This is a genomic window from Duganella sp. 3397 (genome assembly GCF_031456625.1).
Classification (GTDB): domain Bacteria; phylum Pseudomonadota; class Gammaproteobacteria; order Burkholderiales; family Burkholderiaceae_D; genus Rugamonas; species Rugamonas phyllosphaerae.
In genome coordinates, this window is the sequence record NZ_JAVDVB010000005.1 from 683,163 (window position 1) to 740,833 (window position 57,671).

General features: G+C 65.1%; 39 protein-coding genes and 1 pseudogene (2 of these 40 cut by a window edge). 19 read left to right on the forward strand and 21 right to left on the reverse strand.

The window, feature by feature from the left end; translation table 11 throughout:
- Positions 1-89: the beginning of a cellulose biosynthesis protein BcsE gene (gene bcsE, locus J2X54_RS19390; RefSeq protein ID WP_310182728.1), read on the reverse strand. The gene continues 1,570 nt to the left of window position 1, outside the view; 89 of the gene's 1,659 nt are visible here — the first part of the coding sequence; it begins with the start codon at positions 87-89; the stop codon falls past the left edge of the window.
- Positions 90-433: 344 nt separating this feature from the next.
- Between bcsE and bcsR the strand changes: the two genes are divergently transcribed.
- From bcsR to J2X54_RS19455, 13 genes are all read left to right on the forward strand, one after another.
- Positions 434-634, forward strand: a complete 201-nt coding sequence (gene bcsR / locus J2X54_RS19395; protein ID WP_310182729.1) for a BcsR/BcsP family cellulose biosynthesis protein — start codon at positions 434-436, stop codon at positions 632-634.
- Positions 631-1,392, forward strand: a complete 762-nt coding sequence (gene bcsQ / locus J2X54_RS19400; protein ID WP_310182731.1) for a cellulose biosynthesis protein BcsQ — start codon at positions 631-633, stop codon at positions 1,390-1,392. The genes bcsR and bcsQ overlap by 4 nt, the downstream gene beginning before the upstream one ends.
- Before the next feature lies 1 nt (position 1,393).
- Positions 1,394-3,931: a UDP-forming cellulose synthase catalytic subunit gene (gene bcsA / locus J2X54_RS19405; RefSeq protein WP_310182733.1), complete on the forward strand. Its 2,538-nt coding sequence runs from the start codon at positions 1,394-1,396 to the stop codon at positions 3,929-3,931.
- A gap of 45 nt (positions 3,932-3,976) precedes the next feature.
- The gene (bcsB, locus tag J2X54_RS19410; protein ID WP_310182734.1) at positions 3,977-6,295 is read left to right on the forward strand and encodes a cellulose biosynthesis cyclic di-GMP-binding regulatory protein BcsB; all 2,319 of its coding nucleotides are present in this window, start codon (positions 3,977-3,979) and stop codon (positions 6,293-6,295) included.
- Positions 6,295-10,122, forward strand: coding sequence for a cellulose synthase subunit BcsC-related outer membrane protein (locus tag J2X54_RS19415; protein WP_310182736.1), 3,828 nt, complete (start codon positions 6,295-6,297; stop codon positions 10,120-10,122). The genes bcsB and J2X54_RS19415 overlap by 1 nt, the downstream gene beginning before the upstream one ends.
- A 110-nt stretch (positions 10,123-10,232) precedes the next feature.
- Entirely contained in the window at positions 10,233-13,187 is a 2,955-nt protein-coding gene (locus tag J2X54_RS19420) for an ATP-binding protein (protein WP_310182738.1), read from the forward strand.
- Between the two features lie 49 nt (positions 13,188-13,236).
- On the forward strand, positions 13,237-16,740 hold the full coding sequence (gene recC, locus J2X54_RS19425; RefSeq protein WP_310182740.1) for an exodeoxyribonuclease V subunit gamma: 3,504 nt from the start codon (positions 13,237-13,239) through the stop codon (positions 16,738-16,740).
- Positions 16,737-20,471 (forward strand): exodeoxyribonuclease V subunit beta, encoded by a 3,735-nt coding sequence (recB, locus tag J2X54_RS19430; RefSeq protein ID WP_310182741.1) that lies wholly within the window; start codon positions 16,737-16,739, stop codon positions 20,469-20,471. Before recC ends, recB begins: the two co-directional genes overlap by 4 nt.
- Positions 20,461-22,473 (forward strand): exodeoxyribonuclease V subunit alpha, encoded by a 2,013-nt coding sequence (gene recD / locus J2X54_RS19435; protein WP_310182743.1) that lies wholly within the window; start codon positions 20,461-20,463, stop codon positions 22,471-22,473. Before recB ends, recD begins: the two co-directional genes overlap by 11 nt.
- 411 nt (positions 22,474-22,884) lie before the next feature.
- Positions 22,885-23,607, forward strand: a complete 723-nt coding sequence (locus J2X54_RS19440; RefSeq protein ID WP_310182745.1) for a tail fiber protein — start codon at positions 22,885-22,887, stop codon at positions 23,605-23,607.
- Between the two features lie 140 nt (positions 23,608-23,747).
- The gene (locus tag J2X54_RS19445) at positions 23,748-24,710 is read left to right on the forward strand and encodes a tetratricopeptide repeat protein (RefSeq protein WP_310182747.1); all 963 of its coding nucleotides are present in this window, start codon (positions 23,748-23,750) and stop codon (positions 24,708-24,710) included.
- A gap of 68 nt (positions 24,711-24,778) precedes the next feature.
- Complete coding sequence (locus tag J2X54_RS19450) at positions 24,779-33,100, forward strand: YDG domain-containing protein (protein ID WP_310182749.1); 8,322 nt, start codon at positions 24,779-24,781, stop codon at positions 33,098-33,100.
- 34 nt (positions 33,101-33,134) lie between these two features.
- Positions 33,135-34,802 carry a ShlB/FhaC/HecB family hemolysin secretion/activation protein gene (locus J2X54_RS19455; RefSeq protein ID WP_310182751.1) on the forward strand — a complete coding sequence of 556 codons (1,668 nt, stop codon included), beginning with the start codon at positions 33,135-33,137 and terminating at the stop codon, positions 34,800-34,802.
- A 114-nt stretch (positions 34,803-34,916) separates the two neighbouring features.
- Here the strand turns inward: J2X54_RS19455 and J2X54_RS19460 are convergent, their stop codons facing one another.
- The 3 genes from J2X54_RS19460 to J2X54_RS19470 all read right to left on the reverse strand — a co-directional run bounded on the left by J2X54_RS19460 (position 34,917) and on the right by J2X54_RS19470 (position 37,431).
- Positions 34,917-35,894, reverse strand: a complete 978-nt coding sequence (locus J2X54_RS19460) for a serine hydrolase (RefSeq protein WP_310182754.1) — start codon at positions 35,892-35,894, stop codon at positions 34,917-34,919.
- Between the two features lie 209 nt (positions 35,895-36,103).
- A complete protein-coding gene (locus J2X54_RS19465) occupies positions 36,104-36,325 on the reverse strand; it encodes a molybdopterin-binding protein (RefSeq protein WP_070246698.1) in 222 nt (73 codons plus the stop codon).
- 83 nt (positions 36,326-36,408) lie between these two features.
- Positions 36,409-37,431 carry a sulfate ABC transporter substrate-binding protein gene (locus J2X54_RS19470; protein WP_310182758.1) on the reverse strand — a complete coding sequence of 341 codons (1,023 nt, stop codon included), beginning with the start codon at positions 37,429-37,431 and terminating at the stop codon, positions 36,409-36,411.
- A 206-nt stretch (positions 37,432-37,637) separates the two neighbouring features.
- Here J2X54_RS19470 and J2X54_RS19475 point away from each other — a divergent pair, with 206 nt between their 5' ends.
- Positions 37,638-38,186, forward strand: coding sequence for a GNAT family N-acetyltransferase (locus tag J2X54_RS19475; RefSeq protein ID WP_070246696.1), 549 nt, complete (start codon positions 37,638-37,640; stop codon positions 38,184-38,186).
- 7 nt (positions 38,187-38,193) lie between these two features.
- On the opposite strand, the gene J2X54_RS19480 is transcribed toward J2X54_RS19475, so the two are convergent.
- On the reverse strand, positions 38,194-39,000 hold the full coding sequence (locus tag J2X54_RS19480) for a class II glutamine amidotransferase (RefSeq protein WP_310182759.1): 807 nt from the start codon (positions 38,998-39,000) through the stop codon (positions 38,194-38,196).
- A gap of 152 nt (positions 39,001-39,152) precedes the next feature.
- On the opposite strand from J2X54_RS19480, the gene J2X54_RS19485 reads away from it, so the two are divergent.
- The 4 genes and pseudogenes from J2X54_RS19485 to J2X54_RS19500 all read left to right on the forward strand — a co-directional run.
- Entirely contained in the window at positions 39,153-40,010 is an 858-nt protein-coding gene (locus J2X54_RS19485) for an EAL domain-containing protein (RefSeq protein ID WP_310182761.1), read from the forward strand.
- A 596-nt stretch (positions 40,011-40,606) separates the two neighbouring features.
- Positions 40,607-41,338, forward strand: coding sequence for a DUF882 domain-containing protein (locus J2X54_RS19490; RefSeq protein WP_310182764.1), 732 nt, complete (start codon positions 40,607-40,609; stop codon positions 41,336-41,338).
- Positions 41,339-41,395: 57 nt separating this feature from the next.
- A complete protein-coding gene (locus J2X54_RS19495) occupies positions 41,396-41,839 on the forward strand; it encodes a hypothetical protein (RefSeq protein WP_310182766.1) in 444 nt (147 codons plus the stop codon).
- Positions 41,840-41,959: 120 nt separating this feature from the next.
- Positions 41,960-44,164, forward strand: a pseudogene (locus tag J2X54_RS19500) (putative bifunctional diguanylate cyclase/phosphodiesterase); the annotation flags it as partial.
- Here the strand turns inward: J2X54_RS19500 and J2X54_RS19505 are convergent.
- From J2X54_RS19505 to flgB, 12 genes are all read right to left on the reverse strand, one after another.
- Positions 44,164-45,201 carry a hypothetical protein gene (locus tag J2X54_RS19505; RefSeq protein ID WP_070246691.1) on the reverse strand — a complete coding sequence of 346 codons (1,038 nt, stop codon included), beginning with the start codon at positions 45,199-45,201 and terminating at the stop codon, positions 44,164-44,166. The pseudogene J2X54_RS19500 and the gene J2X54_RS19505 sit on opposite strands and share 1 nt — an antisense overlap.
- 12 nt (positions 45,202-45,213) lie before the next feature.
- Positions 45,214-46,116, reverse strand: coding sequence for a flagellar hook-associated protein FlgL (flgL, locus tag J2X54_RS19510; protein ID WP_070246690.1), 903 nt, complete (start codon positions 46,114-46,116; stop codon positions 45,214-45,216).
- 11 nt (positions 46,117-46,127) lie between these two features.
- Complete coding sequence (flgK, locus tag J2X54_RS19515; RefSeq protein ID WP_310182770.1) at positions 46,128-47,498, reverse strand: flagellar hook-associated protein FlgK; 1,371 nt, start codon at positions 47,496-47,498, stop codon at positions 46,128-46,130.
- An 89-nt stretch (positions 47,499-47,587) separates the two neighbouring features.
- The gene (locus J2X54_RS19520; RefSeq protein ID WP_310182772.1) at positions 47,588-48,040 is read right to left on the reverse strand and encodes a rod-binding protein; all 453 of its coding nucleotides are present in this window, start codon (positions 48,038-48,040) and stop codon (positions 47,588-47,590) included.
- 7 nt (positions 48,041-48,047) lie between these two features.
- Complete coding sequence (locus J2X54_RS19525) at positions 48,048-49,160, reverse strand: flagellar basal body P-ring protein FlgI (protein ID WP_070246705.1); 1,113 nt, start codon at positions 49,158-49,160, stop codon at positions 48,048-48,050.
- An 86-nt stretch (positions 49,161-49,246) separates the two neighbouring features.
- Positions 49,247-49,909, reverse strand: a complete 663-nt coding sequence (flgH, locus tag J2X54_RS19530; protein WP_310182775.1) for a flagellar basal body L-ring protein FlgH — start codon at positions 49,907-49,909, stop codon at positions 49,247-49,249.
- Entirely contained in the window at positions 49,909-50,700 is a 792-nt protein-coding gene (gene flgG, locus J2X54_RS19535) for a flagellar basal-body rod protein FlgG (RefSeq protein ID WP_167359031.1), read from the reverse strand. Before flgG ends, flgH begins: the two co-directional genes overlap by 1 nt.
- A 27-nt stretch (positions 50,701-50,727) precedes the next feature.
- Complete coding sequence (locus J2X54_RS19540) at positions 50,728-51,453, reverse strand: flagellar basal body rod protein FlgF (protein WP_070246685.1); 726 nt, start codon at positions 51,451-51,453, stop codon at positions 50,728-50,730.
- A gap of 8 nt (positions 51,454-51,461) precedes the next feature.
- Positions 51,462-52,706 carry a flagellar hook-basal body complex protein gene (locus tag J2X54_RS19545; protein WP_310182778.1) on the reverse strand — a complete coding sequence of 415 codons (1,245 nt, stop codon included), beginning with the start codon at positions 52,704-52,706 and terminating at the stop codon, positions 51,462-51,464.
- Positions 52,707-52,733: 27 nt separating this feature from the next.
- Positions 52,734-53,408, reverse strand: coding sequence for a flagellar hook capping FlgD N-terminal domain-containing protein (locus J2X54_RS19550; RefSeq protein WP_070246683.1), 675 nt, complete (start codon positions 53,406-53,408; stop codon positions 52,734-52,736).
- 3 nt (positions 53,409-53,411) lie between these two features.
- Positions 53,412-53,831: a flagellar basal body rod protein FlgC gene (flgC, locus tag J2X54_RS19555; protein WP_070246682.1), complete on the reverse strand. Its 420-nt coding sequence runs from the start codon at positions 53,829-53,831 to the stop codon at positions 53,412-53,414.
- Positions 53,832-53,860: 29 nt separating this feature from the next.
- Positions 53,861-54,223, reverse strand: coding sequence for a flagellar basal body rod protein FlgB (gene flgB, locus J2X54_RS19560; protein WP_070246681.1), 363 nt, complete (start codon positions 54,221-54,223; stop codon positions 53,861-53,863).
- Between the two features lie 174 nt (positions 54,224-54,397).
- Here flgB and flgA point away from each other — a divergent pair, with 174 nt between their 5' ends.
- Positions 54,398-55,144, forward strand: a complete 747-nt coding sequence (flgA, locus tag J2X54_RS19565) for a flagellar basal body P-ring formation chaperone FlgA (RefSeq protein WP_310182787.1) — start codon at positions 54,398-54,400, stop codon at positions 55,142-55,144.
- 57 nt (positions 55,145-55,201) lie between these two features.
- Here flgA and J2X54_RS19570 read toward each other — a convergent pair whose 3' ends face one another.
- The 4 genes in view from J2X54_RS19570 to J2X54_RS19585 are tightly spaced (at most 45 nt apart) and all read right to left on the reverse strand, a layout consistent with a single transcriptional unit that may run on beyond the window.
- The gene (locus tag J2X54_RS19570; RefSeq protein ID WP_070246679.1) at positions 55,202-55,954 is read right to left on the reverse strand and encodes a glycoside hydrolase family 73 protein; all 753 of its coding nucleotides are present in this window, start codon (positions 55,952-55,954) and stop codon (positions 55,202-55,204) included.
- Positions 55,941-56,417 (reverse strand): flagellar export chaperone FlgN, encoded by a 477-nt coding sequence (flgN, locus tag J2X54_RS19575; RefSeq protein WP_084640542.1) that lies wholly within the window; start codon positions 56,415-56,417, stop codon positions 55,941-55,943. Before flgN ends, J2X54_RS19570 begins: the two co-directional genes overlap by 14 nt.
- Positions 56,414-56,689 (reverse strand): flagellar biosynthesis anti-sigma factor FlgM, encoded by a 276-nt coding sequence (gene flgM / locus J2X54_RS19580; protein WP_070246677.1) that lies wholly within the window; start codon positions 56,687-56,689, stop codon positions 56,414-56,416. The genes flgN and flgM overlap by 4 nt, the downstream gene beginning before the upstream one ends.
- Positions 56,690-56,734: 45 nt before the next feature.
- Positions 56,735-57,671: the 3' portion of a flagellar motor protein MotB gene (locus J2X54_RS19585; RefSeq protein WP_229255238.1), read on the reverse strand. Its footprint extends 35 nt past the window's final position; only the last 937 of its 972 coding nucleotides appear in the window; its start codon lies off the right edge, out of view; it ends in the stop codon at positions 56,735-56,737.

The following is a 57,671-nucleotide window of genomic DNA, read 5'->3' on the forward strand; positions in this document are numbered from 1 at the left end:
TCCGCGAGCGCATACACCAGGCCGCGACGCAGGCTGGTGTTGGCGGCGGTAATGCCGGCGACATAGCGGGGATGATCCGAATAAGACATATTTTTAGCGACGCTCCTATCATGAATGACGATATCGGCGAGCGTAACTTGGGGAGCGCCTGGCAGGACACGCGAAGTGTGTCGGCCAGACCAGGGTTGGGGGTCCGAACTGCCATGGCTTTAATTGTAATCGAGGAATTTCTTTTTGGGAATATACAAGTTTTCAAAGAAATGATTCCGTACAACATGAAACAAAAATTTCATAGCCATACTAATGGTTTCTGTGGTTCAATTTAGTCTTGTACTGCAAGATTGCTGCCCAACACATGCGGAATCTGCTTCCCTCTCTTTATATTTTGGAAGGCATTCACGCTATGATGGACTACAGCCAGGCACGACCCCTCGTGGACGATGCCCCCAGCGACATTGCAACGCTCTACACCCGCTTCGGCCAGGCCGGCGCCGCCGGAAACTACCAGGAAATCGTGCGCGACCAGTCCGCGATGAATGCCGCTCTGCGTTGGCCGCTCCTGGCCGAAATGCAAGGCGTCGCCACGCCGTTCCACGTCACCGAAGATACTGCCAGCGCCGATCGTCAGTCGTGAAAACAGTTGCAATTATCGGCGCCAATGGCGGCGCCGGCGTGACCACGGTCGCTGCCCACCTGGCGGCCGGACTGTTTGCTGCGGGACGCTCCGTGCTGGCGGTCGATGTCAACCCGGACAACCTGATGCGCCTGCACCTCGGCATGGCCTGGGATGACCCGCGCGGGTTTGGCCAGGCCCTCGCCGCCGGCACCGACTGGCACGAGGCCGCCTATCGCAGCGCCGCCGGCGTCGACTTCCTGCCCTTCGGCGATCTCGCCAGCGATGCCGAGCTGACCCGTCTTGGTGATTACATGACCAGCCACCCGCAATGGCTTCGCTCCGCCTTGGCGTCACTGACGCTGCCCGGCGAGACCATCGTGGTATGCGATTGCCCGCGCCTGCCGTCGCCGTTTGCGGCGCAAGTGCTGGCGACCGCCGACCTGGTGCTGGTGGTGATGGAACCGGACCCGATTTCCTATGCCGTGGCAACCCGCATGGCCGCGCGCGCCAACGCGCCGGGCAGGCCGCCTGCGTTGTTGCTGCTGAACCAGTTCGAGCCGGCCCGCGCGCTGCATCGCGACATCACGGTGCTGCTGCGCAGCGCTTTCCGCGCCAGCATGTCGCCGGTCGCCATTCACCGCGACGCCTACGTGGGCGAAGCGCTCGGCTGCAAGCAGACCGTGTTCGAGTTCGCGCCGCCCAGCCAGGCAGCGCACGAGTTCGCGGCGCTGTCCACCTGGGTGCTGACCCGCCTGGCACTCGCAGGAGGACAGTGACATGGCCGCATCCTTTGGCGTCCGGCTCGGTGCGCTGCTGGGCGTGAGCGCGGGTGCCCGCTGGCCGCGCATGCTGGCCGAGCTGCTGCTGCGCGACCCGGCCCATGCGCCATGGAGCGCGGCGGCCCGCCAGCGCATCGGCGCCAGCTTTCCCCACATCGACCTGGCGCGCCCGCGCTGGGCCGACCCGTTGCGCGTGCTGTTGCAATGCCTCTGGCTGTTGCTGGTGCGCACCCAGCCGGTCAAGCCGCCGGTCTGGCAGATGCCGCCAGTGCTGTTGCGCCTGCACGTGCCGGCCTTGCGCGGCTGGCGCCGGGTACAGGGCTGGCTGCCGCAGTTCGACCGCGACCGCGCGGAAACGTTGATCGAGGGCGCCGCCGACCACAGCAGGTGGGACCATCCGCTGCTGCGCACCAGCGCCTACGTGGTAGCGGCCGCGCTGGCCATCCTGTGCATCACCACGCCGTTTTCTCTGGCCGCGCAAGCCGTGTTCGTGGTGATGCTGTGGGTGATTGCGCTGATCATGCGCCAGATCCCGGGGCCGGTCGCCACGCTGCTGCTGATCGTGCTGTCGGTGACCGCGTCGTCGCGCTACATGTGGTGGCGCCTGACATCCACGCTGAACTGGGACGAGCCGCTCGATTTCTTTTGGGGCATGCTGCTGCTGGGCGCGGAAACCTATACCTGGCTGATCCTGCTGCTGGGCTACCTGCAGAGCGCCTGGCCGCTGCGGCGCCAGCCGATGGCCATGCCGGCGGCGCTGCACGAGTGGCCGACGGTGGACGTCTACATCCCGACCTACAACGAGCCGCTCAAGGTCGTGATGCCGACCGTGTACGCCGCCGTCGGCATCGACTGGCCGCGCGACAAGATCAATGTGTACCTGCTCGACGACGGCCGGCGCGACGAGTTCCGTCGCTTTGCCGCCGAGGCGGGCGTCGGCTACATCGTGCGTCCCGATAACAACCACGCCAAGGCCGGCAACCTCAATCACGCCATGAAGCTGACCAATGGCGAATACATCGCCATCTTCGATTGCGACCATATTCCCACGCGCACCTTCCTGCAAACGACGATGGGCTGGTTCCTGCGCGACGACAAGCTGGCGCTGATGCAGACGCCGCACCACTTCTTCTCGCCCGATCCGTTCGAGCGCAACCTCGGCATGTTCCGCCGCACGCCCAACGAGGGTGAGCTGTTCTACGGCGTGATCCAGGACGGCAACGACCTGTGGGACGCCACCTTCTTCTGCGGCTCGTGCGCGGTGCTCAAACGCGGTCCGCTCGAGGAAGTGGGTGGCATCGCGGTCGAAACCGTGACCGAGGACGCCCACACTGCGCTCAAGATGCAGCGCCTCGGCTACCATTCGGCCTACATCAACATGCCGCTGGCGGCCGGCCTGGCCACCGAGAGCCTGTCGGCCCACATCGGCCAGCGCATCCGCTGGGCGCGCGGTATGGCGCAGATTTTCAGGCTCGACAACCCGTTCCTCGGCAAGGGGCTGAGCTGGGCCCAGCGCATCTGCTATGGCAACGCCATGCTGCACTTCCTCAACGGCGGGCCGCGCCTGCTGTTCCTGACCGCGCCGCTGGCCTTCCTGTTCTTCCACGCCTACGTGATCTATGCGCCGGCCATCGCGGTGATGCTGTTCGTGCTGCCGCACATGGCGCACGCCAACCTGACCAACTCGCGCATCCAGGGCAGCCACCGGCACTCGTTCTGGGCCGAGGTGTACGAGACGGTGCTGGCGTGGTACACCGTGCGTCCCACCATGGTGGCGCTGATCAATCCGGGCAAGGGCAAGTTCAACGTCACCGCCAAGGGCGGGTTGGTCGAGCGCGACTACTTCGACTGGACCATCTCGCTGCCTTACCTGGTCATCGTCGGCCTCAATATTGCCGGCCTGCTGGCCGGAGTGGGGCGCCTGATCTGGGGGCCATCCACCGAAATCGCCACCACGGTCCTGAACCTGTTCTGGACCGTGTACAACATCCTGCTGCTGGGCGGCGCCATTTCGGTCGCCTCCGAAACGCGCCAGGTGCGCCTGTCGCACCGCGTGGCGATCCGTTTGCCGGCGGTGCTGCACCAGCCCGATGGCCGCCTGCTGCGGTGCGAGACGATCGACTTTTCCGATAGCGGCTGCGCGCTTGCCGTGGCGCTGGCCACCGGCCTGCAGCGCGACGACCGCGTGATGGTGTCGTTGTGGCGCGGCGAAGAAGAGCACGCGTTCAGCGCCAGCGTGATCTCGTCCGACGCCACCCAGGTGCGCCTGCAATGGGTGCTGGCCACCCAGGAGGAACGCATGATGCTGATTCAATGTACCTTTGCCCGCGCCGATGCCTGGGTGTCGTGGACCGATGGTCGCAAGGACGACAGGCCGCTCGATGGCCTGCACGCCGTGCTGCGGGTGGGCGTGCTGGGCATCGTCCGGCTGTGCCAGCACGCCACGCCGGCCGGCGGCGCCGCCTCCCGGCGCCTGCGCAACAGCGGCGCTTGGCTGCGCGGCGTGCTGCCGCGCCAGCCGCGCGCACCGCAGTAGCCTCCCTTTCAATACCAGACAACGACCTTGACGACAGTGACTACCATGCGCCGACTTTTACTGATTATCCTGAGCCTGACCAGCTGCGTGCTGACCGCCGCGCCAGGCCCGACCAAGCCGGCCAGCGGACCGACGGCAATGCCCGCCGCTGGCCCGATGTCTGCGCCGCTGTCTGCGCCGATCACTGCGCCGGTGACGACCGGCGCCGCCGATGGCGCCGGCCCGGCCGTCACGCGCACCTATCCGCTGTCGGGCATGGGCGGCGGCACGGTGCTGCGGCTGCGCACCACCAACGGCATCGAGGTCGTGCGTTTCGGCGCACGTGCCGACGAACTGGTCACGCGCGCCGTGCTGCGGCTGCGTTACAGCTACTCGCCGGCCCTGATCCCGGGCCAGTCCCACATCAAGGTGCTGCTCAACGACGAGGTGCTGACGGTGCTGCCGGTCACACCGGAAAACGCCGGCAAAACCCTCACCAGCGACATCGAGATCGACCCGCGTGTGCTCACCGACTACAACGCGCTGGCGCTGCAGTTCATCGGCCATTACACAGACAAGTGCGAAGACGCACTGCACTCGAGCCTGTGGGCCGAAGTGAGCGGCGCCAGTACGCTGCAACTGACGGTGCGTCCGCTGGCGGTAGCCACCGACCTGGCGCGGCTGCCCGAACCGTTCTTCGACCTGCGCGACAGCCGCCGCCTGACGCTGCCGTTCGTCTTTGCCGCCAAGCCTACGCACGCCACCTTGCGCGCCGCAGCGGTCAGCGCCTCGTGGTTCGGCAAGCTGGCCGCCTGGCGCGGCAGCCGTTTCCCGGTCACGCTGAACCAGCTGCCGCAAGGCCACGCGGTGGTGTTTGCGACCAATACCGAACGGCCGGCGGCGCTGGCGACGCTGGCGCCATTTGCCGGCCCGTCGATTTCGGTGATCCGCAATCCGGCCGATCCGTTCGGTTTGCTGCTGCTCGTTGGCGGGCGTGATGCCGCCGACTTGAAGGCTGCCGCCGACGCCCTGGCGCGCGGCAGCGCCGCGATGAGCGGCAGCCAGATCGCGGTGGCCGCCTCGCGCACCGAGCGTCCGCGCGCCGCCTACGATGCGCCCAACTGGGTGCGCATGGACCGCCCGGTCAAATTCGGCGAGCTGGTGGAAGACAAGCAGCAGTTGCAGGTGTTCGGCCACGCGCCGGCGCCGGTGCGCATTAACTTGCGCATTCCGCCCGACCTGTTTACCTGGCATAGCCGCGGCGTGCCGGTATCGCTCAAGTTCCGCTATACGCCGCCGATCCGCGCCAGCGAATCGCGCATGAGCATGAGCATCAACGATGAACTGCTGGCGTCGCTCAACCTGCGCTCGTCCGGCCAGGGCGGCGACTCGGCTCACCTGGTGCTGCCGCTGCTGGAAAACGGCCTGCTCGGTGACGGCAAGGAAGTGCTGGTGCCCGCGTTCAAACTGGGCAGCCGCAACCAGATGCAGTATTCGTTCTCGTTCAGCTACCAGAAGGAAGGGCCGTGCGAAACCCAGATCGACAACGTGCGCGCCATGATCGATGCCGATTCGACCATCGACTTCTCCGGCTACCCGCACTATGCCGAGATGCCGAACCTCGGCTACTTCGCCAGCGCCGGCTTCCCGTTTTCCAAGTTTGCCGACCTGGCGCAGACCACGGTGGTGCTGCCCGACGCGCCTGCCGCGCAGGATATCGAAGTGATGCTGGGGTTGCTGGGCCGGGTGGGCGAATCGACCGGTTACCCGGCCACGCTGGTGGAAGTGACTACCGCCGGCAACGACACCCTGCTCAAGGACCGCGACCTGCTGGTCATCGGCGCCGCCGGCCAGCAAAAGCTGTTGCAGCGCTGGTCGGCCAAGCTGCCCGCAGCGCTGGACGGCCGCACCCGCAAGATCAGCCAGCCGGTATCGACCGCCAGCAGCCTGTTCGACTGGCTGGGCTTTGGCACCAACCCCGATCCGCAGGTGGCCAGCTCGGAGTCGCTGAGCGGCAGCGGACCGATGGCGCTGATGACCGGCTTCGAATCGCCGATCACGGCCGGCCGCAGCGTGGTGGCGGTCACCGCCGGCACGCCGCAGGACATGCTGCAAGTGCTCGATGCGCTGGCCGACGAGGTGACCGTGCGCAGCTTGCAAGGCAGCGCTGCGTTCGTCAGCGGCAAGCGCGTCGAGAGCATGCTGGTGGGCGACACCTACAAGCTCGGCGAGCTGCCGTGGTGGACCCTGATCTGGTTCCACATGTCCGGCCACCCGGTCCTGCTGGGCTTGATGGGCGTGCTGGCGGTGCTGGTGATCGCCTTTGCGCTGTGGCGCTCCCTGCGCGCGATCGCCGCGCGCCGCCTGAAAGTGGACCAGCGCTGATGGCCCGTCTGCGTCCAGCGGCCTTGTGGCTGGCGGCGGCATGCCTGGCCGCGCCGGCTAGCACCTTGCCTGCGCTGGCCGCATCCGCATCCGCGTCCGTGCCGACGCCGGCCGCGCGCGCGGACACCGGCGCCGTCGATGCCGTGCTCAGGCGCGCCAGCTTCTGGGAAGAGCGCGGCAACGACGAGCTGGCGCTGGTGGCGCTCGACAAGGTACTGCGCCTGGCGCCCGACCACCAGGACGCGCTGGGACGCCTGGCCATGATCGAGCTGCGCCTGCAGCGCGCTCCCGCAGCGGCGGCCGCCATCGCCCGCCTGCAGCGGCTCAACCCCCGTCATCCGGCGCTGGCGCTGTACCAGGCGCAGCAGAAGCAACAGCAGGGCGACGGCGCCCAGCGCTGGCGCAGCGCGCGCGCGCTGGCCCGCTCGGGCCGCGTGGACGAAGCACTGCGCATCATGGACGCGATGAAGGCCAGCCAGCCGCTCGACAGCACCATGCAGATGGATTACTACCAGGTGCTGGCCCGTACCAAAGACGGGCGCGACAAGGCGCACCTGGGCCTGCGCGAACTGCTGCGCCAGCAGCCCGACAATATTGCGCTGCAATTGGCCGTGGCCAGGCTCGATCTGAACCAGCGGCCCAACAACGGCGCCGCGCTCACCGCGGTGATGCGCATCAGCGCCATGCCCCGGTTCGGGGCGGCGGCGCGCGATATCTGGCGCAGCGCCATGCTGGCGCTTGACCCCGAACCCGCCAGCCTGGTCCTGATCGACCGCTACATGCAGGACGAAAGCGGCGAGGATAGCGCGGTGCGTGAGCAGCGTGCCGCCCTGGTGCGCGGCATCGAGCAGCGCCGCCAGCTTCTGGCCGACCCCGGCTACCGCGCCCATCTTGACGGCCTGGCGCTGCTCGAGGCCGGCCAGCTCGAACAGGCCGAACAAAAATTCAACCAGGCCCTGTTGACGCGGCCGAACGATGGTGACGTGCTGGGTGGACTGGGCACGGTTTATCTGCGCCAGGGGTTGCACGACCAGGCGCAGCAGCAGTTCCAGCGCGCCCAGCGTGCCGATCCCGAGCAGCAGCGGCGCTGGAAATCGATGGAGCGCACCGCCCGATTCTGGGGCCTGATGCGGGCCGCGCGCGATGCTACCGAAGGCGCTGCCGGTGCCGTCGATTATGCGCTGGCCGCGCGCCTGCTCGGCCAGGCGCGTGAGCTCGATCCGGGCGAACCTGCGGTGCTGCTGGCACAGGCCCGCTTGGCCGAGCTGCGTGGCAATCACGCCGAGGCCGAAAAGCTGTTGCGGCAGGCACTGGCCGTGGTGCCTGAACCGTCGGGCGCGCGCGCGGACACGGTTGAATTCTTCCAGCGCCAGGGCCGCGACGCCGAAGCGGAACAACTCGCCGCGCAGGCGCCGCCCGCACAACGGCAGGCGTTGCAGCGCGATATCGCGCTCAGCCGCGCCACGCGCCTGCAACAGCAGGGCGACGCGCTGGTAGCGGCAGGCGATGCGCGCGGCGCCCTGGAACTCTACGAACAGGCAGCGGCGCTGGACGACGCCGACCCCTGGCTGCGCTACGCGATGGCACGCGCCTATGCCGCCCAAGGCGAACCGCAGCGCGGCTTTGCCGCGTTCGACCAATTGCTGGCAGCCCATCCCGACGATCCAACCGCACGCTACGCCTATGCGCTATTCCAGGGTAACCAGGCGCGCGAGGCCGAGGCGCTGGCCATGCTGGCCACGATCAAGCCTGAGCAGCGCACGCCGGAGATGCAGCGCCAGGCGGGCCGCTTCGAGGTCGGTCTGGCCACGCAGCGCGCACGCGCGCAGGCGCTGAGCGGCGCACGCACCGCTGCGCTGGCCGGGCTGCAGGCCGCAGCCCAGCGCTACGCGGCCGAACCGGACCGCTTGCTCGACCTCGCCGATGCCATGGCCGATATCGAGGCGCCCTCTGCGGCGCTGGCGGCCTTGAAAGTCCTGCCGAAGGACATCAATCCCGACCAGGCGATCCGCAGCGCCCGCATCCTGTCGGACGCCGGGGCTAGCGCCGAGGCGCTGGCCGTCCTCAACGGTTTGCAGCCGGCCACCTTGTCGGCGCAGGACGCCACCGCGTGGGATACGGCGGCGGACGCCATTGCGCTGGCCACCGCACGGCGCCTGCGTGGCGCCAGACAATACCCGGACGCCTTGCAGGCGCTGGCGCCGCGCCTGGCCGCGCATGACGATAGCGCGCCGCTCCGGGCCGAACGAGCGCGCATCGAAAGGGCGATGGGACAGCCGGCACCGGCGCTGGCCAGCTACCGCAAGCTGCAGGCGCTGGAACCGGATAACGCCAGCCATGGCGCTGCGCTGGTGGAGCTGCTGGTGGAGACAGGACAGCGCACCGAGGCGCGCGCGGAGATCGACCGCTTGCTCGCTGGCGGCGCGCCGCAGGATCCGCAGGTGGCCGCCGACCTGGCCAGTGCGCTGGTCGACCTGGATGACCAGGCCGGCGCGGCCCGCCTGGTGTGGCCGGCGTTGGCCGCCCATCCCGGCAACCTGGCGCTGCTCGACCGCGCGGGCGGGCTGGCCGTGCGCGCGGGGCAGGTGGACCAGGCCATCGGCTACTACCAGCAAGGCAATGCCCTGGCCGGCCCGGTGCTGGAATCGTACCGGGTCAACCGCCTGGCGGAACTGCTGGACAAGCGCGAGGCCTGGGTATCGAGTGCGCTCAACCACGAGGCGCGCAGCGGCACGCCCGGCCTGTCGCAACTGGGCATGGATACCCTGGCGCTGGAATACAAGTTGCGCCAGCCGGGGCCGGACCGGGTGGCGCTGCGCGCCGACATCGTCGACATCCGTGGCGGCCTGCTCGATCCGGCCTTGCCGGACGCGCGCAACGCCGGCACGGTGCTGCTGTGCTTCCCGCGGTGCACGGCGCCAGCGGCCAGCCAGAACGCGCACGGCATCGCCTTGAACGCGGGCTGGGAGCGCGGTCCATGGAAGGCTGACGTGGGCACCACGCCGCTGGGCTTCCCCGTGACCACGCTGGTTGGCGGGGTCACGTACCAGGGCGACCTGGGACCGGTCGGCTACGCGGTCGAAGCGTCGCGCCGGGCGCTGACGTCGAGCCTGCTGTCCTACGCCGGCATGACCGACCCGGCCACCGGCAAGGTATGGGGCGGTGTCACGCAGAACGGCATGACGCTGTCCGCCAGCCGCGACGACGGCGGCGCCCTGGGCCTGTGGACCAACGCCGGCGTCCACAGTTTTACCGGCAAGGATGTGCAGACCAACCGCCGCCTGCAATGGATGGGGGGCCTGATCGGCCGCGTGATCAATACCGACAACCGGCTGTTGTCGGTGGGCGTGACGGCGATGGTCTGGCGCTTCACCAAGAACGTGGGCGAATACACTTTCGGGCACGGCGGCTATTACAGCCCGGCCTCGTATAAATCGGTGTCGCTGCCGGTCACTTACGGCGAGCGCATCGGTCGCCTGTCGTTCACGGTGCGCGGCGCCGTCTCGCGGTCGCTGTCACAGACCAGGGCGGCCGATTATTTTCCGACCGACAGTGCATTGCAAAGCCAGGCCGACGCCCTGGTCGCCACCAATTTCTTCGAGCCGCGCTACGGCGCCGGCGCCGGCACCAGCAAGAGCGTCGGCCGTTCGCTGGCGACCACGCTGGAATACCAGGTGCGCAAGAATATGTTTATCGGCGGCAGTTTCAGCCTGGACCGTTCGATCGACTACGCACCGAACCGCTTCATGTTGTACCTGCGGTTTGCGCCCGACGGCGTGGCTGCCAGGCCGGTGCCGTTCCCGCCGGTGCCGGCACCGGTGCGCTGATAGCCAGTTTCAACCTAACTTGAGCAATTCTCACCAATTCTTCCACTGGTTTCATTCTGGCATTAATAGTATGCTTCCGTTGCAACTTTTTGCATTCGTGAAACCATCTCATGCTCACATCGGGTACCAGTACCAGTAGATTCAACGCCGCGCGGCTGCTGCTGTGGGGCGCCGGGTGGGCGTTGGCCGTGGCCGTGGGCGTGGCCGCGTATTTCGTGGGCGAACGCATTGTCGATGCCGATGCGCGCCAGCGGTTCGACCACGTGGCGCGCAGCACCCAATACGCGATTTCCGTGCGCATCAAGGCGTACGCCGGTGTCACGCGCGGGCTGGCGGCGCTGGTGCGGGCCAGCGACGATGCCGACCGGCGCCAGATCCTGCAATACGTCGATGGCCTGGAGCTGCCACGCCAGTTTCCGGCCGTGGTGTCGATGACCTGGGAGCCCGACTCCGGTGCGGCGGTCGTCGTCCATCCGGGCACCGCCCCGGCTGGGGCCGAGGGGGTGCTCGGCATGCGCCTGCCAGTCTACCGTCCCGGCCTGGCGCAGGTTGATGCAGCGCAGCGGCGGGCTGCGTATCGCGGCATGGTGAGTCTGAACTTTTCGGTCGCCAGGCTGATGCAGGTGGTGCTGGACGAGACCATGGTGCGCGGCGTGCAGCTGGACCTGTACGCGGACGGCAGCGTCGATGCCGACCGCCGCCGGCTGGTGATCGAGCCGCGCGACCGGCTGCTGTTCAGCGAGCGTGGCGCCGAACCTGTTGCGGCCATGGCGACCGCCGATTATTTCGAGTCGGTGCTGCCTGTCGATTTCAACGGGGCGTTATGGAAGGCGCGCTTCCGGGTGCGCAAGCAGGCATTGCGCAATGGTTTTGACGTGTACTTCCCACTGGCGGCCGGGGTGGCGGGCGGCGCCGGCACGCTGCTGCTGTACAGCTACCTGGCCGTGCTGTACCGGTCGCAGCGGCGCGCGGTCAAGCACCGGGTGATGCTCGACACGGTGCTCAACAACCTCGACGCCCACGTCTACATGAAGGATCAGTACCGCCGCTACCTCTACGTCAACCCGAAGATGGCCGAGCACCTGGGGCTGCCGGCGGCGCAGATCGTCGGACGGCGCGATCGCGAGCTGATGCCGGAAGAGAAGGCCGATGCCGTGTGGGCGCTGGAGGAGCCGGTGTTTGCCGACGGTCTCAAGCGCGCCAGTGAAACGCAGCATGCCGGTCAAGGCGGCGTGACGCAGTACCATTGGAGCGTACGGGTGCCGGTCACGCTGGGGCGTTCGGTGGCGGCGGTGATCGGCGTCTCGACCGACGTCACGGAGATGCACCGGTTGAAGCAGCGGGCCGACACTGCCAACCGCGCCAAGAGCGACTTTTTGTCGAACATGAGCCACGAGATCCGTACGCCGATGAACAGCATCATCGGCATGGCACACCTGGCGCTGAAGAGCGTTACCCATCCCAAGCAGCGCGACTACCTTCAAAAGATTTACCATTCGGGCCAGCACCTGCTGGGCATCATCAACGACATTCTCGATTTTTCCAAGATCGAGGCGGGCAAGATGGACCTCGAAGTACTCGATTTTTCGATCGACCGGCTGCTCACCAATCTGACCAGCCAGCTGGGCGACCTGGCCACCGCGCGCGGGCTGGAACTGGTCTACGACATCAATCCCGACCTGCCGCGCCAGCTGCGCGGCGACCCGCTGCGGCTCGAGCAGGTGCTGATCAATTTCACCAGCAACGCCATCAAGTTTTCCGAGCGGGGCCGGGTGCATGTGCGCGCGCGCCTGCTGGAACAGCATGACCAGCACCTGCTGGTGCGCTTCGAGGTGCAGGACCGCGGCATCGGCATGAGCGAGGACCAGGTGGCGCAGCTGTTCCAGTCGTTCCAGCAGGCCGACAATTCCACCACCCGCCGCTACGGCGGCACCGGCCTGGGACTGGTCATCAACCAGCAGCTGGCGGAGTTGATGGGCGGCCGGGTGGGGGTGGAGAGCCGGCCCGGCGCAGGCAGCACTTTCTGGTTCACGGCGCGCCTGGACCTCCCGTTTGATGCCCTGGCCATGGACGACGACGCTGGCGTGCCGGGTAGCGCTGACACCAGCGCGGTCGACCCGCTGCAGGCCGGCCTGTTCGAGAGCCTGCGCGGCGCCTCGATCCTGCTGGTGGAGGACAATATCTTCAGCCAGCAGGTGGGGCAGGAACTGCTGGAAGACGGCGGCGCCACCGTGTGCGTGGCCAACAACGGCAAGGAAGCGATCGACCTGCTGCTCAAGGAGCGCTTCGATTGCGTGTTGATGGACGTGCAGATGCCGGTCATGGACGGCTTCGAGGCCACCCGCCTGATCCGCGCCCACCCGAAACTGTCCGGCACCCTGGTGATCGCCATGACCGCCAACGCCGGCCGCGAAGACCAGCAGCGCTGCATGGACGCCGGCATGGACGAATTCGTCACCAAGCCGGTCGCGCCACGGCTGCTGTTTGCCACCCTGGCCAAGTGGCTGGCCCAGCGCGCCGCCACGCCGTCCGCGGCGCCGCGGCCGCTGGCGCCGCCGCCGCCGTCGTTCTTCACCATGGCCGACGGCAGCGCCACGGCGGCCGGTGCTGCGGTGTTGCAGGCCGCGCTGGCCGACCTGCGGCCGGATGCGCATCATCCGCAACCAGCGCAGCCGCAGGCGTTGCCACCGTCGCCGCCAGCGCCGCCGGCAGAGGGCGACCTGTTCGACATCTACGCGCTGGCGCAAACCTTTGCCGGCAAGCCGGACAAGATGCGCAAGTACACGCTGCTGTTCCTCGACTCGGCGCGCGAGACCATGGTGGAAATCGACGCCGCACTGGCTGCCGCCGACCTGGCGCGGTTATCGGAACTGGGCCACCGCCTGAAGTCGTCGGCGCGCGCAGTGGGCGCCATGCGCTTCGGCAACCTGTGCCTGGCGCTGGAACAGGGACGCCGGGACGCCGATATCGCCAGGGCTTGCGCGCTGGTGGCGCAGATGCACGCGCTGTTGCTGCTGCTGGGCCCGCACATGGAGCAGGAACTGCTGGCTTACGACCCCGGCTAGGGCGATAATACGGTTTTCATACGCGTTTCGCCACGCAGCCAAGAACCCCATGTCCAGTATCACTCCCGGCCTGTTGATTTTGCACGGCAACCAGATGGAGCAGCTGCGCGCGGCCGTGTTCCAGTGGCTGCACAACCATCCGCTGCGGCCGCTGGAGCCCGAGACCTTCCTGGTGCAGTCGAACGGCGTGGCCGAGTGGCTCAAGATCGCGCTGGCCGAGGAAATGCGCGTGTGCGCCGCCACCCGGGTGGCGCTGCCGGCCCGCTTCCTGTGGGAGACCTATCGCGGCATGCTGGGCCGCGAGCGGGTGCCGCGCCGCTCCGCGTTCGACAAGGGCCCGCTCACCTGGCGCCTGATGCGCCTGCTGCCAACCTTGCTGGCCGACCCGGTGTTTGCGCCGTTGCGCCATTTTCTGGCCGACGGCGAGCCCGAACGGCGGCTGCAACTGGCCGAACGGCTGGCCGACCTATATGACCAGTACCAGGTGTACCGCGCCGACTGGCTCGACGACTGGGCCGCCGGCCGCGACCAGCTGCGCTGCGCCTGTGGCCAAGTCATGGCACTGCCGGAGGCGCAGTGCTGGCAGGGCCAGTTGTGGCGCGCCGTGATAGACGACGTCGAACCGCACGAGCGCGCGCTGGGCCGCGCCACCGTCCACACCGAATTCGTGCGCGCCAGCGCCGCCGGTGAACTGCCGCTGGGCCGCCTGCCGCGCCGCATCGTCATCTTCGGCGTCTCGGCGCTGCCGTACCAGACATTGGAGGCGCTCGCCACGCTGGCGCGCCACACCCAGGTGGTGCTGGCCGTGCCCAATCCGTGCCGCTACTACTGGGGCGACATTATCGAGGGCCGCGACCTGCTGCGCTCCGCGTACCGGCGCCAGCAGCTGCGCAACGGCCAGGACCTGGGCGCGCTGCCGCTCGAGGAACTGCACGCGCACAGCCACCCGCTGCTGGCCAGCTGGGGGCGCCAGGGCCGCGACTTCATCCGCATGCTCGACGAGTTCGACGAGGCAGCATCGGCTGCCGCCGCCGCTGCCGACGACGATGCAGCGGGTGGTAACACCGTGCCGCTGCGCGTGGACCTGTTCGGCGACGACGAGGGCGAGACCTTGCTGGCCCAGGTGCAGGCCGCCGTGCGCGATTTGCTGCCGCTGTCCGAGCATCCGCACGTGCCGCCCGCTGCGACCGACCGCTCGATCGAATTCCACGTCACCCACAGCGTGCAGCGCGAAGTGGAGGTATTGCACGACCAGCTGTTGCAAATGTTCGCCGACCACGCCAGGGACGGCGCGCCGCTGCGCCCGCGCGACGTGGTGGTGATGGTGCCCGACATCGACACCTTTACCGCCGCCATCCACGCGGTGTTCGGCCAGCACCGGCGCAGCGACGCGCGCTACATCCCGTTCGAGATCGGCGACGTCAACGACCGCAGCGTCAATCCGCTGCTGGTCGCGCTGGAGTGGTTGCTGCGGTTGCCGCAGCAGCGCTGCCGCCAGAGCGAAATTCGCGACCTGCTCGACGTGCCGGCGCTGGCTGCGCGCTTCGGCCTCGATGACGACGACCTGGCCACGCTGGGCCAGTGGATCGAAGGCTCGGGCGTGCGCTGGGGGCTGGACCTCGAGCACCGCAGCGGACTGGGTCTCGGCTCGGCCGGCGAACAGAATGCCTGGATCTTTGGCGTGCGCCGCATGTTGCTTGGCTATGCCAGCGGCGGCGGCCGCGAAGAGGGCGGCCGCACCGCCAGCTTTGCCGGCATCGAACCGTATGGCGAAGTGGGCGGGCTCGATGCCGCGCTGGCCGGCTCGCTGGCGCAACTGGTCGAGTCGCTGCTGTACTGGCGCGCCGCGCTGGCGCAGGCGCGCACGCCGGCCGACTGGGGCGTGCAGGCGCGCGCGCTGATGGCCGCGTTCTTCAAGGCCGGCGACGAGGGCGACCGCCTGACCCTGGCGCAGCTCGACGATGCGCTCAACAACTGGCTCGAGACCTGCGAAGGCGCCCAGTTCGAAGAACAAGTGCCGCTGGCCGTGCTGCGCGAAGCGTGGCTGGGCCTGATGGACGAACCCACCCTGAACCACCAGTTTGTCTCCGGCGGCGTCACCTTCTGCACCCTGATGCCGATGCGCGCGGTGCCGTTCCGCGTGGTGTGCCTGCTGGGCATGAACGACGGCGACTTCCCGCGCCGCGCGCCCAAGGCCGACTTCGACCTGCTGGCCTGGCCCGGCATGGCGCGCCCCGGCGACCGCTCGCGCCGCGACGATGACCGCTACCTGATGCTCGAAGCGGTGCTGGCTGCCCGTGAAAAGCTGTATATCAGCTGGGTGGGCCGCAATGTGCGCGACAACAGCGAACAGCCGCCGTCGGTGCTGGTGTCGCAGCTGTGCGATTACCTGCGAGCCGGCTGGAGCGGAGACGAGGACATGGACCTGGCCGAACGCACCACCGAGCATGCGCTGCAACCGTTCAGCCGCCGCTACTTCGAGCACAATGGCTTGCTGACCTATGCGCGCGAGTGGCGCGCAGCGCACGACGGTACCGACACTGGCGCTGGTGTCGATGGCGCCGAAGATGCGGCGCCGGCAGACGTGCTGCCGCCGTTCGCGCTGGACGACAAGTACCGCCTCAAGCTCGGCGCGCTGGCCGGCTTTTTGCGCCAGCCGGTGCGCTACTTCTTCCGCGAGCGGCTGGCCGTGGTGTTCGGCGAGGCCGCGCAGCTGGGCGACGACGAGGAACCGTTTTCGTTCAATGCGCTCGAGCGCTACCTGCTCGAAGACACCATGCTCGACGACGACGCCGATACCGAACAATTGGAAGACATCGCCGACAAGCTCACCGAACGCGCCGGACAGCTGGCGCGCCAGGGCGCGCTGCCGATCGGCCTGGTCGGACGCCAGTATCAGCGCCAGCTGGTCACGTCGCTGGCGCCGGTGCGTCATGCCTGGCTCACGCTGCGCCAGCGCTACAGCCAGCCGGCGCCCAAGCTGGCATTGAGCCTGGACCTGGGGCCGGCCCAGCTCGACGACTGGCTCGATCAATTGCGCAGCGACGGCGCCAGTACCGTGTGGCTGATGCAGATGTCGTCGCGCGTGGCCGACAAGCAGGGCCGCGCGCGCGGCGACAAGCTGATCGCCATGTGGATACGCCAGCTGGCCGCCGCCGCTGCCGGCCTGCCCGTGACCGGCTACCTGGTGGCGCGCGACATGATCGTCACCATGGATCCTCTGGCCGGCGACGAAGCCATGCAGGCGCTGCGCGTGCTGGCCGCGCTGTGGCGCGACGGCATGGATCGTCCCTTGCCCACTGCCTGCAAGACGGCGCTGGCGCTGGTGGGGGAGGGTGAAAGTAAAGCCGACCCGCGCACGGTGTACGACGGCGGCTTCGAGCTGCAAGGCGAAAACCAGGACCTGTGCCTGGCGCGCCTGTGGCCCGATTACAGCGCCTTGTCGGCGCAGCCGGATTTCGAACGGGTATCGCAGGACCTGTATGGGCCGCTGGCGCGCTGGCTCGAACAATGTATCACCATGACGCCGATCGACAGCGGGGACGCAGCATGAGCAACACCATAAACAAGCTGGAACCGTTGACCTTTCCGCTGCACGGCTCGCGCCTGATCGAAGCGAGCGCCGGCACCGGCAAGACCTGGACCATTGCCGCGCTGTACGTGCGGCTGGTGCTGGGCCACGGCGGCGACGACGGTTTCATCCGCCCGCTGCTGCCGGCCGACATCCTGGTGATGACCTTTACCCGCGCCGCCACGCGCGAGCTGTCCAACCGCGTGCGCGAACGGCTGGTGGCTGCAGCCGCGTACTTCCGTAGCGTCGATAATGACGATCTCGACGCGGTCACACCGGACGCTTATCTTGACGCCATCCTCGAATCGTACCCCGATCGCAGCGAGCGCCAGCGCGCCGCCCACCGCCTGATGCTGGCGGCGGAAACCATGGATGAAGCGGCGATCTTCACCATCGACGCCTGGTGCCAGCGCATGCTGCGCGAGCACGCGTTCGACAGCGGCAGCCTGTTCGACGAAGAACTGGTCAGCGACGAGCAGGCGCTGTTCGAAGACGCCGCCAACGATTACTGGCGCCAGCAGGTCTACCCACTGGCCGCTCCCCAACTCGAAGCCCTGTTGCAATGCTGGGGCGACGTCGAGGTACTCAAGCGCTCGATCCGCGACCTGGTGCGGCGCGCCGACATCATCGGCGAGCAGGATCTTGCATTGTCTCTCGGCGCCCTGATCGCCACCGTGCAGCGCGAACAGCAGGCCGCACTGGCAAGCCTCAAAGCCGGCTGGGTGGACCGCGCCAACCGCATGGAGCAGTGGATCGCCGAGCTCACCGCCGCCACGCCCAAGTTCTTCAATGGCGTCAAGATGCGTGCCGCCTCGGTGGCCGCGTGGTTCGAGGCGCTGCGGACGTGGGCCCTCGACCCCGCTGCCGTCATGCCGGACCTTACCGCCACCGCCTGGAATCGCCTCACGCCGGACGGCATCGCCGACGCGTTTTCCAAGGACAGCCACGCGGCCGTGCCCGACGACTTCGACGCCATCGCCACCCTGAAAGAGGCGCTCGACCAGTTCGAGCCGCTGGCCCATGCCCTGTACCGCCACGCCGCCGGCGCAGTGGCGCTGCGCATGGCCGAGCTGAAAAAACGCAACCGCCAGTTCGGCTTTGCCGACATGCTCGACCGCCTGAACGCCGCGCTGCAAGGCGAGAACGCGGCGGCGCTGCGCCAGCGCATCGTCGAACAATACCCGGTGGCGCTGGTGGACGAGTTCCAGGACACGGCGCCCAACCAGTACCAGATTTTCAACCTGCTGTACCGGGTGGCTGACAACGACCGCAACACCGGCCTGTTTTTGATCGGCGACCCCAAGCAGTCGATCTACGGCTTCCGCGGCGCCGACATCCACAGCTACCTGGCGGCGCGCAGCGCCACCGAGGGCCGCCATTACCAGCTGGGCACCAACTATCGTTCCACCGGCCCGGTGGTGGCGGCAGTCAACCACCTGTTCCTCAACGCCGAAGGGACGCTGGACGCCGGCGGCTTCGGTCGCGGCGCCTTCCGCTTCCGCGATCCCGGCACCCGCAACAATCCGCTGCCGTTCGAGGCGGTGGCGGCGCAAGGCCGTGCCGACCGGCTGGTGGGCAGCGCCGGGGAAGCGCCTGCGCTGGTGGTGGCCTGCACCGACCGGGAACTCAAAAGCGACCAGTACCGCGAATTTTTTGCCAACCACTGCGCCGAAGACATCGTCGCCCGTCTCAACGACGCGCGAGTCGGCTTCGACGGCCCCAAGGGGCGCGAACGCCTGAAGCCTGCCGATATCGCCATCCTGGTGCGCGACCGTAACGAGGCCGCCGCCATCCGCCGCGCGCTGCAACGGCGCAAAGTGGCCAGCGTGTACCTGTCCGACAAGGATTCGGTCACCAACAGCGAGGAGGCCGGCGACGTGCTGCGCTGGCTGTCGGCGGTGGCCAATCCGCTCGATGGCGGCCTGGCGCGGGCCGCCTACGCCACCCGCACCGCCGGCCTGCCGCTGGCCGAACTGGCCGCGCTGTCGTCCGACGAACTGGCGTGGGAAGCGCGGGTGGAGCAGCTCAAGGCGCTGCACATCGTGTGGCAGCGCCAGGGCGTGCTGGCCATGCTGCGCCGCTTCATCCACGAGCTGCAACTGCCCGCTGCCTTGCTGCTGCAGGCGGGCGGCGAGCGGCGCCTGACCAATCTGCTGCACCTGGCCGAACTGCTGCAATCGGCCAGCCGCCAGCTCGACGGCGAACAGGCGCTGATCCGCTGGCTGGCCGAGCAGATCGAAACCGGGGAGGGCGCCGGCGACGAACGGGTGCTGCGCCTGGAAAGCGACGCCGAACTGGTAAAAGTGGTAACGGTCCACAAATCCAAGGGCCTGGAATACCCGCTGGTGTACCTGCCGTTCGCGGTCACCGCGCGCAAGGTGGACCGGCGCAACCGCAGTTTCTTCGAATTCAGCGATGGTGACGGCACGCGCCGCATCGACATGGCGCTGACCGAGACCGCGCTGGCGCTGGTGGAAAACGCCCGCCTGCAGGAAGACCTGCGCCTGCTGTACGTGGCGCTTACCCGCGCGCGCCACTTCCTGTGGCTGGGCGTGGCCGCGCTGGGCGCGCGCAAGGGCGGCGCCAACAGCCTGCACGACTCGGCGCTCGGCTACCTGCTCACCGGCGGCGCGCCGCTACCGACCGACGCCATGATCGCGCGCTGGACCGACACCTGCAAGGACTGCCCGGCGATCGCCATCACCCCTTTGGATGGCGATGGCACGCCGGCGACCATGCTGCACCGGGTGGACGACCGCCCGCAACTGGTCGATGCCCCTCATTACACGGGCCGCTTCGAGCGCGACTGGTCGGTAGGCAGTTTCAGCTCGCTGGCGCGGCGCACCGGTCCCACCGCCACCATCGGCGGCGATGCGATGACTGCGCTGCCGCCGCTGCCGGTGCCGCGCGACGCCGCCCAGGAGAAGCTGCTCGAAGAAGCCGACCTGCCGGCCACGGCGCCGGCCGTGAAGGTGGAAGACGCGCCGTGGCACCGCTTCCCGCGCGGCTCCGTGCCCGGCAACTTCCTGCACGAGCAGCTCGAATGGCTGGGTCAGGAGGGGTTTTATACGGTCGATGACGAGCACTTCGCTGCGCGCTTGACGCGCCGGGTGGAACGCGCCGGCTGGGGGAACCGCCTCGACGACACCCTGGCCTGGGTGGGCGAAATCGCCCGCACGCCGCTGCCGTACATCGACACTGCGCTGTCTGGCATCGATACCCCGCTGGCCGAAATGGAGTTCTGGTTCCCCAGCGAGCGCCTGTCCACCGGCGCGCTCGACCGCCTGTGCGTGGCGCGGCTGCTGGACGGCATGGCGCGTCCATCGCTGCCCGAGCGCCAGCTGCACGGCATGCTCAAGGGTTTTGCCGACCTGGTGTTCGAGCACGAGGGCCGCTACTGGGTGCTCGACTACAAATCGAACGCGCTGGGCGCCGGCGACGCCGCCTACCAGAAGCCGGCGCTGATGGCAGCCATGGCCGAGCACCGCTACGACATCCAGGGCGCGATCTACATGCTGGCGCTGCACCGGCTGTTGCAGAGCCGCCTGGGCGACGCTTACGACCCGGCCGAGCACCTGGGCGGCGCGGTCTTCCTGTTCCTGCGCGGGATCGCCAACACGGCCACGCGCGGCTGCTACTGGATCGCACCCGACCCGGAACTGTTACAGCAACTGGACGCATTATTCGACGCCGGGGACCACCATGACGCCTGACTCTTTTGCGCAATCTTCCGTGCCACTGCTGGCCGCAGTCGATGCGCTGACCGAAAACGGCCGGCTGCGGCGCCTCAGCGGCGCTTTCGCCCGCTTCATCGCCTCCCTCGGCGGCGCTTCGCCGCAGCTGATGCTTGCCTGCGTGCTGTTGTCCGAACTGGAAGGGCGCGGCCACAGCTGCCTGCTGCTGGCCGAACTGGCCGGCGACCCGGCGCCGTTGCTGGGGCTCGATGGCGAGGAATGGACCGCGTTGCGTGCGGCCGTGGCGGCGGTGGCGCCGTGGCCGCGCAATGTCGCCGCCTGGCGCAAGCTGCTGGCCGAGTGCGAGCAAGTCTGGCCGGTGGGCGACCTCGATTTCCAGCAACCGCTGATCCTCGACGGCGAACGCCTGTATTTGCGTCGCTACTGGCGCGATGAAACCCAGGTGGCGCACGCCGTGCGCGCCCGCGCGCTGGGCGGCCTGCTGGCCAGCGATGCCGACGACCAGACCGGCGCCGTGCGCCACTGGCTCGACATATTGTTCCCGGCCGGGCAGCAGGCCGATGGCGTGGACTGGCAAAAGACCGCCTGCGCGGTGGCCATGCGCGGCAAGCTCGGCATTATTACCGGCGGTCCCGGCACCGGCAAGACCTACGCGGTGGCGCGCCTGCTGGCGCTGCTGTTCGCCACCAGCGGCGGCCAGCAGTCCGGCTTGCGGGTGGCGCTGGCCGCGCCGACCGGCAAGGCGGCGGCACGCCTGAAACAATCGATCGACGTGGCGCTGGCCGGCCTTGACCAGCGCGTGCTGGCGGTGATGCCGCAGCGCGAACTGGGCGCCGCCCGCACCCTGCACAGCCTGCTCGGCGCACGGCCCGATACCCGCGCGTTCCGCCATCATGCCGGCAACCAGCTCGAGGTCGATGTCTTGATCGTCGATGAGGCATCGATGATCCACCTGGAAATGATGGCTGCGCTGCTGGCCGCGTTGCCGTCCAGCGCCAGGTTGATCCTGCTCGGCGACAAGGACCAGCTGGCGTCGGTGGAGGCGGGCGCCGTGCTGGGCGACCTGTGCCATCACGCCGAGGCTGGCGGCTACGATGCGGAAACCTTGTCGTATGTGCAAGCGAGTACGGGCCAGCAGTTGCCGGAGCACTACGCCGGTCGTGCCGGCCCGATTGCCCAGCAAACCGTGATGCTGCGCAAAAGCATGCGCTTCGGCGGCCCGATCGGCCAGCTGGCGCTGGCGGTCAACGGCGGCGATGCGGCCAGCGCGGTGCGCATCCTGCGCGCGGGCAGCGGTGGCGAAGACGGCGCCAAGGTGGCCTGGACCGACCCGGCGGCGCCCAGGAATTTGCTGCAACTGGCGCTGGCCGGGCGCGAGGGCGCCCCCGGCGGCTACCGCGATTACCTGCGCCTGGTCGCCCAAGGGCAGGGCGACGGCGAGCACTTGGGCTGGGTGCAAACTGTACTGAAAGCATTCGAAACCTTCCGCGTCCTGTGCGCGGTGCGCGACGGCGAATGGGGCGTTTCCGGCTTGAACGACGCCATTGAAAAGCAGCTGCAGGCAGCCGGGCTGTTGCGTCGCAGCGGCGAATGGTATGTCGGCCGGCCGGTCATGGTCACCCGCAACGATTACGGCACCGGCGTGTTCAACGGCGACATCGGCCTGACTTTGCCCGACCCGGCGCGCCCCGGCGCCTTGCGCGTGTACTTCTCGGAAGGCGACACCGTGCGCAGCGTACTGGCCACGCGCCTGCGCAACGTCGATACGGCGTTTGCCATGACCGTGCATAAATCGCAAGGTTCCGAGTTCCGCCACACGGTGCTGGTGTTGCCGAAAGAGGGCGGCGGCGTGCTGGCGCGCGAGCTTATCTACACCGGCATCACCCGCGCGCGCGAGTTCTTCACCCTGCTCACGCCGAACGGCCAGGTGTTGCTCGAGGCGATAGCCCAGCGCACGCAGCGGGCCAGTGGTTTGCGCGAATTGCTTGAATCTTCCCAACGCCGATCCTGTTGCAATTAATTATTATTATCGATTATTCTCAAGCGCCACCCGAGCGACTTGCACCGTTATAAATACTCACAAATAATCACGAATATTCATAAATACTCACAAATTGTAACGAACCCCCGGCTTTGTGTTCAAAATGTTGCGATTGGCGACGTTTCTGTGTCACAGATTGCGAGCAGATATTGCCCAAGCGCTGGCTTTTAAATTATTATTTTAAGGATTGCCAGTAGGAATTAATTTCTTATTGGCGATTATTTAAATATCAATAACATGGTTTTTACTAGAACCTAGGGGGGTATGATGGCATTTGCAGTGAGAAATCGTTGTTCACAGGTCGCTCTGGTCGCCGGTATGGTCGCGGCGGCCTGGAGTCCCGCCAGCTTTGCCTGCTCAGAAACGCCAGTGCTTGCAAGTATGTGCGTGATGGCCGTGCCATATACGTTCGGCAACTTTAATAACCAATTTACGCTCGCTGCCGGCCAGGATCTGTCGATCAACAGCTATGCAGCGCTGTACTCGCTGATCGGCACCATTTATGGCAGCAGCAACACGTCGAGCTTCAAGTTGCCCGACCTGCGCGGCAGGTTTGTAATTGCTGCCGACGGCGTCAACTACGCAGCCGGCGCCAAAGGCGGAAACAATGCCATCACCCTGACGACAAGCCAGTTGCCGCCGCATCTGTTCACCGTGACCGGGCTTCCGGTCGCCATCTCCGGATTGACCGTCTCCTCCACGCTGCCGACCTTGAACGCCACGGTGAATATCGCCAGCGCGACGGCAACCGGTACGGTGACCGGACTGAAATTGAACGTGGTCGGTGGTTCGGGCGGTGTCACTTCGCCATCGGGTAACTATCTCGGCAAGAGCACCAGCAATCTCGTCAACGTCTATTCCAGCGCCACGCCCGATGCCACGCTCAATGCCGGCGCCATCAGTGGCGGCACGGTGTCGGTGACGGTGCCTGCCAGTTCCGCAACCGCTACCGTGGCGGGCGGCGCAGTCATGGCCGGCGTCGTCGGCGGCGCCGCCACCGTCAGCGGCAACACGAATATCGTCGGCACGGGCTCGGCGATCGATATCCGGCCGTCGTATATCGCCATGACGTATTACATCGCGACCAACGGCATTTATCCGAGCCGCGACTAACCGTCAAGTGCTTCGACCGATCCGAAACGCGGTGCAGCCGTATCGCGTTGTCGTCGACACCCGTTTGCTGCCCGCCACCGGCCTCGTCGATGGCTGGTGGGGCGTCATGTTACCGATAATAACTTTGCCGGGAATTTTCTGTGCTTTATGCCCATATGATGATGGCTGCGGCCTTGCTGACGGCGACGATGAGCGCCGGCGCCGCCGAGCGCGACCTCGTCACTGAATTGACTGTTGCTAACAAGGCGTTGGCCGCGCAAGACTATGCGCTTGCCTACAAGGAAAATGCGCGCGTTGCCGCCACCAATCCCCTGGCCCGGTTCAACCTGGGATTGATGGAACGGGAGGGATGGGGGCGTGCGCGCAACCCGGTTGCTGCCTGTGCCTGGTTCGAAAAGGCGGCACAAGGCCATATCCCGGCGGCGCAACAGTTTTTTGGCGATTGCCTGGCAAGCGGCACCGGGCGCGCGGCAGACGGCAAGGCTGCGCTGGCGTGGTATCAGAAGGCCGTGCAGTCGGGTATCGCGTACGCGAACTGCTCCGCCGGCGAACTGCATATTCGCGGCCAGCTGGTCGAGCGGGATGTTGTGCGCGGACTGACACTGTGCGCGCAGGCAGCGCAGGCCGGCTCGGCGCCGGCCATGTTGCGCCTGGGCGATTACTACAGGAACGATCCTGATGTGCAGCAAGACCCGGCGGCGGCGCGCAGCTGGTATCAGCAGGCGGCGGAACACCGCATGGTGGTGGCCCAATACCGCCTCGGCGTGATGCTGGGACAGGGCGAGGGCGGCGCCGCCAACCCGGGCCTGGCCTTGGCGTGGCTCGAACACGCCGCCTCCGAGGGGTATGCGCCCGCTTATTTGCCAGTTGCCATCTTGTATGGCAACAGCGCGCCTGACCCTGCCACCGGCGCGCTGACGCCGGCCAGCCTGGCCAAGATTTACATGTGGAGCCGCGCGGCCAAAGCCACCACCAGCAACCCGGCGGACCTCGCGCAAATCGAAGGTATTGAACAACTGCTGCAGCAAGTGATGCCACCGCAGTGGAAGCCCGAACTCGACCGCCGCGTGGCCGAGCATCTCGGTAAATCGACAGTCAACTAGCATAAACACAGGCGCCGCCGTTGCCCGCGCAGCGCTGATCACGAGGGAAAACCACCATGCATGCTTCCATGAACCGCATTTACCGACTCGTCTGGAGTCATGTTCAACAGACCTGGGTGGTGGTCCACGAGCGCGCCAGGGGCAAGGGCAAGTCGGCCAATCGCCGCCTGGTCGCCAGCGTGTTGCTGGCCGCGTCACACGCGGCCATGGCGGGGCCGACAGGCGGCCAGGTTACAGCCGGCAACGGCACCATCAACCAGAATGGCGCCACCACCACGGTGACGCAGGCCAGCCAGAACCTGTCGCTGAACTGGCAGTCGTTCAATACCAGCAGTGGCGAAACCGTCAATTTCGTCCAGCCCTCGGCCAGCGCGATAGCCGTCAACCGTATCAGCGGCAATAGCGCCACCGAGTTCTACGGCGCGCTCAACGCCAACGGCCAGGTCTACCTGATCAATCCGAACGGCGTGCTGTTTGGTGCCGGATCGCAAGTCAATGTCGGCGGCCTGGTGGCGTCGACGCTCGATATCGGCGATGCCAGCCTGAATAGTGCCACGCGCAATTTCCACGGCGCAGGCAGCGGCAGCATCATCAACCAGGGCTCCATCAATACTGCCAACGGCGGCTACGTTGCCTTCATCGGCAACCAGGTCACCAACTCCGGGACGATCAACGCCAGGGCAGGGACGGTGGCGCTGGGCGCCGGCAGCGACGTCACGCTGTCGTTTTCAGGCGATAGCCTGGTTCAACTGCAAGTGAACCAGGGCACGCTGAACAACCTCGCTGAAAATGGCGGTCTGATCAATGCCGACGGCGGTGCGGTCTGGCTGTCGGCCGGCGCCAGGGATGCCGTGCTGGCCAGCGTGGTCAACAACACGGGTATCATCCAGGCGCGCAGCGTGCAGAATGTCAACGGCGTGATTGTGCTGGAGGCCGGCAGCGCTGGCGCCGCCGGCAATAGCGGCACGCTCGATGCTTCCGGCCTCGGGCACGGCGAAACCGGCGGCGCCGTGAAGGTGCTGGGCGGCGCCGTCACATTGGCGGCAGGCAGCCTGGCCGATGTTTCAGGCGACGCCGGCGGCGGCACCGCACTCGTAGGCGGAAATTTCCTCGGCGCCGGCGCCGAGCAAAATGCGCACACCACGACAGTTGCAGCAGGCGCCTCGATCAAGGCCGATGCCATTACCGCTGGTAACGGCGGCAGTGTTGCGGTCTGGTCGGATGGCGCCACGCAGTTCAACGGCAGCATCACGGCACGCGGCGGCAGCACTGCCGGCAACGGCGGCCAGGTGGAAACGTCCGGCAAAAACCTGGGCATCAATGCCAGCGCCACGGTCAATACAGCGGCGCCCCATGGCGTGGCAGGCGAGTGGCTGCTCGATCCCGATGATATTGTGATCGGCAATGGCAGTGCCTTTAACAGCGGGTTAAACAGCGTTTTTTACCCGATCAATGTCGACACGCGGGTTTTGACGGCTGCGCTCAATCACGGCAACGTGACCATCAAGACCACCGCATCTTCGGCCAGTTGCACGCTCACGCCGCAGTGTACGGGAGCGCCCGGCAATGGCGATATCATCGTGCTCGACTACATAGGCTTCGCGGTTGACTATAACAACAACAATGCCGGCATAAATTGGGAGACCGGTAACAACACGCTCACGCTGAGTGCTTACCGTAACATTGATTTCAAAACAACGCAGAATGTGAAACATTCAGCCAACCCCACCGGCGAGACGATTGATGGTGGCATCTACGCTCAAGGCTCCGGCAATGTCGTGCTGAGGGCAGACAATACCGCCACAGGGACAGGCACGGTGAAATTTGACGGTACTCCCTCGACTCATCCGAATGCCCTTTTATTGGCTGATAGTACAAGCACCATCTCCATCTATTACAATCCGAGCAGCTATAATACTCCGACGGCATACGGCGATTATATGGCCACTGACCCCAATCAACTGACGGCCTATATGGCCATCAATGTGAGCGGCACGGCTGCCTCCAAAATTTACGATGGTTCCAATACGGCGTCCGTGTCAGGGTTGACTCCCGCAGTGGCACTGCCAAGCGGACTGTCGCTCAATACCTCCAGTGCGCAGGCCACCTTTGCCAACAAGAATGTCGGCGCCAACAAAGCCATCACCATCGATGGCATTTTCGCTACGGGCACCAATGCCGCCACCACCATCACCAGCGATGGCGCCACCGTCATCAGCTATAACGGCGACCACTACTTCATCAGCGGTCTCGACAGCAAGACCGCCTCGATCACGGCCAAAACCGTCAACCTCACCGGACTGACGGCCAACAGCAAAACCTATGATGGCACCACTTCGGCCACGCTGTCCGGCAGCGCCAGTGTCGCCGCCAGCATCGTCAACGGCGACAGCGTCACGCTCGGTAACGGCACGGCCACCTTCGCCGATGCCAATGCCGGCGCTGGCAAAGCCGTCACTGTCACCGGCTATGCGCTGACCGGTGCCGACGCCGGCAACTACGTGATCACCCAGCCGACCGGCCTGACCGCCACCATCAACAAAGCCGATCTGACCTTGGCGGGAACCAAAACTTATGACGGCACCACCACGGTGGCGGGCAGTACGCTGACGGCCAGCGGCGTGGCCGGCCAGATCTTCAGCGTCACCGGGGCCGGTGACGCCTCGAACTTGTCCAGCAAGAATGTGCAAAGCGGTGCGGCGCTCGCCAGCACCACGGGCCTGAGCCTGGGCAGCAGCAGCAACGGCGGCCTGGCCAGCAATTACAACGCGCCCGGCGTGGCCGGCAGCAGTTACACCGTGACCGCCAAGGGGCTGACCCTGACCGGCATCAGCGCGGTCGACAAGATTTACGACGCCACCACCACGGCCGCGCTCAACACGGCCGGTGTAGCCTACTCGGGCCTGGTCGGCGGCGACTCGGTGTCGCTGACAGGCAGCGGCACGGGCAGTTTTGCGACGAAGAATGTGGGCGTCAACAAGGCCGTGACGGTGAGCGGCTACACGCTGTCGGGCGCCGACGCCGGCAACTACGTGGTCGCCCAGCCGGCCGGCCTGACGGCCAGCGTCAGCAAGGCCAACCTGGCGGTGTCGGGCATTGCCGCCGCCAATAAAACGTATAACGCCAGCACTGGCGCCACCCTGAGCGGCGCCGCGTCCGTCAGCGCGCTGGGCAGCGACAGCGTCATGGTCACGGGTACCGGCACCGGCAGCTTTGCTGATGCCAACGCAGGGGTGGGCAAGGCGGTTACCGTCACCGGCTATGCGCTGGGCGGCACCGATGCCGGCAACTACAACCTGGTGCAGCCGGCCGGCGTGAGCGCTGCTATCAACAAGGCCGATGTCATCGTCTCCGGCAGCAAAACCTACGATGGCGCCACGTCGGTGGCGGGCGGCACCTTGACGGCGACCGGCGTGGCCGGCCAGATCTTCAGCGTCACCGGGGCCGGTGACGCCTCGAACTTGTCCAGCAAGAATGTGCAAAGCGGTGCGGCGCTCGCCAGCACCACGGGCCTGAGCCTGGGTAGCAGCAGCAACGGCGGCCTGGCCAGCAATTACAACGCGCCCGGCGTGGCCGGCAGCAGTTACACCGTGACCGCCAAGGGGCTGACCCTGACCGGCATCAGCGCGGTCGACAAGATTTACGACGCCACCACCACGGCCGCGCTCAACACGGCCGGTGTAGCCTACTCGGGCCTGGTCGGCGGCGACTCGGTGTCGCTGGCAGGCAGCGGCACGGGCAGTTTTGCGACGAAGAATGTGGGCGTCAACAAGACCGTGACGGTGAGCGGCTACACGCTGTCGGGCGCCGACGCCGGCAACTACGTGGTCGCCCAGCCGACCGGCCTGACGGCCAGCGTCAGCAAGGCCAGCTTGGCGGTGTCAGGCATCGCGGCGTCCAATAAGACTTATGACGCAACCACCGGCGCCACCCTGAGCGGCACGGCTGCGGTCAGCGCACTGGGCAGCGACATCGTCGCGGTCACGGGTACGGGCGTAGGCAGCTTTGCCGACGCCAACGCCGGCGTTGGCAAGGCCGTTACCGTCACCGGCTATACGCTGGGCGGCACCGATGCCGGCAACTACAACCTGGTGCAGCCGGCCGGCGTGACCGCTACCATCAACAAGGCCGATGTCATCGTCTCCGGCAGCAGAACCTACGATGGCGCCACGTCGGTGGCGGGCGGCACCTTGACGGCGACCGGCGTGGCCGGCCAGATCTTCAGCGTCACCGGGGCCGGTGACGCCTCGAACTTGTCCAGCAAGAACGTTCAAAGCGGTGCGGCGCTCGCCAGCACCACGGGCCTGAGCCTGGGCAGCAGCAGCAACGGCGGCCTGGCCAGCAATTACAACGCGCCCGGCGTGGCCGGCAGCAGTTATACCGTGACCGCCAAGGGGCTGACCCTGACCGGCATCAGCGCGGTCGACAAGATTTACGACGCCACCACCACGGCCGCGCTCAACACGGCCGGTGTAGCCTACTCGGGCCTGGTCGGCGGCGACTCGGTGTCGCTGGCAGGCAGCGGCACGGGCAGTTTTGCGACGAAGAATGTGGGCGACAACAAGACCGTGACGGTGAGCGGCTACACGCTGTCGGGCGCCGACGCCGGCAACTACGTGGTCGCCCAGCCGGCCGGCCTGACGGCCAGCGTCAGCAAGGCCAGCCTGGCGGTGTCGAGCATCGCGGCGTCCGATAAGACTTATGACGCCACCACCGGCGCCACCCTGAGCGGCACGGCTGCGGTTAGCGCACTGGGCAGCGACAGCATAGCGGTCACGGGTACGGGCGTGGGCAGCTTTGCCGACGCCAACGCCGGCGTTGGCAAGGCCGTTACCGTCACCGGCTATGCGCTGGGCGGCACCGATGCCGGCAACTACAACCTGGTGCAGCCGGCCGGCGTGAGCGCTACCATCAACAAGGCCGATGTCATCGTGTCCGGCAGCAAAACCTACGATGGCGCCACGTCGGTGGCGGGCGGCACCTTGACGGCGACCGGCGTGGCCGGCCAGATCTTCAGCGTCACCGGGGCCGGTGACGCCTCGAACTTGACCAGCAAGAACGTGCAAAGCGGTGCGGCGCTCGCCAGCACCACGGGCCTGAGCCTGGGCAGCAGCAGCAACGGCGGCCTGGCCAGCAATTACAACGCGCCCGGCGTGGCCGGCAGCAGTTATACCGTGACCGCCAAGGGGCTGACCCTGACCGGCATCAGCGCGGTCGACAAGATTTACGACGCCACCACCACGGCCGCGCTCAACACCGCCAGCGTTGGCTACTCGGGCCTGGTTTCGGGCGACACGGTGTCGCTGGCCGGCAGCGGCAGCGGCAGTTTTGCGACCAAGGATGTCGGTATCAACAAGGCTGTGACGGTGAGCGGCTACACGCTGTCGGGCGCCGACGCCGGCAACTACGTGGTCGCCCAGCCGGCCGGCCTGACGGCCAGCGTCAGCAAGGCCAGCCTGGCGGTGTCGGGCATCGCGGCGTCCAATAAGACTTATGACGCCACCACCGGCGCCACCCTGAGCGGCACGGCTGCGGTCAGCGCACTGGGCAGCGACATCGTCGCGGTCACGGGTACGGGCGTGGGCAGCTTTGCCGACGCCAACGCGGGCGTCGGCAAGGCCGTTACCGTCACCGGCTATACGCTGGGCGGCACCGATGCCGGCAACTACAACCTGGTGCAGCCGGCCGGCGTGACCGCTACCATCAACAAGGCCGATGTCATCGTCTCCGGCAGCAGAACCTACGATGGCGCCACGTCGGTGGCGGGCAGCAGCTTGACGGCGACCGGCGTGGCCGGCCAGATCTTCAGCGTCACCGGGGCCGGTGACGCCTCGAACTTGACCAGCAAGAACGTGCAAAGGGGTGCGGCGCTCGCCAGCACCACGGGCCTGAGCCTGGGCAGCAGCAGCAACGGCGGCCTGGCCAGCAATTACAACGCGCCCGGCGTGGCCGGCAGCAGTTACACCGTGACCGCCAAGGGGCTGACCCTGACCGGCGTCAGCGCCGTCGATAAAATCTACGACGCCACGACCACGGCCGCGCTCAACACCGCCAGCGTTGGCTACTCGGGCCTGGTTTCGGGCGACACGGTGTCGCTGGCCGGCAGCGGCAGCGGCAGTTTTGCGACCAAGGATGTCGGTATCAACAAGGCTGTGACGGTGAGCGGCTACACGCTGTCGGGCGCCGACGCCGGCAACTACGTGGTCACCCAGCCGACCGGCCTGAGCGCAACCATCAACAAGGCCAACCTCACGGTATCGGGTATTGCGGCGCTTGATAAAACCTATGACGCCACCACCGCCGCCAGCCTGACCGGTAACGCCGCCGTGGCCGCCCTTGGCAGCGACAACGTGTCGGTGGCCGGTACCGGCGTGGGCAGTTTTGCCAGCAAGGATGCCGGCGCCGGTAAGGCGGTGACAGTGACCGGCTATACCTTGTCCGGCGCCGATGCCGGCAACTACGTGGTGCTGCAACCGACTAGCCTGAGCGCAACCATCAACAAGGCCAACCTGGCGGTCTCGGGCATTGCAGCCCTGGATAAAACCTATGACGCCACCACCGCCGCAACCTTGACCGGCACTGCTGCCGTGGCCGCACTGGGCAGCGACAGCGTGTCGGTGACCGGTACCGCCGTGGGCAGCTTTGCCAGCAAGGACGCCGGCGCCGGCAAGGCCGTGACGGTGAGCGGCTACACGCTGGCCGGTGCCGACGCCGGCAACTACGTGGTGCTGCAACCGACCGGCCTGAGCGCAACCATCAACAAGGCCAACCTGGCGGTATCGGGTATTGCAGCGCTGGATAAAACCTATGACGCCACCACTAGCGCCGGCCTGAGCGGCACTGCTGCCGTGGCAGCACTGGGCAGCGACAGCGTGTTGGTGACCGGTACCGGTGTGGGCAGCTTTGCCAGCAAGGACGCCGGCGCCAACAAGGCCGTGAGCGTGAGCGGCTACACGCTGTCGGGTGCCGACGCCGGCAACTACGTGGTGCTGCAACCGACCGGGCTGAGCGCAACCATCAACAAGGCCAACCTGGCGGTCTCGGGCATTGCAGCCCTGGATAAAACCTATGACGCCACCACTGCCGCGACCCTGACCGGCAACGCTGCCGTGGCCGCACTGGGCAGCGACAGCGTGTCGGTGACCGGTACCGCCGTGGGCAGCTTTGCCAGCAAGGACGCCGGCGCCGGCAAGGCCGTGACGGTGAGCGGCTACACGCTGGCCGGTGCCGACGCCGGCAACTACGTGGTGCTGCAACCGACCGGCCTGAGCGCAACCATCAACAAGGCCAACCTGGCGGTATCGGGTATTGCAGCGCTGGATAAAACCTATGACGCCACCACTAGCGCCGGCCTGAGCGGCACTGCTGCCGTGGCAGCACTGGGCAGCGACAGCGTGTTGGTGACCGGTACCGGTGTGGGCAGCTTTGCCAGCAAGGACGCCGGCGCCAACAAGGCCGTGAGCGTGAGCGGCTACACGCTGTCGGGCGCCGACGCCGGCAACTACGTGGTGCTGCAACCGACCGGGCTGAGCGCAACCATCAACAAGGCCAACCTGGCGGTCTCCGGCATTGCAGCCCTGGATAAAACCTATGACGCCACCACTGCCGCGACCCTGACCGGCAACGCTGCCGTGGCCGCACTGGGCAGCGACAGCGTGTCGGTGACCGGTACCGCCGTGGGCAGCTTTGCCAGCAAGGACGCCGGCGCCGGCAAGGCCGTGACGGTGAGCGGCTACACGCTGGCCGGTGCCGACGCCGGCAACTACGTGGTCACCCAACCGACCGGCGTGACAGCGAACATATCGCGCGCGGTAATCACGGTCAGTGGCATCACTGCAGCTAATAAAACTTTTGATGGCACCACTGCGGCCTCCGTCAGCACCGCCGGTGCTACGCTGGCAGGCAGGTTTGGTACCGATGACATCACGATGGTGTCAAGCGGCCAGTTCTCCAACGCAGCCCCTGGTCTCGGCAAGACGGTCAATTTGAGCAGCACATTTGGCGGCGCCGATATTGGAAACTACGTTGTTACCGAACAATCGCAGGCATTCGCCAATATCACAGGCGGACCGGTAGCTGTGCCTGACGTGCTGCCGCAGCAGGTTCAAAATACGGTAACGCAAGTGCAAACTTCGTTGCTGCCGCCCCAGGCGTCGGCGCAGCCGCAAGTATTGAGCCTGTCGTCGACACTGGTGGTACAGCAACTGGCTGACAACGGCAGTACCGGAAACACCGGCAGCACCAGCAACGGGGACGATGCGAACGAACAGGACTCCTCGGGCCTGCCGTTAATCAATACGGTTACTGCATTCGGCCCGCCCGTGCCGACGCTTAAAATTCAAAATGGCGGCATGCGGTTGCCCCTCGTAGCTACCCGCAGCAAGGAATGAAGCAGATATGAATCCAGTTCCCAAACAGACTCTCATGATGAAACCCTTGTTCGCGGCGCTGTTGCTCTCGTCGCTAGACGCCAATGCACTCGGTCAGCAAGTGCCGACCAATGCCGGGTCGATACTGCAACAACTGCAGCCTTCCATTCCTGTGCCTGCGCAGCCGCCGGCGCCGACCCTCGAGGTCAAGCCAAAAAATGAAATTGGTGTGCCGCCGTCGCAGCCAATACAGGTGAATAAATTGCGTATCGTAGGCAATACTGCTTTTTCGACGGAAACGCTGCATGCCCTGGTTGCCGATCAGGAAGGCAAAAGCCTGACGCTGGCGCAACTCGAAGAACTGGCCGGGCGTATTACGGCGTTTTATCAAGCTCGTGGATTTCAGGTGACCCGCGCTATCATTCCCGCACAGTCGATCACCGGCGGTGTGGTTGTCATACAGGTTGTCGAGGCACACTACGGCAGCATCCGGCTCAACAACCGCACTGAAGTCAGCGATGCTGTTCTTGGCGCGGTTCTCGCATCCCTCGGCCGCGGGGACTTGATTGCCGATGACGAGCTCAATCGCACTTTGCTGCTGTTGTCGGATGTGCCAGGCGTGGCCGTCAATGCGGTGCTAAAGCCGGGAACGGCCGTTGGCACCTCCGACCTCGACGTCGAGGCGCGTCACATTCAGTCGGCGCCGGCCAATTTTTCGCTCGACAATTATGGCAACCCCTACATCGGCCGTACCCGCCTGAGCGGCAACTTCAATCTCGTCAATCCGCTTCACGCTGGTGATATTCTGAGCGCCAATCTCACCACCACCGGCGACGGCATGAGCTATTTTCGAGCCGCATATGACACGCTGCTCAACGGCCAGGGTAGCAGAATAGGCACTGCTTTCTCGGCATTGCGTTATAAGCTCGGCGGCGCAGCCCGTACACTCGATGCTCATGGCACGGCATCGGTTGGCAGCGTCTGGGCAAAACATCCGTTTATTCGTACCGCGGAATATAACCTGTACGCTCAACTGCAGTATGAAGCCAAGAAGTTGCGCGATCGTGTCGATGTTGGAGCACTCCGTACCGACCGCCATCTCCGAAACTGGGTCGTGAGCGTCAACGGCGATCAGCGCGACAGCCTGTTGGGCGGCGCCATGAGCACCGCGTCGCTGAGCTGGACGCGCGGACGCCACAGCTTTGACGACGCCGGCGCTGCGGCGTCCGATGCAGTTACCGCGCGTGCAACCGGCGCCTTCTCGAAGTGGAATATTAATCTTGTCCGCCTGCAGGGATTGACCCCGCGCACTGCGCTGTATTTCAGTTTGACGGGCCAGTGGTCCGACCGCAATCTTGATTCTGCCGAGAAGATGGCCGCCGGCGGTCCCTATACGGTCCGTGCTTATGACATCGGTGCGCTCTCCGGTGACACCGGCTATGCCGCCAGTATGGAATTGCGCCATGAACTGGGACGGCTGTGGCTTGGGACATGGCAGGCGCAGGCCTTTATTGACAATGCGCATGTCAAAATCAACCGTCAGCCTTGGAACGGCAATGAAAACAGTGGCTCGATGTCAGGCGCCGGCGTCGGAATGAACTGGATCGGCCCCGATCAGTGGCGTGCCAGCGCTTCAGTGGCAACCCGGCTCGGGGCAGTGCCTGCCCTGCTGGGCAAGCAGTCTTCAGCGCATGCCTGGCTAATGTTGAGCAAGGGTTTCTGAACGATCAATTGTCGGTGTGCAGATCTGCTCCAGGCAAAACGGCCCGTTCGAACAATCGAACGGGCCGTCAGCACGAGACGTTGGACACCAGAACCGGGCCGATGTCGTTTTGTCCTACATCTCTCGACTGGTCCGTTTCGACGCTTTTACCGCTGCCGCCTGCTTCTTGGCTTTTACCGAGGTCTTGACGATCCTGGCCTTGCGCACCGGCTTGGCCTTGGCCGAGGCCTTGACCACGCGCGGCTTCTCGGCCTTGACCTTGGCCGACGCCTTCAGCAAGCGCGGACGCTCGAGCGAACGCGCTTCCGGGCCCACGATCAGGCGGCGAATATTCACTGCGTCGGTCAGGCGTGCCGAGTTGGCCTTGGCGTTGAGCAGCACCAGGGTGTTGTTCTTGCCGCCGCTCTTGAAACGCATGATCAGGCAACGGCCCGCTTCTTCGGTGTAGCCGGTCTTGGACAAACCGACGTCCCAGCCCTTGGCGCCGACCAGGCGGTTGGTGTTGTGGTACTCGACGTCGCGGCCCTTGATGTGGATCAGGTCTTTCTTGTCGGTGGTAATGCGGGTAATTTCCGGGTACAGCGAGGCAGCATGCGCCATCTTGACCAGGTCGGTCGCGGTGGAGCGGTTGTGCGGCGACAGGCCGGTAGGCTCCTCGATCACGGTATTGTGCATGCCGAGCAGGCGGATCTTGGCGTTGACGGCGCGACGGAAGCCCTCCATGCCACCAGGATAAGTGCGGGCCAGCGAGGCGGCAGCGCGGTTGTCGGAAGACATCAGCGCCAGTTGCAGCACGTCGGCACGCGAGATGGCGGCGCCGACCGGCACCCGCGAGGTGCTGTGCTTGAGCATATCCACGTCGGTGCGGTCGATTTCGATCGCCTCCTTCATGTCCGGCTTGGAATCGAGCACAACCATGGCGGTCATCAGCTTGGTCAGGGAGGCAATGGGTACTTGGACGTCGGCATTCTTTTCGAGAATGACTTTGCCGGTGTCGTCTTCGACAACCAGCACCGACTGTGAACCGAGCGGCACTGCCAGGGCGGCGGCAGTAAACGTACTCAGCAAGACAGCAACAATTTTCTTGAGCATGTTCGGTGGTTTCGGTATGGGGTGTAGGGTGGAACAGAGGCGTCGTGGGACGACGCAGCACATCGCCAGGCGGCAGAACACCACTGGCTATGCGGCAACACTGAGGATAGACGATAACATTAAAGTGGTTTCTCGTCTATCGTGCGTAACTCGCGGATTCAAAAAAGCCCCGGGCACGCGGCGCGAGGCTTTCGATGGGGCAAAAAAAGTTAGTTGCTGATCTTGGCAATCGACACTTCCGTCGATTTCACCAGCGCGATCACTTCGCTGCCCACCTTGAGGTCGAGGTCATGGATCGACCGCGAGGTGATCACCGAGGTGACGATGCCGTGCTGGGTCTCCACGTCCACTTCCGAGACCACCGGTCCGAAGATGATTTCCTTGATCTTGCCGCGGAACTGGTTACGTACATTAATTTCAGAAATGGCCATCGCGTTTCCTTTGTGTGGTGGAGGTCTACACACCCAGAGTAAGCTCGACGGCCGCTTTCGTGAACGAATGGTTCCGACTATCGTTATTTGGTCTGGTAGATCTTGTCGAACTCGCCGCCGTCGTCGAAGTGTTTCTTCTGCGCCGCTTTCCAGCCGCCGAACACGTCATCGATGGTAAACAGGCTGATCTGGCGGAAATTGGCGTTGTACTTCTTGAACGCCGCCTCCGAGCGAGGACGGAAGTAATGCTTGGCGATGATGTCCTGGCCCTGCGGCGAGTACAGGAAGTTCAAGTAGGCGGTCGCCTCCTTGCGGTAGCCTTTCTTGTCCACCACCTTGTCGACCACGGCCACCGGCGATTCGGCCAGGATCGACGACGATGGGTATACCACGTCGAAGTTGCTGCCGAACTCGGCGCGCACCAGGTTCACTTCGTTTTCAAACGTCACCAGCACATCGCCAATGCCGCGCTGGGTAAAGGTGGTCGTGGCGCCACGGCCGCCACCGTCGAGCACCGGGACGTTCTTGAAGATGCGGGTGACCAGTTCGCGCGCCTGCGCTTCGGTTCCCTTGTTCTTAATCACCGAGCCCCAGGCCGCCAGGTAGGTGTAGCGGCCGTTGCCCGAGGTTTTAGGGTTGGGCACGATCACTTTCACGCCAGGCTTGGCCAGGTCGTTCCAGTCCTTTATGCCTTGTGGATTGCCCTTGCGCACCAGGTACACCATGGTCGAGTAGAACGGCGCGGCATTGTTGGGGAATTTCTTGTTCCAGCCGGGCGCCACCACGCCGCGATCGACCAGCAGGTCGATGTCGTTGGCCTGGTTCATGGTGACCACGGCCGCTTCCATGCCGTCTGCCACCGAGCGGGCCTGCTTGGACGAACCGCCGTGCGACTGGTTGATGTTCACGGTTTCGCCGGTGCTTTTCTTGTACTCGGCCACGAAAGCGGGATTGATCTCCTTGAACAGCTCGCGCGCCACGTCATACGACGCGTTCAGCAATACCGGCGTGGCGGCGCTGGCCTGCAGCGGCAAGCCGAGCAACAGCGCCGACGTGGCCAGTAATGAAGTGACAACGAAACGGCGGGTCGTATTCTGAGTGGTCATAATGGCTTTCTTAATGAGATTTGGTAATAAGGAACACCGTCATGGTGTAAAACTTCATACAGAAAAGAAAGGAATATTTCGTAATATGCTTAGAAACCCCGCCGAGGTGCGCGCAAACCTCAATCTGCCGCTTGGTGTATAGTCGCGCTCAAGCACGGAGAAGCCGTCAACGCTTCTTTTGCTATTGGAATGTTTTGTGAGCATACATGAGTCTTGAAATACATAGCCCCCAGGTCCGCGTGGCGGTGGCGGCAGACGCGGAAGCGGCGTGCAATGTGTTGCGCCGCTCCATCGCGGAATGCTGTGAATTGGATCATAAAAATGATCGCGCCATCCTCGACGCCTGGCTCGGCAATAAAACACCGCAAATGGTCGAAAGCTGGTTTGTCTCGTCCACCAATTTCTGCGTGGTGGCCGAGCAGGACGGCGTCGTCGCCGGCGTGGCGCTGCTGACCGGCGCCGGCAAGCTGGCATTGTGCTACGTGCTGCCCGAAGCCCGCCGGCGGGGCCTCGGCAAGGCCATGCTGGCGCGGGTGGAAGAGCAGGTGCTGTGCTGGGGCATGAAAGCATTGCAGCTGCATAGCACGGCCACCGGCCAGGGCTTCTTTGCCAGCCGTGGTTACACCGACGCCGGCAAGGTCCGCTCGCCGTATGGCGTGGAAACGGTGTTCTTCTGGAAACAACTCGATACGTCCGGCGATGCCGGCGCGGATGCGACCAAGCGCAAACGCTTCTGCAACTGCAATTCCGACTAATAAATTTTTAGTAACTGAACGCCAGCTCCTGGCGCCGGCACCGCACCGGCGCCGCACCCACCGCCTCGCCTCCCACGAACAATGTCAGTTCCCCCGCTTGCAGCTTGATCCAGCTTTCGTTGGAGGTCAGCGGCTGGGTGGCGATGACGGCGATGCGGTCGTCGAGATGGTTGTGTTGGGAAAAATCGATGGACAGGTCGCAATCGATGAGTTTGGCGACCGAAAACGGGTATTCGCGCACCACGTAGTGCAGGTCGGTGCTGCAATGGGCGAACAGCAGTTGGCCGTTCGACAGGATGAAATTGAAGGTGCCGTGCGCGGCGATTTCGCCGGCCAGCATGGCCAGCGCGGCGTAGAGCACGTGGCGCGGCGGCTGCTGCGCGAAGCGCAGCGCCAGGCCCGACAGCAGGTGGCAAAAAGCGCGTTCGCTGTCGGTGTCGCCCAGCGGCGAATACAGGCTGGGGTTCGGATCGAAATCCACCAGGTTGCCGTTATGGGCGAACGACCAGGTGCGGCCCCACAGCTGGCGCGTAAACGGGTGGCTGTTTTCCAGCGCGATGCGGCCCTGGGTGGCCTTGCGGATGTGCGCCACCACGTTCCTGGCCTTGACCGGCTGCTGGCGAAATTGCAATGCCAGCGGCGAGTCGATCGAAGCCAGGTGATCGGTCACCAGCCGGCAGCCGTCGGCGGTGTGGATGGCCACGCCCCAGCCGTCCCGATGTTCGCCGGTACGGCCGCCGCGCTCGGCGAAGCCTGCGAACGAAAAATCGACCGCTGCCGGTTTGCTGCTGTTCATGGCTAGGAGCTGGCACATGGCATACCAAAATCAATGAAGATGAACCACGATAGCGGGCGCACTGTTGGGCTGAAAGGAATGTTTTGGCATATCCATAGCTGAAAGCATTCGTTCAGCTTTGCCGGGCGCGCGCCTACGCTGTCGGTACTGTGTCGTTGCCGAGGATTTCCATGTCATTCCCCATCTTGCAAAAATACCTGGCGCGCCTCTCCGGCGCCACCTGCGCTGCCGGCGCCGCCGGCGAGACCTCCAGCATCTGGCTCGATCACGAGGGCAGGGCGCAGGGGCGGTTTTTCAATTGCACCATGAGCAGCGCCTTTCAGCCGATCCGGGCGCTGGACAGCGGCGCGGTTTCTGCCTACGAAGGCCTGGCGCGCAGCGTTTCGGCCCAGGACAAGGGCCTGTCCCTGTGGAAGCTGCTCGACCACGCGGCCAGCGACAACGAGTCGATCGAACTCGACCGCCTGTGTCGCATGCTCCATTCGATCAATTTCTTCCGCCAGGCCGACAGTGCGCCCAATGCGGCGGCCGACCTGTACCTGAATGTGCATGACCGGCTGCTCAGCGCGGTGAGCAGCAACCACGGCCACGCCTTCCGCCGCATACTCGATGCGCTCGAGTTGCCGCTGGCGCGCGTGGTGCTGCAATTGCCGGTCGCCACGCCGCAGCAGGGCTGGCTGCTCAACTATGTTTCCGACAACTACCGCCGCAACGGCTTCCGCTTTGCCGTCAACGTCGACAGCGCGCAGGACGCCATCGGCATCCTCGACCGCTTGCGGCCAGACGTATTCAAGTTCGATACCCGGGTGCTGCACGATACCGACGGGCTGCTGGCGCTGTTGCGCCGCACGCAAGAGGCCGGGGTGGCCGTGGTGTTCAAGCGCATCGAGAGCGACCAGGCGCTGCAAACCCTGCGCGAACTGGGCGCAGCGGCCGGGGCGTCGCTGCTGGGCCAGGGCTATCTGCTCGGCGAACCGAGCGCAACCCTGGCCGGCGCGGCACCGCAACCGCAAGCCGCCGCAGCCTGAGACCGCCAATCCCCACGGTGCGCAGCTGCCATCGCAAGCCGCCGCAGCCTCGGACCGTCAATCCGCACGGTGCGAAGCCGCCACCGCAGGCCGCCGCAGCCAGGGACCGTCAATCCGCACGGTGCGAAGCAGCCACCGCAGGCCGCCGCAGCCAGGGACCGCCAATCCGCGCCGTGCGAAACAGCACCACAGTCCGCCGCAGCCTGGGCCGCCAATCCGCGCCGGGCGAAGCAGCCACCACATCCAGGGACCGCCAATCCGTCATCCCCGCGAAGGCGGGGATCCATAGCACCGTTGATCAGTGACCGCTTCGCAGCAAGCCAACGGCGCTTGGGCTCAGCATGGATCCCCGCGTTCGCGAGGATGACGGTTCTGATGGCGTTGGCTAGCGGGTGACTTCACCAGACGCCCGAACCTTGCAGGAGACTTAGCATTGCCTTAATTCTCGCTTAAGACTTGTCGATTCCGGTCTCCGAGGCAGTAAATCGATCCGTGCGCGCTTTTTTATTTCCCCCTGCATCAGTTATAGTGCCCCTATCACTTATCACGGATGTACCATGGCTTCGCGCAGAGATTTTTTACAGCAGGGTTTCGGAATGACGGCAGCGAGCGTGCTGGCGCTGCCATTGATCGGCTGCGGCACCAGCAGCCCGCGCCAGACCACCACCACCACCGCCGCCGCCAAACCGCCCAAAGCGGTAACGCGTCCAACCGGTCCGGCGATCATCACCGATTCGAAGACCGCGTCGGCCATGCCGCACGCATCGCAGCAGTCGGCGCCCTCGGGCAAAAGCAGCGAGCTGGCGCCACCGCCCGACATTTTCGACGCCCAGGCGCTGGACCTGGAATTCTGGCTGCGCCCGCGCACCATCGAAGTCTATCGCCCGGCCAGCAACGAGCGCGCCAAGCTGCTGTACTGGCGCGACGGCGAAGTGATCGACTCTGCCTACCAGGACCTGTGCCACCTGCTGCGCGACGTCAACGGCAAGGAAACCGCCAAGATCGACCCCAAGCTGTTCGAAACCCTGTGGGGTGCGCAAGCGTTCGTGCGCCGCTTCGGCATCGACACGCCGCTGGAAATCCTGTCCGGCTACCGCACCCCGGCGTCGAACCAGAAATTGCGCGAAGCGGGCGTACCTGCCGCGCGCCAGTCGCTGCACATGGTGGGCCGCGCTGCCGACATCCGCATCGTCAACCTCAACGAGGAAGTGCTGGGCGGCCTGGTGAAAAGCTTCCGCCAGGGCGGTGTTGGTTTCTACTACCGCGGCGGCCCGCGCGGCGGCTGGATCCACGCCGACACCGGCCTCAATCGCACCTGGAAGGGCTGACGGCGGCGCCGTCGATCGGGTACACTGGCGCCTCGGTGACCGCACAGGAAGTTCAGATTGAACAAGCAAGACCAGCAAGACCATCAAAATCAGCGAAACTGCAGCGAGCGCCCGCGCTTTCGGCCGGTGCCGTGGAGCGGCCTGGAAACCCCGGCCGACGTTGAATTGTGGATCGCCGAACATAACCTGAGTCTGCAGGAACACATCGCCCCGCACGAAACCGGGTATGGCGTGTGCTTCACGCTCGACGCCGGCGGCGAAATCTATTTGCACACCACCCAGGACGGCGCCCTGATCCTCGATGTCACGCCCGAAGCCGAATGGGTAGCGCCGCTGATCATGGCTGCCGCCAACGTGGCCGACGCGCCGCCCGGCTCGATCTGGGTGCTGCCCGACGACAAGCTGATCCAGTTGATGATCGGCCTGTCCAGCCTGATCGCCAGTTCGATCCTGGTCGTCGGTCACAATTTCGGCCGGCGCCGCATGGGTGCGGCCTGGTAATAGCGCGCTGACAACGGTTGCAGCGTGACTCTAACGAACTATTGATGTTTTCTCGACATCCCTTAATGACAATGCTAGGCTAGTTCCAAGTCGTTCTTGGAAGCATGGCAAAGGGAGAGTATGCAGAAAGTCACCATCGATCAGCGGCGTGCGCCGTTGATGTCCGGCGAGCAAGCCGGCCTGTTACCTGGTTTTGCCGTATTGCCGCAGCCGCCTGCGGCCGGCCCCCTGGCCCACACTGCCCAGGCCGACGCCGACGCCGACGCCGACGCCGAACAGTCCTTCTTCGACGAGTTGTACCTGCTGGCCCCGGTCGGCTATTGTGTGCTGGGCCTGGACACCACCATCCTGCAAATGAACGTGAGCGGCGCCGAGCTGTTGGGCGTGCCGCGCAGCAATCCCGAGCGCCTGGCCCTGCGCCATTTCGTCGCGCCGCGCTTTCTTGACGACTTCGACCGTTTTGTGCGCGCCGCCTTCAATCACGCCGCGCCGCAGCGCTGCGACCTGCAACTGGTGCGCGGCGCCAACGTACACCAGCAGGGCGTGGCGATCACGCTGCGCGCCTGCGCCGAGCGCAGCGGCCAGGCGCTGCGGGTGCAGCTGGAACCGGCCGAAGGCAAGCTGGCCGCGCTCGAGCGCAGCGAGGAGCGCTTGCGCCGCATCGTTCATTGCGCCGAGGAGGGTATCTGGGAAATCGATGCCAGCGCCCGCACCAGCTTCGTCAACCCCAAGATGGCGCACATGCTCGGCTATGCCATCGAAGACATGCTCGACCAGCCGCTGGTCGCGTTCATGGACGATGAAGGCCGCGCCATCCTCGAACGCAATATTGCCAGCCGCCAGCGCCGGGGGGCCGAGGCCGAGCGCCACGAATTCAAGTTCCTGCGCCGCGACGGCGGCGAGCTGTGGGTCACGCTGGCCACCAACCCGATATTCGATGCCACTGGCGCCTACCTGGGCGCACTGGCGCTGGTGTCCGACATCACCGACAGCCGCGCTTCCGCCGAGCTGATCTGGCAGCAGGCCAATTTCGATACCCTGACGGCGCTGCCCAACCGCCACATGTTCCAGGACCGGCTGGGGCAAGAGGTGAAAAAGGCGCGCCGCGAAGGCACCTTGCTGGCGCTGCTGTTCATCGACCTCGACGGCTTCAAGCAGGTCAACGACACGCTCGGCCATGACCAGGGCGACGCGCTGCTGGTCGAGGCGGCGCGTCGCATCGCCGCCTGCGTGCGCGGCACCGACACCGTGGCGCGGCTGGGCGGTGACGAGTTTACCGTCATCCTCACCGCGCTCGAGAGCATGAACGGCGTCGAGCGCATTGCCCAGGCCATCGTCACCCGTTTGCAGGCGCCGTTTGCGCTGGGGGCGGCCAATCCGGCGGTTTCGGCCAGCATCGGCATCTCGGTATTCCCGGCCGACGCGGTCTCGCCCGAGGACCTGGTGCGCAATGCCGACCAGGCCATGTACGCGGCCAAGCAAAGCCGGCGCTGCCGCTACAGTTATTTCACGGCCGACCTGCAGCAGGCGGCGCAGGCGCGCCAGCAGGTCACGCTCGATTTGCGCGCTGCGCTGGCCCACGGCGAGCTGGAACTGCATTACCAGCCGATCGTCAACCTGCGCACCGGCGGCGTCCAGCGCGCCGAAGCGTTGCTGCGCTGGCGCCATCCGCAGCGCGGACTGCTGGCGCCGGGCGACTTTTTACCGTTTGCCGAATCGGGTGGCCTGATGATGGAGATCGGCGACTGGGTGTTCCGCCAGGCTGCGCGCCAGGCGCGACTGTGGCAGGACGAGATCGGCGCCGGCTTCCAGGTCGGCATCAACCAGTCGTCGGCGCAGTTTCGCGGCGACGCGGCGCTGTACGCCGGCTGGCTGCGCTACGCGGCCGAACTGGGGCTGGCGCCGCGCAGCCTGGTGCTCGAAATTACCGAGCGGGTGTTGCTGGACAAGAACACGCAGGTGGCGGACCGCTTGCGCGAGTTGCGCGAGATGGGCGTGCAGGTGGCGCTCGACAACTTTGGCACCGGTTATTCGTCGCTGGCGCACCTCAAGCATTTCGGCATCGACTTGCTCAAGCTCGACCACAGCTTCATCCAGCACCTGGCCAGCGACAGCGGCGACCTGGCCATGTGCGAGGCGCTGATCCTGATGGCGCACCGGCTCGGCTTGCGGGTGGTGGCGGAAGGGGTGGAAACAGCGGCGCAAAGCCATTTGCTGGAACTGGCGGGATGCGATTTTGCCCAAGGATATATCTATGCGCAGCCGATGGCTGCGCCCGAGTTCACCGCGCTGGCGCAGCGCGGCCTGAAAACCATGATCGGTCCCTAACGCAGGCGCAACAGCGATACCACCCGTTCGCGGCTGATTCCCGACAACGCCGACGTGATCGACAACAAGGACTGGTAGCCGGGCTGCTGGGCGGTATCGACAAACTTGTCGGCCACCAGTTCCATGCCCTCGGTGGAGATGTTCGGCGCCGTGCTGCTCACGCGCGCATTGGCCTGGCCCAGTGCCGAGCGCACCGAGGCGATCGATTTTTCCACCTGTGCCAGCGCTTGCAGCACTTGCTGCAAGGTCGCGCGCAAACCTTCGGCGTCGCTGGTCTGCCAGGTGTCGGGTTCGATGACAGGGGTTTCCGGCTCGGCGCGCAGGCGGTTGAGCTGGCCGGCAGGAAAGCGCTGGCCGTTGCCCTGCACGGCCAGGCTGTCGCGGATGGCCGCGAACTCGTTTTCCGCTGCCGAAAATTCCAGTTGGCCATCTTCGGCCAGCTTGACGCGCACGCCGGCCGGCGCCAGCGCATCATCGAAGCGCAAGGCGATCTGCTGGTCGTTCATGCCCGGTTCCAGCACCACCGAGCGCAGGTTCTGGCCGCCCAGCGACAGCGCCAGCACCTCGCGTCCGCCCTGGCGCAGATTGGCCACGTTCATGCCGCGCACGGTAAAGCGGGTGCGGGTGTTCTCGTTGCTGAAATTGAGCTGGGAGTCCAGTGTACCGCCCGAGGCCACCGACCGGCTGCGCCAGGTGTTGCCGAACTGGCGCACATTGCTTTCCAGGTTGCCGTCGGCGCGCTGGCGGTTGGCCAGGCGTGCGCTGAGGTCGGCCTTCAGGCTGCGCAACTGGCCAGCACTCTGCTCGAGGAAATCGAGCGCCTGCTGGGCGCCGGAAATGTCGCGCTGGAGCGGCTGGTCCCAATTGTTGAGGCCGCGCCGCAGCGGTGCCGCGGCGGTGGGCGTGGGGTTGACCGGCGTGGCAGTGGCTGCTTTCTCGCCGTTGAGCCCGAGGGCGGTGCCGTCGACCGCGCTGGCATTGCCGCCATTGCCGGCGACAATGACGGGGGGAGTCGATGGTGACGGGATTTGCATGGTAGCCGGTGATTACAGGATGTTAAACAGCGACAGACCGCTGACCTTGGTGTAGGCCTTGTACGACGCCTCCACGGCCAGCGAATAACCTGCCAGGTCGGTGGCAGCCTTGGCGTAATCGAGCTTGCTCAGGCTGAGCAGGGCGTTATCGTTCGACAGGCCCACGTTGGTGTGGTTATCGTACAGCGTATTCAGAATGTTTTGGGCGCCGCCGAGCTGGGCGATTTTACCAGACACCAGTTCCAGCGTGGAGGTGGCACTGCCCATGGTGGCAGCCACCGTATCGCGCACTAAGGTCGAGTTTGGTTGCACGTTGGGATTGGCCAGCACGGTAATGGTGGCGCTGAGCTTGTTGAGGAAGTCCTCCAGGCCCTTGATATCGACGTTTGTATTCTGGGTGATGCCGTTGCCCACGACGGTGACCTGTTTCTTCTCGTTGCCCAGGTACTCGTACTGGCCGGTGACGGTATTGAGCTTGATCGGAGCGGTTTGCACCGTGGTGCCGGCAAACACGTAGCGGCCTTCGGCATCTTTCTGATTGGCGGTGTAGAGCAGGCTGTCGCGCAACGAAGTCAGGCTGGTGACCATGGCGTTCAGGTCGGCCGGGGTATTGCTGCCGTCAGCCGAACGCACCATCAGGTCGTTGACCTGGGTGATCTCGCCGGTCATGCTCGACAGGTAAGACTCGTTGGACGACATGCGGATACGCACCGCTGCAATATTGTCGCGGTATTGGCCGATCAGCGCCTGTTCGCGCGTCATGCGCGAGATTTGCACGGCGCCGACCGGATCGTCCGACGGCAGCATGATGCGATTGCCCGATGCCATTTGTTCGTTGATACGGGAGACCCAGCTCTGGTTTTCCTCGAGGCCGCGCAACATGGTTGCCTGGTATTGACTGGTGGCGATACGCATGGTGCTTCCCCTTAATTAAACATTTGCAAGGTGGCTTCGAACAACGAGTTCGCGACCGAAATTACCTTCATATTAGCCTGATACATGTTCTGGAATTCGATCAGGTTGATGCCTTCCTCGTCCACGTTCACCGCACTGGTCGATTTCCAGTCGTCTTCGGCCTGCTGGCGGATGGTGGTGGCGGTTTTCATTTGCGCCTGGTTCTGCTGGCTCTGGATCGCCAATTTGCCGACGAGTTGGGTATCGGCGTCGTTCAGCAGGACCGATCCCAGCGAACCCACGTTGATCGCCGTGGTCTGAACACCGATCAATGCTTGCAGGTTGGTATTGTCGCCAGCCGGTTCGCCGTGCGCGGCAAACGCCAGGTCGGCGGTGGTAAACCCCGGGTCGATACTGAGCAGGCTGGTGGTGCTGCTGGCATTGAGCACGAACAGTGCGGTACCGTCGGTACCATCGCTCTTGCTGCCGCCCTTGAGCACGTTATTGAAGTTGGTGCTGAACGCGCTGGCGATGTCGACGATCGACTCCTGCAGCGGCTTCAAGGTATTCGCGCGGAAATCCGCCAGCCCGCCGAGCTTGCCGCCAACTTTGGTGTCGTCAAGCTTGAACTTGGTGTTGGCAAACGCCAGCGTCAGCGTCTGTACGCCACCTGGCGCCTCATACGCGAGCTTGGCGGAGATGTCGCTGGCTACGAGCGGTTGGCCGGTCTTGAGCGACAGGTTGGCGCTGCCGTCGGCGCTGTACACCACTTCCACGCTTACTTGCGACGCCACGCTGTCGATCAACTGGTCGCGCTGGTCGATCAGCGCCGACGTGCTGGTGCCGGTCGCACCGACGGAGCTGATCTTGGCGTTGAGGGCGGCGATGCTGGCCAGTGATTCGTTGAGCGCGGGCAGCATGGTCGAACTTTGCTGCTGCGACGAGACCATCTGGGTCGAGGTCAGGTTGTAAATGCTGTTGATCTGCTTGGACATCGAATCGGCAGACGTAATCACTTGCTGGCGCAGCGGGGTCGAGGTGGGATCGACGGCAGCCGCGTTGAGCGATTTGAAGAAATTATCGAAACCATAGCTGATGCTCGAGGTGGGGTCGTTCATGACCTTTTCCAGCTGAGTCAGGTAAGGCTGAACCTGGGAAAGCTTGCCCAGTTCCGAATTCGACCGCCACATCTGCTGCGATTTGTAGGAATCTGAGAATCGCAGCAGCGAACCCACGATGACACCGTTGCCAGGTGAATTGTCGCCGCTGGCCGCGTTCGACTGTAAGAGCACGCCCTGGCGCGTATAGCCCGCCGTCTTGGAGTTGGCAATGTTCTGGCTCACCGTGTTAATGGCAGCTTGCGCTGCCAGTGCGCCCGACAGTGCGTTATAGGTGATGGTCATATCTGCAAGGGTCTTTCCTGGTGAACGCGAAGGACCGCAGCTTGCAATGGGCAAGCGCCGCCGGTCCGTTACTTGTAGAAGGCGACGGCCTAGCGGGACCGATTAAGCGGTTCCGAAATATTTTGCACTTCGGAAATAATTCTGTCATTGGTGGAGCCGGTTTTGCCGGCCTGTGCACCTGCAGCGGGGACTGGTTGCGGCAGTAACTGGCGCAAGATGGCGTCTGCCACGCCAAACGCGCGGCGCCCGGCCAGCTGGTCGGCTACCAGGTTGTCGGCCATGTCCAGCATGTCCTGGTTGACCTTGTTATTCAGAGCGCTGTCCTCGTCGGCCAGCACGCGGGTGCCGGAGCGCATCTGGTGCAACATGTGGCCAATGAAGAAACTCTCGAATTTCACCGCCGCCTCGGTAGCCTTGGCACGGAACGCCGGATCGACCGTGTCGCCGGCCTGGGCGGCGACCGGCGCCACCTGGACGTCCGCCAGCTTGCCAGGGGTGCCCGGTATCAGGCGCGAGGGGTCGAACGTTGGGGGCAGGCTCATGATTTCCTTAAATAACGACCAGTTCGCCTTCGATGGCGCCGGCCTGGTCCAGCGCTTGCAGGATCGCCATGATATCGTCGGGCGATGCGCCCAGGCTGTTGACCACGTCGATAATCGATTGCAGCTTGGCGCCGGCCGGCCAGTTGAACATCTGGCCAGAACCCTGGTCAACGCTCACCTGCGACTGCGGCGTGGCCACGGTGTTGCCGCCGGCTAGCGCGTTCGGCTGGCTGACCTTGGTGCTTTCCGAGATCACGACTTTCAGCGAACCGTGGGTGACGGCGGCGGCGCGTACGCGCAAGCCTTCGGCGATCACCACGGTGCCGGTGCGCGAGTTGAACACCACTTTCGGCGCGTCCTGGCCCACGTCGATCGACAGCGCCTCGAGCTTGGCCATGAAGGCGATGCGCTGGGTGGGGTTGGACGGCGCCTGCACCTCGACCGAGGTGGCGTCGCTGGCGGTGGCGATGTCGCCGAAGCGCTTGTTGATCGAATCGACGATATTGATGGCGGTCTGGAAATGCGGATGGCGCAGCGACAGGCGCACGCTCGGGGTGCTGGCAAAATCGGTGGGAATCGCGCGCTCGATGGCGGCGCCATTCGGAATCCGCCCCGAGGTGGGGGTGTTGACCGTTACCGACGAGCCGCTCTTGCCTTGCGCCGAGAAACCGCCGACCACCACGTTGCCCTGTGCCAGCGCATAGACCTCATTGTCGGCCGCACGCAAGGGCGTCAGCAGCAGGGCGCCGCCGCGCAGGCTCTTGGCGTCGCCCAGCGAGCTGACCACCACGTCGATTGCCTGGCCCTTGCGGTAGCCGGGCGGCAGCACCGCCGAGACCATCACGGTGGCGACGTTTTTCGACTTGGCATCGGTACCGTCCGGCACTTTCACGCCGAACTGCTTGAGCATATTGATCACCGACTGGCTGGCGAATTTGACCTGGGTCGAGTCGCCGCTGCCGTTCAGGCCCACCACCAGGCCGTAGCCTACCAGCGGATTGTCGCGGATGCCTTCGACCGCCACCAGGTTGCGCAACACCTGCGCCGCCTGCGCGGGCAGGGTGGCAAAGGCCAGGCACAGGGCCAGCGGCAGGGCGATGAAGCGGGACAGCTTGTTCATGAAGATCACCAAATGTAGACGTCACCCGGTCAGCTATTGCAACCCCGGGCCAAGAGTCGTCGTTCCCGCGAACGCGGGAACCCAATTTAAAACGGCATGTACGGACCGTTGAAGAACCGCGACAACCAACCAGCCGATTGCGTATCAGCCAGCGTACCCTGCGCCGAGTAGGCGATGCGGGCATTGGCGATCCGCAGCGACGACACCTGGTTCTCGGCGTCGATATCGGCCGCGCGCAGGTAGCCGCGCAGGCGCACGAACTCTTCGCCTTGGTTCAAGGTCAACACTTTTTCGCCAGACACGCGCAGCAGCCCGGTCGGCAGCACTTCTTGCACCACCACGGTAATTGCCCCGGTCAGGGCGTTTTGCTGGGTGCTGGTGGCGTCGCCGGTGAACGAATTGTCGGCGCCCAGGCCAATGCTGGCCTTGGGGAACACCTTGCCCAGCAGGCTCGGGGCAGCGACGTTGTTCGACGATTCCTTGGAATAGCTGGTGCCGGCGCGTTTGCTGGCCTGCGTGGTTTCCTGCAACATCACGGTGACCACGTCACCGACGCGGAAGGCGCGGCTGTCGGACGTCAGCGACATGCCCATGTCCGGGCTGTACACGCCGCCGCCGGACACGCGCGGCATGGTCGAACGCACCAGCGGCGGCGGCTCGTCCATCGGGCCGGGGCGGACCGCCGGCGGTTCGAGGCTGGCGCAGCCGGTAAGGGCGGCCACCAGCAACACAGGCAGTGCGGCTTTCATCAGCGTGCCGCCGAGGCCAGGTATTGCAACATATTGTCGGCGGCCGACAGCACCTTGGTGTTCATTTCGTACGTACGCTGGGCGGCGATCATGTCCACCATTTCTTCCACCACCTGCACGTTCGAGCCTTCCAGCGTGCCTTGCTTGATCTTGCCCCACTGTGCCGTGCCCGGTGCACCTTCGGTCGGGGTGCCGCTCGATGCAGTCTCGGCGTACAGGTTTTCGCCCAGGGCCATCAGGCCGGTCGGGTTGATGAAGCTGGTCAGTGTCAGCTGGCCGAGCTGGCTCGGAGTGGCGGTGCCGGCGATCTTGGCCGAGACGGTGCCGTCTTCGCCGATGGTCAGCGCGGTGGCGTTGTCCGGCACCGTGATCTGCGGAATCAGGGGCAGGCCATGGGCGTTGACCAGGATGCCGTTGGCATCGATCTGCAACTGGCCGGCGCGGGTGTAGGCGGTTTCGCCACTCGGCTGGCGCACCGACAGGAAACCGTTGCCCATCACGGCCACGTCGAGTTCGCGGCCGGTGGTTTGCAGGCTGCCGTTGGTAAATACCTTCTGGGTGCCGACCATGTGCACGCCGTTACCGAGCTGCACGCCTGACGGCGCCAGGGTGTTGTTGTCGGCCACTTGCGCGCCCGGCTGCTGGCCCACGGTGTAGAACAGGTCTTCGAACACCACGCGGTCGCGCTTGAAACCAATGGTGTTGGCATTGGCCAGGTTGTTGGCGATCGCCTGCAGTTTCTGGTCCTGCGCTTGCACGCCGGTCTTGCTGATCCACATTGCTGGATTCATGGTTACTCCCTATTCGGTTGGATCAGCTTAGCCGCTGATCAGGCGATTGCCGGTTTCGGCCATGGTATCGGTGGCCTTGAATAATTTCATTTGCACTTCGAAGGTGCGGTTCAGGCTCATGGTGGCGACCATTTCCTCCACCGCCGAGACGTTGCTGCCCTCCAGGTGGCCAGAGCGCAGCACCACGGTCGGATCGGTCGCCAGCGGCACGCCGTCGCGCGCGATCAGCAGGCCCGCTTCGTTCTTGGTCAGTTCCGAGCCTTCGGCCTTGACCAGGCGCAGCTTGTCCACCGTCTGCATGGTGGTCGTGCCAGGGTTCTGGATCGAAATGGTGCCATCGGTGCCGATGTCGATCTTGCTGTACTCGGGCAGGGTGATGGGGCCGCCTTCACCCAGCACCACGTTGCCGTTGATGCGCAGCGTGCCGGTCTCGTCGAGCACCATGGCGCCGGCGCGGGTGTAGGCCTCGCCGGTCGGGCCTTCCACCGTCAGGTAGCCGGCGCCCGAGATCGCCACATCGAGGTCGCGGCCGGTGGACTTGACCGTGCCCTGGCGGGTGTTGACCGAGTTGGCCTGTAATTGCGCCATGTGGCGGTCGTCGTAGCCATAGCCCTGCACCGCTTGCGCGGTGGACATTTCCATATCGGCCCGGAAGCCCACGGTGTCGGCATTGGCCAGGTTGTTGGCGCGTACCTGCTGGCCGCGCAGGGCCCGTTCGGCCCCGCTCATGGCGGTAAAGATCAGCGAATCCATGCGTTACCTTAGATCGCTTGCATCAGCGATTGCAACATGGTGCTCTCGGTCTGGATGACCTTCGAGTTGGCCTGGTAGTTGCGCTGCGACGTCATCAGGCCGACCAGTTCGGAAGTGATGTCCACGTTCGACTGTTCCAGCGACGATGCACTGATGGTGCCTGCCATGCCCACCCCGGGAGCGTTGACCAGCGGCTGGCCCGAGCTTACCGATTCCACCCAGCTGGTGCCCGTGACGGTGGTCAAGGCGCCTTCGTTGGCGAAGTTGGCCATCGCCAGGCGGCCGACAGTCTGTTTCTGGCCGTTGGTGTACGTGGCAATCAGCGAACCGTCGCTGCCCAGCGCCACGCTGGTGAAGGTGCCAGACGCGTAACCGTCAGCGCTGTTGGTCGATGTGGTCGCTTCGCCGGCGAAGCCGGTGGTACCGGCGTAGTCGATGGCGATGCTGCCCAGCTTGCCGCCGTTGGCGGCAGTGACGTTCAGGGCGATGGTCGAGATGGTGTCGTCGGCTACTGCGTTGACGCTTGCCATTGCACCGGTATTCTGGTCGAATTTCAGCGCGGTGGTGGCGCCCGACACCAGCGCGCCGTCGAGCACGTAGTTGACGTTGACCAGGTTAGGATCGGTATTGTCGCGTACGAAATACTGGGTCAGCGTGTGCTTGCCGCCCAGGGTGTCGTAGACGACGGTAGCCTTGGACATATTGAAGGTGTTCGGCTCCGGCGGAGTGGCAGGCGTGATCGGCGGGGTGTTGAAGGTACCGAGCGGTTTTGCCCAGTCCGCCGACATATTGCCGATGTAGTTCATTTTGGCCGACACCACGGCCGGAATCGCACCGGTTGGAATCGGCAGGTCGCCGACGGCGCCCAGGGTGCCGGTGGCGGTATCGATCGGGTAGCCCTGTACGCGCCGACCCTGGGCATCGATCAGGAAGCCTTCCTTCGACGCGTCAAAGATGCCCACGCGGGTGTACTCGGTCTGGCCGGTGTTGGCGTCCTTGGCGATGAAGAAGCCGGAGCCGTTGATCGAGGCGTCCAGCGAGCGGCCGGTGCTGAGAATACCGCCCGGTTTGCTGATGTTCTGGGTCACGGAACCGATGGTCACGCCCACCTGGGCTTCACCGGAGACCAGCGACGAGAAGTTGGCGCGTTCAGCCTTGTAGCCATAGGTGCCGGCATTGGCAATATTCTGGCTGGTGCTGTTGAGGGATTCGTTGATAGCCTGGATGCCAGACAATGCGATATCGAAACTCATGATGGAGATCCTTCGAAAGAGAGTGAATTATTGAATGGCTAAAGCTGTCTTGCCGTTGAACGCGGTGATCGCGCCCGGATCGATTTCGCCGAGGTTGGCAACGTTGAGCACCACCCCGCCGGCAGCGGAGATGCGTACACTGTTCAGGCGGCCCTGGATATCGATCGCAGGGCTTTCCTTGGTGCTTGTTTCCACCGCCATGCTGTAGGTACCTGCTGGCAAACCCAGCTTGGCCGGGTCGATGGTGAACGGTACATTGCCAGGCGCTACGGTGCCGAGCTTGATGGTGTACGCGCTGCCGTCGTCGCCCTTGAGTACAAGGTTGGTCGTGGCGCTGCTTGCTTCCAGCGTTACCTGGCCCTGTATCGGGGCGGTGCCGTCGATGCGTACCTGGCGCGTTTCCGCCATCACGTCCGAACCGACCTGCGCACCCAGCGACAGCACCTGCATGCTTTGCAGGATGCTTGAGTTGGCACTGGTCAGCGTCGAGAGCTTTTGCAGCGCCTCGGTCTGCGACAGCTGCGTCAATTGCTGGACGAACTGGGCTGGGTCCGACGGCGATAGCGGATCCTGGTTCTGGATCTGTGCCACCAGCAGTTTGGTGAACATGTCGGAGGCTTCGCTGGCCGTGTTCGGCGTTACACCGTTGCTGAGGCCGGTGCTACTCGTGGTCGTGCCGTTGTTGAGGAGACTGACTGCCATGACTTAACTTTCACCAAGTTTGAGGAGGGATTGCTGCATCGTGCGGATACGTCCGAGGACTTCGACATTGGTTTCGAATGCGCGCGAGGCCGACATCATGTCGGCCATCTCCGCCACTTCGTTGACGTTTGGGTAGAACACCATGCCGTCGGCATTGGCCATCGGGTGGCCTGGTTCGTACACCTTGCGCAGTGGTTCGGCCGACTCGACCACGTCGAGCACCTGCACCTTGCCGCCCATCGACATGCCATTGCTGTCTGCGCCCATCATGGTGGCGAACACCGGCTTGCGGGCGCGGTAGGTCTCGCCTTCGTTGCCGGCCACGGCGTCGGCGTTGGCCAGGTTGGAGGCGATGGTATTCAAACGCACGCTCTGTGCGGCCATTGCCGAGCCGGCGATCTCGGAAATATCTTTAAACGACATGTCGTTCCCTTGCGATTGGTGGTGCGGTCTTATTGACCGGCGATGGCCTTGGCTAGGCCCTTGAGCTTCATGTTCACGAAGGTCAGGCTGGTCTGGAAGTCGGCGGCGTTTTGCGAAAACGCCGCTTGCTCAACGCCGAGTTCGACGGTGTTGCCGTCGCGCGTGGGGTGGAACGGCACACGGTACATATTCGCCGCTTCGTCATCGCCGCCGAGTTCGCCGGTGGCTTCAGCCTGCAGGTTGGCCAGGGCGGCGCCGAAGTCCATGTCGCGCGCCTGGAAGCCCGGGGTGTTTTCATTGGCCAGGTTGGCGGCCAGGATGCGGGTGCGTTCGGCTCGCAGCTGCAGCGCATCGGCGTGGACGCCGGTAACTTGGTTGAAATTGATGCCCATGGTGTTCTCCTTGCAGGGTCGAATGGTGTAACTGTGGGGTACTATGTAACTGTTAATTGGTGTTTCTTAATAGTAACTTTGTGCCATAATCCTTATGGCAATCTTGCTCGACATGTAGAATGTCGGTCTGCCTTCAGGGGCGCTTTCGCTTGCATCATAGTAGAGGTATTGCCCATGTTCAACAAAACTATTGTAACTGCTTTGAGCCGAATGTTGCTAACCGGAAGCATAATTTTTAACACTTCCGCGCACGCCGCACCGGTCTCTGCAGATAAAGTCCCTCTGCTGGTAGAGAATGCGGCGCGAGAACATGTGTTGCGCTGGGCCGACAGTCGCGGCCTGCAGGAAGCCGAATTTGACATCGAAGTGGTCCGTGGCAGCCGCCCGCTCGCCGCTTGCAGTAAGGAAGTGACGGTGGAGGCAGCCGACAGCCGGCAGCCATCGCGCATGCGCTTTAACGCCATCTGCGCCGGGGACGGTGCGCGCGGTGGCGGTTGGCGTTACGAGTTCGTGGTGCGGGCCAAGGTTTCAGCGCGCATCGTACTCGCTGCCAACGAGATCGGCGCCGGCAAAGTCATTACCGATGAAGACCTGTTGCTTGAGCGTCATGATATCTCCACCTTGAGCGACAGTGTCTCGGATCCGAAAGAAGTGGTTGGGATGAGCGCCAAGCGCACAGTGCGCGTCGGCGAGGTTTTACGCACCGGCTCGCTGGCGTCGCCAGTGCTGGTAAAGCGTGGTGATCTGGTTAATATTATCGCCACGCGCGACCAGGTCACGGTAACCATGTCGGGCGAAGCGATGGATGCGGGCGCCAAGGGCAGCCAGGTACGCGTGCGTAATTCGAGTGGCAATATCATCCGTGCCAGGGTGACGGGGCCGGGCGAGGTACAGCCGGCAGACATGCCGCCAGCGCGCTAGCGCCGCACGGGCGGACCCTGTTGCGGGAGCTTGCAGTCCGGCGTATCTGTTCCGGAGTCAGTCCGCAGCGGAAGCAGCAGCGCGCTGCAACTGCGTAGCCAGCCGCGCCAGCTTGTCGGCGTAGCCGGGGTCGGTGGCATAGCCGCCGCGCGCCAGGCCGTTGGCAAAAGCGCGGGCATCGCCCCCGGTATTGAGCGCGGCCTGGTAGCGCGGATTGCCGGCCAGCATGTCGGCATAGTCGCGGAAGGCGCTTGCCGTATCGGGATAGCTGCGGAAACGCTCGGTCTTCTTGAGCATGGCGCCGTGTTCGAACTCGGTGGTAGTGGCGCTGGCGACCTCTCCCTGCCAGTTGCCGCCGGCCTTGATGCCGAACAGGTTGTTGGTGTCGATACCACCCTTGCGCAGCGGTTGGCGCCCCCAGCCGGACTCCAGTGCCGCGTGCGCCACAACTAACTCGGGCGCGACGCCCAGCTTGTCGGCTGCCTCGCTGGCCCAGGGCTTAACCGAGGCCAGGAATTGTTGGCGGCTCTCGCTGTCCACGGCGCCATCGTCGATAGCGCCGCCCACCTGGCGTGCATTGAGTGCCGCCAACTGCATGGCCTGTGCAGAGGAGGGGGCAAGATTGTTGCTGAAACCACCGTCACCCCGGCTGATATAGCCAGCCACATCGTTCTGCACCTGCTGGAAGGTACTGGAGAACGCACCGGTCGACACCGCGCTGCCGAAGCCGGCCGTAGGCCGGGTTGGGCTGATATTCGCGGTGGTCGCCGCTGTGGCGGCAGTAAAAGCAGTGGAATTAAATTGGCTCATAGGTATGTTCTTCGCCATGCAACACGCGCTGCATGATGCCATGCTGTTCGACCAGCAGATCGGCATTGCGCTTCGACAGGCGCTTGCACTCGATCACCAGCGCTTCGAGCGCCAGCCAGTCAGCTTCTATTTTCTCGCGTGCTGCCGGTTTGAGCAAGGCAAATGCCTGTGCCATGGTGCCCTGGGGACCGTTTAGGTGTTGCGCTAGCGCAACGCGCTCGATGCGCCTGGCATCCACTACTGCCACTGCGGTAGTGAGCTGTTCGACGATCTCAACCAGGCGCGGCCCCTGATGGCGCAGCGCGGCGCTGAACTGTTCTTCCAGCACTGCCGCCAGTGCGCTGTAAGCTTGCAGATCGGCGGCGATACCGGACAGCAGTGCGCGCATGGCGTCCTGGCGCGATGCCGGCGATGGCGTCGGTGAACGAGACGCGGGCGACGCTCGGGCTGCAGCATTGCTCATTTTTCCACTCCGTGGAAGCGCTGGATCAGGCCCGCGAGCTTGGCGGGATCGAACGGCAGCTCGCCCTTGGCCAGCGCATCACGCAGCATGTCCACTTTCTCCTGGTCGATCTCGGGCATGTCGCGCATTGCCTGCAGCGCCGGCTGCATCACCGCCGACTGCAGCGGCGCCGACGACGCGGGGGCGGCTGCAGCTTCGGCGCCGTCCACCGGCGCCGGCTCGGCAACGCGCTGGACGACCATGCCGTCCGGGGTCGAACTGGTGATTCTCATACGGGTGCCTCTGGTTGGCTTGGTTTGCATGGCGTTATTGTAGCGTCAGTTGTTGCGGCCGAGCGAATCGCGCAGTTTTTGCAGCAGGCCCGGATCGGGCAGGGCGGTGTTGATCTGGTCGGTCAGCGGCACCGTGTGGTCCGGCATGCCAAACATCGAGGCAATGGTTTTGGCCTGGCTGGTGGTCAGGATCAGCAGCTCGATGCGGCGGTTGACGCCGGCGTCGGCGCGCTTGACGTCGAGCGGTGCGCGGTCGGCCATGCCCACCACTTGCAGCACCGATTCGGCGTTCATGCTACCGGCAAGCAACTGGGCGCGGGCCGACATGGCGCGGTTGGCCGACAGCGTCCAGTTCGAAAACGCCGCGTAGCTGGTGTCGGCGTACTGCATCGAATCGGTGTGGCCGACGATCAGCATCTGGTTTTCCATCTTCGCGAACAGCGGCCCCATCTTGCGCAGCAGAGCGCGGAACTTGTCCGTCGGCACGGCGCTGCCGCGCACGAACATGCCCTGTCTGTCGGTGTCGTGCAGCATCACGCGCAAGCCGTAAGGTGTGACCACCGCTTCCAGGTTGGAGGTCAGGCCAAAGTCGGCGCTCATCTTGGTCAGCGCCTTGGAGAGCGCCTGCAAATCGTCCGGGCTGTCGTACTTGACCTTGGCGTCGGTAGGGGCAGCCGACGGCTCGCCCTGGGCCAGCTTTTCGCCGGGCGTGTCGGTGCTGCCGGTATGTGGCATCGGGAAGCGGTCAATCAGGCTGCCGCGCGGACCGCCCACCTGCTCGGGCATCACGCCCTTGCCCTGGTCGGTTTTGGCGCCGTCCGATTCGGTCATGACCTGTTCCAGTGCCTCGGTATTGCGGGCGGCAATCAGCCACAGTACCAGGAACAGACACATCAGCGCGAGACAGAAGTCGGCGAATGCGACCTTCCAGGCGCCGCCGTGGTCGTCGTGCTTGTGCTTGCCGCCACCACGCTTGATGATG

Excerpts from the sequence above, each read along its gene's own strand:
- bcsA (WP_310182733.1), top strand. The coding sequence starts at position 1,394 with ATGGCCGCATCCTTTGGCGTCCGGCTCGGTGCGCTGCTGGGCGTGAGC.
- bcsB (WP_310182734.1), top strand. The coding sequence starts at position 3,977 with ATGCGCCGACTTTTACTGATTATCCTGAGCCTGACCAGCTGCGTGCTG.
- J2X54_RS19415 (WP_310182736.1), top strand. The coding sequence starts at position 6,295 with ATGGCCCGTCTGCGTCCAGCGGCCTTGTGGCTGGCGGCGGCATGCCTG.
- J2X54_RS19420 (WP_310182738.1), top strand. The coding sequence starts at position 10,233 with ATGCTCACATCGGGTACCAGTACCAGTAGATTCAACGCCGCGCGGCTG.
- recC (WP_310182740.1), top strand. The coding sequence starts at position 13,237 with ATGTCCAGTATCACTCCCGGCCTGTTGATTTTGCACGGCAACCAGATG.
- recB (WP_310182741.1), top strand. The coding sequence starts at position 16,737 with ATGAGCAACACCATAAACAAGCTGGAACCGTTGACCTTTCCGCTGCAC.
- recD (WP_310182743.1), top strand. The coding sequence starts at position 20,461 with ATGACGCCTGACTCTTTTGCGCAATCTTCCGTGCCACTGCTGGCCGCA.
- J2X54_RS19440 (WP_310182745.1), top strand. The coding sequence starts at position 22,885 with ATGGCCGTGCCATATACGTTCGGCAACTTTAATAACCAATTTACGCTC.
- J2X54_RS19450 (WP_310182749.1), top strand. The coding sequence starts at position 24,779 with ATGAACCGCATTTACCGACTCGTCTGGAGTCATGTTCAACAGACCTGG.
- J2X54_RS19455 (WP_310182751.1), top strand. The coding sequence starts at position 33,135 with ATGATGAAACCCTTGTTCGCGGCGCTGTTGCTCTCGTCGCTAGACGCC.
- J2X54_RS19460 (WP_310182754.1), bottom strand. The coding sequence starts at position 35,894 with ATGCTCAAGAAAATTGTTGCTGTCTTGCTGAGTACGTTTACTGCCGCC.
- J2X54_RS19465 (WP_070246698.1), bottom strand. The coding sequence starts at position 36,325 with ATGGCCATTTCTGAAATTAATGTACGTAACCAGTTCCGCGGCAAGATC.
- J2X54_RS19470 (WP_310182758.1), bottom strand. The coding sequence starts at position 37,431 with ATGACCACTCAGAATACGACCCGCCGTTTCGTTGTCACTTCATTACTG.
- J2X54_RS19475 (WP_070246696.1), top strand. The coding sequence starts at position 37,638 with ATGAGTCTTGAAATACATAGCCCCCAGGTCCGCGTGGCGGTGGCGGCA.
- J2X54_RS19480 (WP_310182759.1), bottom strand. The coding sequence starts at position 39,000 with ATGTGCCAGCTCCTAGCCATGAACAGCAGCAAACCGGCAGCGGTCGAT.
- J2X54_RS19485 (WP_310182761.1), top strand. The coding sequence starts at position 39,153 with ATGTCATTCCCCATCTTGCAAAAATACCTGGCGCGCCTCTCCGGCGCC.
- J2X54_RS19490 (WP_310182764.1), top strand. The coding sequence starts at position 40,607 with ATGACGGCAGCGAGCGTGCTGGCGCTGCCATTGATCGGCTGCGGCACC.
- J2X54_RS19505 (WP_070246691.1), bottom strand. The coding sequence starts at position 45,201 with ATGCAAATCCCGTCACCATCGACTCCCCCCGTCATTGTCGCCGGCAAT.
- flgL (WP_070246690.1), bottom strand. The coding sequence starts at position 46,116 with ATGCGTATCGCCACCAGTCAATACCAGGCAACCATGTTGCGCGGCCTC.
- flgK (WP_310182770.1), bottom strand. The coding sequence starts at position 47,498 with ATGACCATCACCTATAACGCACTGTCGGGCGCACTGGCAGCGCAAGCT.
- J2X54_RS19520 (WP_310182772.1), bottom strand. The coding sequence starts at position 48,040 with ATGAGCCTGCCCCCAACGTTCGACCCCTCGCGCCTGATACCGGGCACC.
- J2X54_RS19525 (WP_070246705.1), bottom strand. The coding sequence starts at position 49,160 with ATGAACAAGCTGTCCCGCTTCATCGCCCTGCCGCTGGCCCTGTGCCTG.
- flgH (WP_310182775.1), bottom strand. The coding sequence starts at position 49,909 with ATGAAAGCCGCACTGCCTGTGTTGCTGGTGGCCGCCCTTACCGGCTGC.
- flgG (WP_167359031.1), bottom strand. The coding sequence starts at position 50,700 with ATGAATCCAGCAATGTGGATCAGCAAGACCGGCGTGCAAGCGCAGGAC.
- J2X54_RS19540 (WP_070246685.1), bottom strand. The coding sequence starts at position 51,453 with ATGGATTCGCTGATCTTTACCGCCATGAGCGGGGCCGAACGGGCCCTG.
- J2X54_RS19545 (WP_310182778.1), bottom strand. The coding sequence starts at position 52,706 with ATGAGTTTCGATATCGCATTGTCTGGCATCCAGGCTATCAACGAATCC.
- J2X54_RS19550 (WP_070246683.1), bottom strand. The coding sequence starts at position 53,408 with ATGGCAGTCAGTCTCCTCAACAACGGCACGACCACGAGTAGCACCGGC.
- flgC (WP_070246682.1), bottom strand. The coding sequence starts at position 53,831 with ATGTCGTTTAAAGATATTTCCGAGATCGCCGGCTCGGCAATGGCCGCA.
- flgB (WP_070246681.1), bottom strand. The coding sequence starts at position 54,223 with ATGGGCATCAATTTCAACCAAGTTACCGGCGTCCACGCCGATGCGCTG.
- flgA (WP_310182787.1), top strand. The coding sequence starts at position 54,398 with ATGTTCAACAAAACTATTGTAACTGCTTTGAGCCGAATGTTGCTAACC.
- J2X54_RS19570 (WP_070246679.1), bottom strand. The coding sequence starts at position 55,954 with ATGAGCCAATTTAATTCCACTGCTTTTACTGCCGCCACAGCGGCGACC.
- flgN (WP_084640542.1), bottom strand. The coding sequence starts at position 56,417 with ATGAGCAATGCTGCAGCCCGAGCGTCGCCCGCGTCTCGTTCACCGACG.
- flgM (WP_070246677.1), bottom strand. The coding sequence starts at position 56,689 with ATGAGAATCACCAGTTCGACCCCGGACGGCATGGTCGTCCAGCGCGTT.